The sequence below is a fragment of the Nitratireductor rhodophyticola genome (genome assembly GCF_019891355.1).
Lineage (GTDB): Bacteria > Pseudomonadota > Alphaproteobacteria > Rhizobiales > Rhizobiaceae > Nitratireductor > Nitratireductor rhodophyticola.
Map to the genome: position 1 here is coordinate 168,746 of NZ_JAHSSF010000006.1, position 52,102 is coordinate 220,847.

Annotated in this window: 50 protein-coding genes (1 of these 50 only partly in view); 26 read left to right on the forward strand and 24 right to left on the reverse strand. The window is 59.1% G+C overall.

Annotation, left to right across the window (positions count from 1 at the left end; translation table 11 throughout):
- A protein-coding gene (locus KUG85_RS20675) for a multicopper oxidase family protein (RefSeq protein WP_223006722.1) crosses the window boundary here: on the forward strand, positions 1–1,490 show its 3' portion. Its footprint begins 19 nt before the window's first position; only the last 1,490 of its 1,509 coding nucleotides appear in the window; its start codon lies beyond the left edge, outside the window; it ends in the stop codon at positions 1,488–1,490.
- Between the two features lie 143 nt (positions 1,491–1,633).
- Positions 1,634–2,119, forward strand: a complete 486-nt coding sequence (locus KUG85_RS20680) for a cytochrome b (protein WP_223006723.1) — start codon at positions 1,634–1,636, stop codon at positions 2,117–2,119.
- Between the two features lie 173 nt (positions 2,120–2,292).
- On the opposite strand, the gene KUG85_RS20685 is transcribed toward KUG85_RS20680, so the two are convergent.
- From KUG85_RS20685 to KUG85_RS20705, 5 genes are all read right to left on the reverse strand, one after another.
- Positions 2,293–4,251 carry a M23 family metallopeptidase gene (locus tag KUG85_RS20685; protein WP_223006724.1) on the reverse strand — a complete coding sequence of 653 codons (1,959 nt, stop codon included), beginning with the start codon at positions 4,249–4,251 and terminating at the stop codon, positions 2,293–2,295.
- Entirely contained in the window at positions 4,238–6,265 is a 2,028-nt protein-coding gene (locus tag KUG85_RS20690) for a heme lyase CcmF/NrfE family subunit (RefSeq protein WP_223006750.1), read from the reverse strand. The genes KUG85_RS20685 and KUG85_RS20690 overlap by 14 nt, the downstream gene beginning before the upstream one ends.
- Positions 6,266–6,566: 301 nt before the next feature.
- The gene (locus KUG85_RS20695; protein WP_223006725.1) at positions 6,567–6,785 is read right to left on the reverse strand and encodes a heavy-metal-associated domain-containing protein; all 219 of its coding nucleotides are present in this window, start codon (positions 6,783–6,785) and stop codon (positions 6,567–6,569) included.
- Between the two features lie 373 nt (positions 6,786–7,158).
- A complete protein-coding gene (locus tag KUG85_RS20700) occupies positions 7,159–9,660 on the reverse strand; it encodes a heavy metal translocating P-type ATPase (protein WP_223006726.1) in 2,502 nt (833 codons plus the stop codon).
- Between the two features lie 158 nt (positions 9,661–9,818).
- Entirely contained in the window at positions 9,819–10,286 is a 468-nt protein-coding gene (locus KUG85_RS20705) for a Fur family transcriptional regulator (RefSeq protein ID WP_223006727.1), read from the reverse strand.
- Positions 10,287–10,643: 357 nt separating this feature from the next.
- Between KUG85_RS20705 and KUG85_RS20710 the strand changes: the two genes are divergently transcribed.
- Positions 10,644–11,960, forward strand: coding sequence for a cytochrome b (locus KUG85_RS20710; RefSeq protein WP_223006728.1), 1,317 nt, complete (start codon positions 10,644–10,646; stop codon positions 11,958–11,960).
- Positions 11,961–11,981: 21 nt separating this feature from the next.
- Positions 11,982–12,788 (forward strand): universal stress protein, encoded by an 807-nt coding sequence (locus KUG85_RS20715; RefSeq protein ID WP_223006729.1) that lies wholly within the window; start codon positions 11,982–11,984, stop codon positions 12,786–12,788.
- 93 nt (positions 12,789–12,881) lie between these two features.
- Here the strand turns inward: KUG85_RS20715 and lspA are convergent, their stop codons facing one another.
- Complete coding sequence (lspA, locus tag KUG85_RS20720; protein ID WP_223006730.1) at positions 12,882–13,379, reverse strand: signal peptidase II; 498 nt, start codon at positions 13,377–13,379, stop codon at positions 12,882–12,884.
- Between the two features lie 201 nt (positions 13,380–13,580).
- On the opposite strand from lspA, the gene KUG85_RS20725 reads away from it, so the two are divergent.
- The gene (locus KUG85_RS20725) at positions 13,581–14,183 is read left to right on the forward strand and encodes a transglutaminase-like cysteine peptidase (protein ID WP_223006731.1); all 603 of its coding nucleotides are present in this window, start codon (positions 13,581–13,583) and stop codon (positions 14,181–14,183) included.
- On the opposite strand, the gene lnt is transcribed toward KUG85_RS20725, so the two are convergent.
- Together lnt and KUG85_RS20735 are read right to left on the reverse strand one after the other, a co-directional pair.
- A complete protein-coding gene (lnt, locus tag KUG85_RS20730; RefSeq protein ID WP_223006732.1) occupies positions 14,167–15,681 on the reverse strand; it encodes an apolipoprotein N-acyltransferase in 1,515 nt (504 codons plus the stop codon). The genes KUG85_RS20725 and lnt overlap by 17 nt on opposite strands.
- Positions 15,682–15,772: 91 nt before the next feature.
- On the reverse strand, positions 15,773–16,501 hold the full coding sequence (locus KUG85_RS20735; protein WP_223006733.1) for a cytochrome c biogenesis CcdA family protein: 729 nt from the start codon (positions 16,499–16,501) through the stop codon (positions 15,773–15,775).
- A gap of 202 nt (positions 16,502–16,703) precedes the next feature.
- Here KUG85_RS20735 and KUG85_RS20740 point away from each other — a divergent pair, with 202 nt between their 5' ends.
- From KUG85_RS20740 to KUG85_RS20770, 7 genes are all read left to right on the forward strand, one after another.
- Positions 16,704–17,855, forward strand: coding sequence for a cell wall hydrolase (locus KUG85_RS20740; protein WP_074896900.1), 1,152 nt, complete (start codon positions 16,704–16,706; stop codon positions 17,853–17,855).
- A 4-nt stretch (positions 17,856–17,859) separates the two neighbouring features.
- Positions 17,860–18,480 (forward strand): methyltransferase family protein, encoded by a 621-nt coding sequence (locus tag KUG85_RS20745; RefSeq protein WP_244532635.1) that lies wholly within the window; start codon positions 17,860–17,862, stop codon positions 18,478–18,480.
- Positions 18,481–18,765: 285 nt separating this feature from the next.
- The gene (locus KUG85_RS20750) at positions 18,766–19,062 is read left to right on the forward strand and encodes a manganese efflux pump MntP (protein WP_074896903.1); all 297 of its coding nucleotides are present in this window, start codon (positions 18,766–18,768) and stop codon (positions 19,060–19,062) included.
- A gap of 154 nt (positions 19,063–19,216) precedes the next feature.
- A complete protein-coding gene (locus KUG85_RS20755; protein WP_074896924.1) occupies positions 19,217–19,576 on the forward strand; it encodes a TFIIB-type zinc ribbon-containing protein in 360 nt (119 codons plus the stop codon).
- Positions 19,577–19,597: 21 nt separating this feature from the next.
- Positions 19,598–20,341, forward strand: a complete 744-nt coding sequence (locus KUG85_RS20760; protein WP_074896906.1) for a DsbA family protein — start codon at positions 19,598–19,600, stop codon at positions 20,339–20,341.
- A 267-nt stretch (positions 20,342–20,608) separates the two neighbouring features.
- Positions 20,609–21,199: a class I SAM-dependent methyltransferase gene (locus tag KUG85_RS20765; protein ID WP_240532837.1), complete on the forward strand. Its 591-nt coding sequence runs from the start codon at positions 20,609–20,611 to the stop codon at positions 21,197–21,199.
- A gap of 19 nt (positions 21,200–21,218) precedes the next feature.
- Positions 21,219–21,674 (forward strand): pseudoazurin, encoded by a 456-nt coding sequence (locus tag KUG85_RS20770; RefSeq protein ID WP_009452593.1) that lies wholly within the window; start codon positions 21,219–21,221, stop codon positions 21,672–21,674.
- A 128-nt stretch (positions 21,675–21,802) separates the two neighbouring features.
- Here KUG85_RS20770 and KUG85_RS20775 read toward each other — a convergent pair whose 3' ends face one another.
- The 10 genes from KUG85_RS20775 to KUG85_RS20820 form a co-directional block, all read right to left on the reverse strand.
- Complete coding sequence (locus KUG85_RS20775) at positions 21,803–22,861, reverse strand: flavin-containing monooxygenase (protein ID WP_009452594.1); 1,059 nt, start codon at positions 22,859–22,861, stop codon at positions 21,803–21,805.
- Positions 22,861–23,409, reverse strand: coding sequence for a L,D-transpeptidase (locus KUG85_RS20780; protein ID WP_009452595.1), 549 nt, complete (start codon positions 23,407–23,409; stop codon positions 22,861–22,863). Before KUG85_RS20780 ends, KUG85_RS20775 begins: the two co-directional genes overlap by 1 nt.
- A 46-nt stretch (positions 23,410–23,455) precedes the next feature.
- Complete coding sequence (locus KUG85_RS20785) at positions 23,456–24,277, reverse strand: peptidylprolyl isomerase (protein WP_255606522.1); 822 nt, start codon at positions 24,275–24,277, stop codon at positions 23,456–23,458.
- A 49-nt stretch (positions 24,278–24,326) separates the two neighbouring features.
- Positions 24,327–24,977, reverse strand: a complete 651-nt coding sequence (locus tag KUG85_RS20790) for a DsbA family protein (RefSeq protein ID WP_009452597.1) — start codon at positions 24,975–24,977, stop codon at positions 24,327–24,329.
- Between the two features lie 66 nt (positions 24,978–25,043).
- Positions 25,044–25,784: a L,D-transpeptidase family protein gene (locus KUG85_RS20795; RefSeq protein ID WP_051018048.1), complete on the reverse strand. Its 741-nt coding sequence runs from the start codon at positions 25,782–25,784 to the stop codon at positions 25,044–25,046.
- A 431-nt stretch (positions 25,785–26,215) separates the two neighbouring features.
- On the reverse strand, positions 26,216–27,223 hold the full coding sequence (locus KUG85_RS20800) for a L,D-transpeptidase family protein (protein WP_009452599.1): 1,008 nt from the start codon (positions 27,221–27,223) through the stop codon (positions 26,216–26,218).
- 216 nt (positions 27,224–27,439) lie between these two features.
- On the reverse strand, positions 27,440–27,976 hold the full coding sequence (locus tag KUG85_RS20805; protein WP_009452600.1) for a copper chaperone PCu(A)C: 537 nt from the start codon (positions 27,974–27,976) through the stop codon (positions 27,440–27,442).
- Positions 27,957–28,607: a cytochrome c oxidase assembly protein gene (locus KUG85_RS20810; protein ID WP_009452601.1), complete on the reverse strand. Its 651-nt coding sequence runs from the start codon at positions 28,605–28,607 to the stop codon at positions 27,957–27,959. Before KUG85_RS20810 ends, KUG85_RS20805 begins: the two co-directional genes overlap by 20 nt.
- 619 nt (positions 28,608–29,226) lie before the next feature.
- Positions 29,227–29,883, reverse strand: a complete 657-nt coding sequence (locus KUG85_RS20815; RefSeq protein WP_009452602.1) for a transglutaminase-like cysteine peptidase — start codon at positions 29,881–29,883, stop codon at positions 29,227–29,229.
- Positions 29,884–30,030: 147 nt separating this feature from the next.
- Positions 30,031–30,543, reverse strand: a complete 513-nt coding sequence (locus KUG85_RS20820) for a copper chaperone PCu(A)C (RefSeq protein WP_240532838.1) — start codon at positions 30,541–30,543, stop codon at positions 30,031–30,033.
- A 146-nt stretch (positions 30,544–30,689) separates the two neighbouring features.
- Here KUG85_RS20820 and KUG85_RS20825 point away from each other — a divergent pair, with 146 nt between their 5' ends.
- Positions 30,690–31,112: a MerR family transcriptional regulator gene (locus tag KUG85_RS20825; RefSeq protein WP_009452604.1), complete on the forward strand. Its 423-nt coding sequence runs from the start codon at positions 30,690–30,692 to the stop codon at positions 31,110–31,112.
- 141 nt (positions 31,113–31,253) lie between these two features.
- Positions 31,254–32,600 carry an Nramp family divalent metal transporter gene (locus KUG85_RS20830; RefSeq protein WP_009452605.1) on the forward strand — a complete coding sequence of 449 codons (1,347 nt, stop codon included), beginning with the start codon at positions 31,254–31,256 and terminating at the stop codon, positions 32,598–32,600.
- A gap of 12 nt (positions 32,601–32,612) precedes the next feature.
- Here KUG85_RS20830 and KUG85_RS21185 read toward each other — a convergent pair whose 3' ends face one another.
- Together KUG85_RS21185 and KUG85_RS20840 are read right to left on the reverse strand one after the other, a co-directional pair.
- Complete coding sequence (locus KUG85_RS21185; RefSeq protein ID WP_255606523.1) at positions 32,613–32,894, reverse strand: hypothetical protein; 282 nt, start codon at positions 32,892–32,894, stop codon at positions 32,613–32,615.
- Positions 32,895–33,180: 286 nt separating this feature from the next.
- Positions 33,181–34,161, reverse strand: a complete 981-nt coding sequence (locus KUG85_RS20840; protein ID WP_255606524.1) for an endonuclease/exonuclease/phosphatase family protein — start codon at positions 34,159–34,161, stop codon at positions 33,181–33,183.
- 214 nt (positions 34,162–34,375) lie between these two features.
- Between KUG85_RS20840 and KUG85_RS20845 the strand changes: the two genes are divergently transcribed.
- The 5 genes from KUG85_RS20845 to KUG85_RS20870 all read left to right on the forward strand — a co-directional run bounded on the left by KUG85_RS20845 (position 34,376) and on the right by KUG85_RS20870 (position 41,173).
- Complete coding sequence (locus KUG85_RS20845; RefSeq protein ID WP_143088113.1) at positions 34,376–35,104, forward strand: response regulator; 729 nt, start codon at positions 34,376–34,378, stop codon at positions 35,102–35,104.
- Positions 35,101–36,657: a peptidylprolyl isomerase gene (locus tag KUG85_RS20855; RefSeq protein WP_255606525.1), complete on the forward strand. Its 1,557-nt coding sequence runs from the start codon at positions 35,101–35,103 to the stop codon at positions 36,655–36,657. The genes KUG85_RS20845 and KUG85_RS20855 overlap by 4 nt, the downstream gene beginning before the upstream one ends.
- An 81-nt stretch (positions 36,658–36,738) precedes the next feature.
- Positions 36,739–39,510 carry a heavy metal translocating P-type ATPase gene (locus KUG85_RS20860; RefSeq protein ID WP_040673345.1) on the forward strand — a complete coding sequence of 924 codons (2,772 nt, stop codon included), beginning with the start codon at positions 36,739–36,741 and terminating at the stop codon, positions 39,508–39,510.
- Between the two features lie 43 nt (positions 39,511–39,553).
- Positions 39,554–40,351 (forward strand): heparan-alpha-glucosaminide N-acetyltransferase, encoded by a 798-nt coding sequence (locus KUG85_RS20865; RefSeq protein WP_240532839.1) that lies wholly within the window; start codon positions 39,554–39,556, stop codon positions 40,349–40,351.
- 108 nt (positions 40,352–40,459) lie between these two features.
- On the forward strand, positions 40,460–41,173 hold the full coding sequence (locus KUG85_RS20870; protein ID WP_009452618.1) for a GntR family transcriptional regulator: 714 nt from the start codon (positions 40,460–40,462) through the stop codon (positions 41,171–41,173).
- A gap of 330 nt (positions 41,174–41,503) precedes the next feature.
- Here KUG85_RS20870 and KUG85_RS20875 read toward each other — a convergent pair whose 3' ends face one another.
- Positions 41,504–44,449, reverse strand: coding sequence for a Tn3 family transposase (locus tag KUG85_RS20875; protein ID WP_255606526.1), 2,946 nt, complete (start codon positions 44,447–44,449; stop codon positions 41,504–41,506).
- Between the two features lie 147 nt (positions 44,450–44,596).
- On the opposite strand from KUG85_RS20875, the gene KUG85_RS20880 reads away from it, so the two are divergent.
- Entirely contained in the window at positions 44,597–45,196 is a 600-nt protein-coding gene (locus KUG85_RS20880; RefSeq protein ID WP_009452622.1) for a recombinase family protein, read from the forward strand.
- Positions 45,197–45,338: 142 nt separating this feature from the next.
- On the opposite strand, the gene KUG85_RS20885 is transcribed toward KUG85_RS20880, so the two are convergent.
- From KUG85_RS20885 to KUG85_RS20895, 3 genes are all read right to left on the reverse strand, one after another.
- Positions 45,339–45,743 carry a MerR family transcriptional regulator gene (locus KUG85_RS20885; RefSeq protein ID WP_009452623.1) on the reverse strand — a complete coding sequence of 135 codons (405 nt, stop codon included), beginning with the start codon at positions 45,741–45,743 and terminating at the stop codon, positions 45,339–45,341.
- 70 nt (positions 45,744–45,813) lie between these two features.
- Entirely contained in the window at positions 45,814–46,473 is a 660-nt protein-coding gene (locus KUG85_RS20890; protein WP_009452624.1) for a DsbA family protein, read from the reverse strand.
- Entirely contained in the window at positions 46,470–46,946 is a 477-nt protein-coding gene (locus KUG85_RS20895; protein WP_009452625.1) for a disulfide bond formation protein B, read from the reverse strand. Before KUG85_RS20895 ends, KUG85_RS20890 begins: the two co-directional genes overlap by 4 nt.
- A gap of 185 nt (positions 46,947–47,131) precedes the next feature.
- Here KUG85_RS20895 and KUG85_RS20900 point away from each other — a divergent pair, with 185 nt between their 5' ends.
- The 6 genes from KUG85_RS20900 (at position 47,132) to KUG85_RS20925 (ending at position 51,994) form a co-directional block, all read left to right on the forward strand.
- Positions 47,132–49,264 carry a heavy metal translocating P-type ATPase gene (locus tag KUG85_RS20900; protein ID WP_040673348.1) on the forward strand — a complete coding sequence of 711 codons (2,133 nt, stop codon included), beginning with the start codon at positions 47,132–47,134 and terminating at the stop codon, positions 49,262–49,264.
- Between the two features lie 66 nt (positions 49,265–49,330).
- Positions 49,331–49,948 carry a cation transporter gene (locus KUG85_RS20905; RefSeq protein ID WP_018065776.1) on the forward strand — a complete coding sequence of 206 codons (618 nt, stop codon included), beginning with the start codon at positions 49,331–49,333 and terminating at the stop codon, positions 49,946–49,948.
- A complete protein-coding gene (locus tag KUG85_RS20910) occupies positions 49,941–50,444 on the forward strand; it encodes a copper chaperone PCu(A)C (protein WP_009452628.1) in 504 nt (167 codons plus the stop codon). The genes KUG85_RS20905 and KUG85_RS20910 overlap by 8 nt, the downstream gene beginning before the upstream one ends.
- The gene (locus KUG85_RS20915; protein WP_009452629.1) at positions 50,441–51,061 is read left to right on the forward strand and encodes an SCO family protein; all 621 of its coding nucleotides are present in this window, start codon (positions 50,441–50,443) and stop codon (positions 51,059–51,061) included. The genes KUG85_RS20910 and KUG85_RS20915 overlap by 4 nt, the downstream gene beginning before the upstream one ends.
- A complete protein-coding gene (locus tag KUG85_RS20920; RefSeq protein WP_009452630.1) occupies positions 51,061–51,804 on the forward strand; it encodes a cytochrome c biogenesis CcdA family protein in 744 nt (247 codons plus the stop codon). Before KUG85_RS20915 ends, KUG85_RS20920 begins: the two co-directional genes overlap by 1 nt.
- Before the next feature lie 25 nt (positions 51,805–51,829).
- On the forward strand, positions 51,830–51,994 hold the full coding sequence (locus tag KUG85_RS20925) for a hypothetical protein (protein WP_255606527.1): 165 nt from the start codon (positions 51,830–51,832) through the stop codon (positions 51,992–51,994).
- Positions 51,995–52,102: the final 108 nt, after the last annotated feature.

Below are 52,102 nucleotides of genomic sequence, written 5' to 3' on the forward strand. Positions count from 1 at the left end.
GCGGCTTTCTCGCCGCGAGCGCCGCTGCACTTGCGGTAACGCCTTTCGCCCGACAGGGCTTCGCCCAAACCCCGGCCATCGGCCTGCGAGCCAGTTCGCGGGTGCTCGATATCAACGGACGCGCCGCGACCGTATGGGGCCTTGAGGGGCCATCGGGACAGGGCCTCGTGCTCGACCCCGGCCAGCGCTTTCGCGTCGACCTCACCAACGACCTGCCCGAGGCGACGCTGATCCACTGGCACGGGCAGATCCCGCCCAACGAACAGGACGGCGTTCCGGATATGCCGATGCCCAGAATCGCGCCCGGCGAGACCCGAGGCTACGACTTCGCGACCATTCCCGGCACCTACTGGATGCACGCGCACATTCCCTTGCACGAAATGCGCCTTCTGGCTGCGCCGCTCATCGTGCGCAGCAAGGAGGATGCAAGCGCCGACCGGCAGGACGTGGTGATGTTCCTGCACGATTTCGCCTTCAAGTCACCCGCCGAGGTGATGGAAGAAATCACCCGGGGTCATTCGTCTTCCGGCCAGGCCGGCATGAAACACGGCGCCATGCAGGGCGCTGCCAGCGGTAACGACAGCCGCGGCGGCGGCATGAATCATGACATGATGCAGGGGATGCAAGGCGGCAACGGAATGGCCATGAACGGCATGGCCGGTATGGCCGGTATGGCGATGGACCTGAACGACTATGACTGGGACGCCTATCTGGCCAATGACCGCACGCTTTCCGATCCCGACGTGATCCGCGTGGAGCGCAATGGCCGCGTGCGGCTGCGCGTCGTGAACGCGTCCGCGGCCACGGTGTTCTGGATCGACACCGGGCGGGTCGAGGCGCGGCTGGTCGCGGTTGACGGCCAGGCTATCCAGCCTCTCACCGGTTCGCGGTTCGGCGTCGCCATGGCGCAGAGGCTCGATCTGGAGCTGGACCTCGACGGCGCGGACGCCTGGCCGATCCTTGCGCTGCGCGAAGGCGCGCGGGAGAGGACCGGCCTCATTCTTGCCGCGTCGGGGGCGGCTGTGCCCCGGCTGTCCCTGTTGGCCGATGAAGAGGCGCCCGCCTTCGACACCGACCTGTCGCAGGAAAAGCGCCTCGTCGCGCTTGCGCCGCTGCCGGAACACGAGGCACAGCGCAGTTCCATGGTGACGCTGGGCGGCACGATGCAGCCCTATCGCTGGACCATCGACGGCAGGGTCTGGGGCGAGCATAAACCCGTCACCGCGCGTTCGGGCGAACGCGTCGAGATCATGCTCCACAACATGTCGATGATGGGCCACCCCATGCACCTGCACGGCCACACGTTCCAGGTCGTCGGCGTGAACGCAAAGCGCATTTCCGGCGCGCGGCGCGACACGATCTATGTGCCGCCAATGGCGATGGTAACGATCGCGCTCGACGCCGGCGAGGCGGCGCGCTGGATGCTGCACTGCCATCACATGCCGCATCTGGAGACCGGCATGATGACCGAGTTCGCGGTCTCGGCCTGAAATACGGGGCGGGGCGCTCTCGCGCCCCGCCTGAGACTTGCAACCGCGCGATTGATCGCGTCTCGGCCGGAACCCGGTGCCGACTAGGTGCAATCGGGCTTTCCGTTCATTCGATTTCAACGCCTTTTCGCGAGAACCTGACCATGAAAGCTGGCTACTCGCTCATTCAGATCGCACTGCACTGGCTCGTCGCGACCCTCGTGCTCGTCCAGTACCAGACGGGCGGCAGCATCGGGCGGACGCACGACGCCGTGCATGCAGGGCTTCAGCCGAACCCGACCGACCTGCTGCTTCACTCCGTGCACAACTGGTCCGGAATGGCGATCGGGGGGCTCATGGTGCTGCGGCTGTTCCTGCGCTGGCGCTCCCATGGGATCGTGCCGGTTCTGAAGCGAGAGAGCCTCGAATCAGCGGCGGCCCAGCTTCTTCACCTCGGCTTCTACGCCGTGCTTCTGGGACAGGCAGCGATCGGCTTCATTGCAAGCTATGTCACCTTCTCCATCGCGCCGTTTCACGTCTTCGGTTCGAATCTAATCCTTGCGATGCTCGCTCTTCATATTGGCGCAGCGATCGTCCATGCCGCTATGCGTGACGGGGTCGTGGTCCGCATACTTCGCCCTCGGGTTTGAGTTCCTAGGCTAACCTCGCGCGGCGCGACAGCGGTCATGCCTCATCTTTGCTATAGGTTGGGATGTCGCGTCCAGTCGGGTTGAAATTACAACAATGGTCTTGGGTCTTTTTTCCCATCAGGATTGGCGGACCGACGAGATTCAAGGCAATTCAGAAGCTTGCTTAAGAGGCCCTAGATGTTTTTGTCGTGGATCGTCGTGCTGGCGGTGAACCATCTATCGTCTTCGAGCAGGTTATCGATTCGCTTTTTCTCGGCTAGGAATGCGGTCAATGCAGCACCGGACAGCCCTTGCCGCGATGGAAGTCGGACGCGCATCGGATCAACTTTCTTTCCGTTTATGAGCAGTTCATAGTGAAGGTGATTGCCGGTTGATTGGCCGGTCGACCCTACGTATCCGATGATCTGGCCTTGGCGAACACGTGCGCCCGGAATCACACCGTCCGCAATTTTGCTTTGGTGATTGAAAGTGGTCAGGTACCCATCGCCGTAGCGGATCGCTGTTTGGCGCCCGTAACCACCATTCCATCCAGCACGATCGACGGTTCCGTCTCCTGGTGCGATGATTGGTGTGCCTCTCGGTGCAGCCCAGTCGACTCCTGTGTGTGGACGCACGTATCCCAGTATAGGATGGCGTCGATTGCCGAAGCCGGACGTGAACCGGCCAGTGGGAATAGGATTCCTCAGCAGGAAACTCCGGGTAGTGCGCCCTCCTTCATCAAAATAGTCAACGGTATCATCGGTCAACTGGAATCGATAAAAGCGGCGGGTGGCGCCGTCTATCCTGGCTTCGACGTAGAGGAGCCGAGAGTTGCTTGTAGCCCTGTTGTTCTCGTCAGGCTGGGAATAGAACATCTCAATCTGGTCTTCTGGACCGATGGGAGCTTGCAAATCGACATTGGTGGAAAGCAACCGTACAAGCTGGCGCGTCATCGGCTCCGTCAATCCGTGGGAGAGGCTGGCGCGGTAGATGCCGTCATATATGGTTGGTGCGTCGACTGGCGCCTTTGCCAGATGCCTGCTGCGGCTTTGAATTGCCTCCGACACGGCGGATATGGGCTCGGGCTCATCGCCCTGGACGTATTTCAGCTTGTCATTCAGTGCTATCGTTGCCACATGCGCGCGTGCTCTATAAATGCTGGCACGAACAACATGGCGAGCCAGCCCCCGTCTGTCGATACCCAGTCTTACTATATCGCCTGGTTGCAAAGTCTCGGTGCCGAGCGTTGCGACAAGTGCTTCGACTATGCCGTCCGAGCTCGCTCCAACATAACCTCCTTCTTCAAATGTTTTGGCTATTTCGCGCTCTGAACGAACCGTAAGAACATCTTCTGTATACTCCGCGTATCGAGTATCTTCGATATTGCGTCTGGCAATAGAGACGTTCTGTTGGACAATCCGGACATTGGCACTGGCATCCAAACTTGCGGTGGGTCCGCCCGCGCCAAAGCGATTGGGATTGACATACGAGAGCGACGCGACTTCCACATTGCCAATAGTGACGAATTCGGAAAGCTCACGCACCACGATTTCCACTTCTTCGGAGGAAAGGGCGCTTGTCGCTTCAAAATCAGCTGCTTCGAGGGGAAAATCTACCGTTCGCAGTCGGACGACGCCATCGACATTCGTACCATAAATAGCGCTATCGAAGGAAGTATCCTGCACCGGGTCTTCTTCGGTGAATATAGTCAATGGATCAAAAGGAGGGTACGTGCTACCGGCGGCGTGGCCGGTGACCAGGGACATTTTCATCTGCACGAATGGCCTCATCGCGACCACATCCACATCCCCAGATTTTGTCATGGTGGACACGTCGATACGTCGCCCCTCCGACAAGTTCGTCAGGGCGCGTGTCGGCATCAATCGGTTTGTCTTTTTGAGGGCCGGACCATCGAATTTCATTCCAGCTCGTTCCGAGTCGAGAAGTTCCGGTGTCCTCACCACTTGTTCGCGACTTTCGAGAGCAGTGAATAAAGCCGTTCCCATCAACAAGCTGGAGGTAATACCGGTGAGGACTGTACCACATAGCCATCGAGCCGAGACTTCGCGCCGATCGATAGATGTCGATCGGCGTCCAATCACCAGGGGCGGCTCGATTCCGATCTGAGCGACGATACGTTCAGTTGGTTGCATTCCGATGGCTTCCAGAGTGTTGTCCTAGAGCCCCCAATTCTGCCCTAGTCTCACCTTTTAACCTGCGCGCGGCCGGCGCACCGACGCGGAGCCTGCGATCAAATAGCGATATGGTCCCGCCCAGCATCATCACCGCGCCGCCAAGCCAGATAAGCAAAATCAGCGGCTTCCACCACACGCGCACCACGAGGCCGCCGTCGGGCGTGGTATCGCCAATCGAGACGTAGAGTTGGCTGAAACCCCGCGTCGCAATTCCGGCCTCCGTGGTCGGCATTTGGCGCGCGGTGTAGAGCCTCTTGGACGACATGATTTCACCGAGGACACTACCAGCCTTGTCGACATATGTGAATTGACCGCGCTCTTCGGAGAAGTTCGGTCCCTGATAAGGCGCAATGCCCTTGTAGCTGAGAGTATAGTCCGCGATTGGCAATGTTTCGCCGGGGCGCATGACGACAATCCGTTCGATTTCCAGCGATGTGACGGCGACGATGCCCATCACCGTAACGCCCAATCCGAAGTGTGCCAGGGCCGTTCCGTAAACCGAACGCGGAAGGCCTTTGAAGCGGCTCCAGACGACAGGCGGAGCTAGCGTCCCTACGCCAGATTTCAAAGCAATGTCGGTGAGGGCCCCGAACATCAACCAGAGCGCGAGACCGGCGCCAAAGGTCGCCAACGCACTGGCGCCGTCAATGACGAAAAAGCCCACGAGCGCTGCCAACAAAGCTCCTCCCAAGGCCACGAACAAACGGTGGGAGACGGCATAGAGGTCGCCGCGCTTCCACGCGAGCAGAGGCCCAAACGGAACCACGAGCAGCAGCGGGACCACGAGAGGGACAAAGGTTAGGTTGAAGAAGGGGGCACCAACAGAAATCTTGTCGCCTGTCACCACCTCGATCACCAGCGGATAGAGCGTGCCGATCAGTACCGTTGCGGCTGCTGTTGTCAGAAACAGGTTGTTGAAGACCAGCGCCCCCTCGCGCGAAATCGGATGAAACAGCCCGCCTGGCGTCAATCCAGGCGCGCGCACCGCGAACAGCATGAGTGCACCGCCAATGAACAGTATGAGGATCATCATGATGAAGACCCCGCGTGCGGGATCGCTCGCGAAAGCGTGAACCGACGTCAGCACACCGGATCGGACCAGAAAGGTGCCGAGCAGCGAAAGCGAGAAGGTCAGGATCGAGAGTAGAAGCGTCCAGATTTTCAGCGCCGAACGCTTCTCCATCACAATCGCGGAATGAAGCAAGGCCGTGCCCGCCAACCACGGCAGAAAGGACGCGTTCTCGACGGGGTCCCAGAACCACCAACCTCCCCAACCAAGTTCGTAGTACGCCCAGTAAGAGCCCATCGAGATGCCGCCGGTAAGGAAGATCCATGCTGTGAGCGTCCATGGCCGCACCCAGCGCGCCCAGGCAGCATCGATCTTTCCCTCGATGAGAGCGGCAACTGCGAAACTGAAGCAGACTGAGAAGCCGACATAGCCCAAATAGAGTAGTGGGGGGTGTATCGCGAGGCCGACATCCTGAAGTATCGGGTTGAGATCCCGCCCCTCCATGGGAGCGGGATTCATCCGGATAAACGGGTTCGAGGTCATCAGGATGAAGAGGAGGAACGCTGCCGCCACCAATCCTTGCACCGAAAGAACATTCGACCGGAGCGTCGCCGGCAAATTGCCGCTAAACCAAGCCACCAAAGCCCCGAAGAATGTAAGGATCAGCACCCACAGGAGCATCGATCCTTCATGGTTTCCCCATACGCCGGTGACCTTGAAGAGCATTGGTTTTGCTGAGTGCGAATTCTCCCAAACATTTGCCACCGAGAAATCAGACTGAACGTAGGCAAGCGTCAGTGCGACAAATGACAGCATCGTGAACAGAAAGCACATCATCGCGGTCGGATCCGCGACGGCTGTCAGCCTTGGATCGCCAAACTGTGTTCCAGCAAGCGGCACCGCGAACTGTACGACCGCCAGGGAGAAGGCCAGCACGAGCGCAAAATGCCCAAGTTCAACAATCATCCCGACGCTCCTGCGCCCCATCGGCCAAGCCGCTCGTCTCACCAAGGATGTTCCAACTGAAGAATCTTGATGTCGCAAGCTTCGTGGGAACCGGTAGCGCCTCTAGTTGGGTGAGGTTCAAGACCCCTCCCCAAGATTATCCGCCTACCGCGATCTCCTTTCAGATGGATGGCGAGGGGTGGCCTTTCGCATCAGGCAGGATCTCGACACTTTCGATGCACAGCAGCTACTGATCGCCCTAGGCGGGCGGCTTTCGCGGGCAGTTGTGCTTATGCGGCCGAACCGGGGATTGAATTGCTTATCGCTGCACGTGGTAGCCTACATCTTTGACTGCCTCGTAAATCGCGTTCTGGGACACTTTTCTGGTGTCGAGTTTCACAAGTGCGCTGCTGTCAACCAGCGAAACCTTTACAGCCTCGATGCCCGGCAATCTCCGCACCGCCCTCTCGATAGTGCCGACGCAATTGGAACAATCCATGCCTCCAATCTTGAACTCGATAATTCTTGATGCTGTCATCGACGACTCCTGAATGGCGATGACGTCCAATCTGGGACCTGCAGTTCCTATAGGGTCAATAGCTTCCCCTCAGAAAGTTTGGATTGTTGTATTCGCCGAGATGGCACGCATATCCCCCTGGCCTCTTCCTTCGTTACCTGCTGGGGCGATGAGACCAAACTTGGCCTTTCCGGACCCTCTCTCAGTACGATCCACCCGGATAGCAGATCGGCAGTGACGATCATGAGAATGGCAAGCCGAAACGCCAGGCTACCCCAAACCCTCCCTGTCATACGCCTTCTTCCGCGTGTTCCGGCGGCATCCGCGAGGGTTCCAACCCGCACTGACTACCGGCTTACCGGCCGTCGTAAGAGGTGCGCCGTGTCTTCGGGGTCTAAGCCGCCGCTCGATAGGGATCACGATAAGCGAGCAGTCGCAAGGCGTTGAAGACCACGAGAAGGGTTGAGCCTTCGTGCACCGCAACCGCCGCGCCAATGCTCAATCCGAAAATCGTCGCTGGTACGAGCACGGCGACGATGCCGAGGCTGACGACGACGTTCTGGAGGATGATCGAGCGGGTCTGGCGGCTGAGCCCGACCGCGAAGGGCAGGTGCGACAGATCATCAACCATCAGCGCCACATCGGCCGTCTCCAGCGCCACATCGGAGCCAGCCGCGCCCATTGCGATGCCGACCGTGGCGCTCGCCATCGCCGGTGCGTCGTTGACGCCGTCGCCGACCATGGCGACCTTGCCTTTGGACCGCAGTTTCTTGATTGCCTCCACCTTGTCCTCGGGCATCAGATCGCCCCAAGCCTCGTCGAGTCCGACGTCTTTCGCGATTGCGTCGGCGACCTTCTGATTGTCCCCCGAGATCATGATCATGCGCGTGACGCCGATCTCGTGCAGCTTAGCTAGGGCATCGCGTGCGGCGCCGCGCGGCGTGTCCATCAATCCGATCACACCAAGATCACGATCGCCGCGGCGGACGACCATCGTGGTGCGGCCGCCGTCGCGCAGCCGCGTCACGGCTTCCATCATCGCCCGGCTCAGAGCCGGAACACCCTCGCTTCCGAACATCTCGGCCTTGCCGATCCAGACTGTCTGACCATCGACAGTCGCCGTCACGCCCTTGCCGGTGAGGCTTTTGAGATCGGACGCGGCGGCGGCAACCTTTCCGCTCAACTTTTCCCTGCCGTCGCGCACGATCGCCTCCGCCAGCGGATGGTCGCTCAGGCTCTCCACGGCGATAGCCACCTCCAGCAGTTCCTGCTCGGTGATGCCGTCGGCGGCGACGATATCGGTGATGCGGGGCCTGCCCTCCGTCAACGTCCCGGTCTTGTCGAAGGCAATCGCCGTCAGCGAGCCAAGGTTCTCGAGCGGTCCGCCACCCTTGACCAAGACACCCCCGCGTGCCGCACGAGCGACACCCGACAGGACGGCGCTTGGCGTCGCGATCGCGAGCGCGCAAGGGCTGGCAGCCACCAGCACGGCCATCGCCCGATAGAAGCTGTCGCGGAACGGCTCGTCTATGACGACCCAACCGAACAGCATCAGGATCGCGAGCACCAGGACCGCTGGCACGAAGATTCGCTCGAACTTCTCGGTGAAACGCTGCGTCGGCGACTTCTGCGCTTCTGCTTCGCTCACCATCTTGACGACCTTGGCAAGCGCACTTTCGGTAGATCTTCGCGTCACCTCGATCTCGATCGCACCCGCACCATTGATCGTGCCGGCAAAGACCCGCGAAGCGCCGTCAACGGAATCAGGCCGCGCACGAGCCGCTGCGACATCGGCAACCGGACGCTTGTCGACCGGGATACTCTCCCCTGTCACTGGCGCCTGATTGACGCTGGTCGTACCCTTGCTAAGGAAGCCGTCGGCGGGAAGACGCTCATTCGGGCGAACAACGACGATGTCGCCGACCACGAGCTCCTCAACCGGAATTTCTGCCGTCTCGCCCTCGCGCCTGACGGTCGCGACCGATGGAGCAAGCTCCGCCAGAGCCTCGATGGCACGCTTGGCGCGGCCCATGGCGTAGTGTTCAAGCGCATGGCCCAGGCTGAACAGGAAAAGCAGCAGAGCGCCTTCTGCGAACGCGCCGAGCGCTGCCGCGCCAGCAGCCGCGACCAGCATCAACGTGTCGATCTCAAATCGCTTGAGGCGGAGATTGTCGATAGCCTCGCGCAAGGTGAAGAAGCCGCCGAAGAAGTAGGCCGCGATGTAGCAGGCGGTGGGGAGCCACCCTGGCGCGCCTGACACCAACTTCTCGATCGCGTAACCGATCCCCAACAGCGCACCGCATGTGAGCGCAAAGATCAGTTCCGTGTTGGGCCCGAGGAATTCACCGTGCGAATGATCGTGGCCATCACCTTCGGAGTGTCGCTCCCCAGGCCCATGATCATGGCCGGCATGCGCATCCTGTTTTCCCGCCAACGCCGGCGAGGCGTCGCCCACCCGCTTGACGCCCAAGTCGCGCATCGAAGACGCGATACTGTCTTCAGAGATCGTGCTGCGATCGAATTCGATATGCACAAGGCCGGCAGCACTCGCCTCGGCTTCGAGTATTCCGTCTAAAGACCGCAGCTTTGCAGCGACGGTGCGGGCCCGACGTTCGTGACCGATCCCGGAGACATTCCAGGTCAGATGCCCGAAGCGAGCTGAAATCTGCGCTCCGGCCGTCCGAGCGATCTCGCGGATCCGGGCCAGCGGCAGGATCTCCGGGTCGTAATGGAGGCATAGTTTCGCAGGCTCCGCGCCTGCACCTGCCACAATGTGGACTCTCTCGACACCCGTTCGAACCTCAAGGTCATCAGTCAGACGCTTGACGCAAGCATCTGCAACGTCGTCGATCTCAGGGAGCAGGACCGGAATGTCCAGACGAAGCTTGCTTGTCATCTAGAAATGCTCCCATGTAAAATATTCCGTGTCCGGCCAGTCGATGACATCCCCAGACAGTTCAGTAGTCGTAGCTTCGCCCCGAACACTGAAACCTGCTTGTAGAGGGGCCTTTGCGTAGCCCAACCAATACTGAAGATTGCGAGAGTGTCGAACGCTTATTTGCTCCGGTCGCGACCTCGCGGCGCCTCTTCAGGTTTCCGCTTTCGCGCTTTCGCCGGTTTTACATAGATTTCCAGCCTGTGGCTGATGATCTCAAAACCGTGCTCCTGCGCAATTTGTTGCTGAAGCTGCTCAATCTGATCAGAACGAAACTCGACCACCCGGCCTGACTCGACATCGATGAAATGGTCATGGTGTTCAGCGTCGGCGCGCTCGAAGCGAGCAGGCCCACTGCCGAAAATGTGCCTCTCAAGGATTCCTTTCTCCTCGAGAAGGCTGAGTGTTCGGTATATCGTTGAAAGCGCTATCCGTGGATCGACTTTCGTCGCACGCCGATGAAGTTCCAAAGCGTCGGGATGGTCCATCGCTTGCTGAAGAACCTCGACGATCACGCGCCGCTGGCCTGTCAAGCGAAGACCGCATTCTTTGCAGATCTTGACGATATCAATTGGATCGATCTGCATCGCAATCAGCCAATCCTGCCGGATATCATTCTATACACCAGCTCCCAAACCCCTCATTTCCCCGACCCGTGATGTCGATCGCTCCAAAATAGCACAAGTTCAGACTCATCCGCCAATGCATGGCCTGATCGACGCTGAGGCTCCCTCATATGGTTGGGATCGTCGCCCTCGCCGATCAAAAGGCGCCTAGCGGGTCGAACGGGCTACCCTCAGCGACCATGAATGCGTCGTACATCGACACTTCTGCATGTCCTTTTGTCGCATCGAAACAAGAATGCCGGCGCTTGAACCTCAAGCAACCTGAGATGTTACCGACGAGGGGAAACGTAGGCCATCTGACCGTCGAGAGGGAAGTAGATGTCGCGATCGCCGTCAGCGTATAGCCCCAAAACGCGCCTCGGACGATGGATCGATGCGCGGATGCCGCTTCCCCGGTTGGTCCACGATTCCTTTGTCTCCTATCCAGTTCCCCGCAATCTCAATTATCTCTACACATTTGGCGGCATTCTGACGCTGATGCTCGGCCTTCAGATTCTCACTGGAGTCGTGCTGGCCATGCACTACAGCACGAATACGGCCACCGCATTCAACTCCGTTGAAAAGATCATGCGCGACGTGAATTCGGGGTGGCTGCTCCGGTATCTCCATTCAAATGGCGCATCGTTCTTCTTTATCGCAGTATACATCCACATATTCCGGGGGCTATACTACGGATCATATAAAGCCCCACGCGAGCTTCTCTGGATATTGGGCTGCATCATATACCTGCTGATGATGGCGGCGGCGTTCATGGGGTACGTGCTTCCATGGGGCCAAATGAGTTTCTGGGGCGCGACCGTTATCACCGGCTTCTTCACGGCGATACCACTTGTGGGGGAGTGGATACAGCAGCTCCTTCTCGGCGGTTTCGCCGTCGACAATCCGACACTGAACCGATTTTTCGCACTGCATTATCTGCTTCCATTTATGATTGCAGGTGTTGTTGTGCTTCATGTCTGGGCATTGCACGTCACGGGTCAAACCAACCCGACAGGCATCGAAGTCAAGCACGAGACAGACACCCTGCCATTTACACCATACGCAACCGTGAAGGACGCATTTGGAGCCATAGTGTTTCTACTCGTGTTTGCATATTTCGTCTTTTACATACCGAACTACTTAGGCCACCCAGACAACTACGTTGAGGCCGACTCTCTGAAGACGCCGGCGAAGATCGTCCCGGAATGGTACTTTCTTCCATTCTATGCGATCCTCCGCGCCGTGACGTTCAACATCGGACCGATCGACTCGAAGCTAGGGGGTGTCCTGGCAATGTTTGGAGCGATCGCGGTGCTCTTCTTCGTGCCGTGGCTCGATACATCGAAAGTGCGATCCGCAGTGTATCGCCCGTGGTATAAAGTGTTCTTTTGGTTGTTTGCGGCAAACGCCCTTTTCTTGGGATGGCTCGGGGCCAAACCGGCGGATGGCATATATGTCGTGTTGATGCAGATCTCGACGGTCATTTATTTCGCGTTCTTTCTGGTGGTGATGCCTGTGCTGGGCTTGGTCGAGACGCCTCGAAGGTTGCCCAACTCGATAACCGAAGCGGTTTTGTCCTCAGCTACGCGGAAGCGTGGCAGCGCTTCCACGCAGGGTGGGAACGCAAGCCCGCAGAACAATGAGCATATCGTTTGAACAGGCCATAGGAGCTCTACCGTGACGGACTTCCGCGAAATCGTTGTCGATGCATGTCCACGGAGTAACCTTACCGGGACCCTCGAATTCTGCCGTGAGCTGGCCAAGGCGTTCGACGCAAGAATCTCCGTCGCTTCCTACGCATGGCCGAAAACGTCGATGAAGGACGTCTTGGCTCCGAACGTTTTCTGGGCCGAAGAGCAGACCAGATTGATGGAGCGCGCACTGGCATCCAGTCGGAGCATGGTCGACAAGGTCTTTGGCGCCGATTCTGAGCAGGTCCACTGGTGTTCGGGAATTGGCGAACCCACCGCTGCAATGCAGGCACACCTCCTGACCGCAGACTTGCTGATCACGGATTCATCCGATGAAGACGAAAGCGTGTTGCCGAACCCGGCTCACGTCGCCCTTGGTTCCGGCGTGCCCGTGCTGCGCCTGGGGCGCTCGGTTGCGAACGCTCGCTTCCCCCGCATTCTGGTCGCTTGGAAGGACACCGCGCAAGCCCGACGCGCGGTTCATGATGCCCTCCCTCTGCTTGTCCGCGCCGAAAGTGTTTCTGTCGTCGGGGTCGGCGATGAGGTTTCGAGCGAACGGCTCGACGCCGTTGCGACGCACTTGCGTTCCCATGGCGCAAAAGCGCAATATTTGCACCTTCCCAACACCGCCGGAGATGCGTGCTCGAGCTTGCTTGAGCAGGCCGGTCGGGAGAGATCGGACCTGATTGTGACTGGCGTCTTCGGACGCAATTCACTCGCCGAACGCGTCTTTGGGGGCGTAACCACGGAAATGCTGAGGAGCACCGAAATCTGCTGGTTCATGTCTCACTGACTTTGAGTTCAGCGTTTGCATATGATCAATGACCATCAAGGCGGCACGAGCTATCGAACAAGCGCTCGATCCGGATCGTTGTGCGCAACGGCATCATCCAGCAGGTTGCCCGGGCCTAGAGCGGAAAGAATCTGCAATCAAAATTGCCGCTCCAAGGACAATCGCGATATCAGCGGTATTGAATGTCGGCCAATGCCAGGCGCCTAAATGCAGGTCGATGAAATCAGTAACCGCGCCTTGTCGCATTCGGTCGTAGATATTCCCGCTCGCACCTCCCGCTATCAGTCCCAGCGCGATGGTATGGCCGTTCGTCTTTGCATAAAGCATCCAAATAAACAGAAATCCGACAACGACCGATGTCAGGAATGACAGCGAAGAAGGAGCGCTGGAAAAATAGCCGGACAGGATTCCGAAGCTGATCCCTGTATTGTAAGAAAGCACAATATTGAGAAATGCGTTTATATAAATTTCTCTTGGCGGGCTCATGATAATCTCGACGATTACAAACTTGGACATTTGATCGATCGAGAACGCCAAAGCCACGCAGGCGAGACCGATGAGAACTCGAGTTGAATTTGCGGATCGCTTCACCGTCATCCTCCGTCACGTTCGGGGATGAGAGTTTCGTCGCTCTAGCGGCTTGAGCTTCAATCGCCGGCAGGCAGCTTCCTGTGGAAAGCCGGGGGCGTGGATCGGCACTTCACGAAGTCGTGCCTCGCGCGCGATGGACGCCGACCTTACGAGCCGTTAAGGGTTTGGTAATATCGGTTAAAGTCGACGGGAGATTGGGGAGTGACCGCCCAAAAGTCGATCGCTGCTTTGTGTGCGGTAGCCGCTTTGACGTTGGGCGCCGGTGGTGCATGGGCCCATCCATCTGCGATGATGACAGGAAGCCTGACATCGCAACCGATTGGACACTATGAGTTCTGCAAGCGTAACGCTTCAGAATGCTCAATTCGCTCTCGCGACGTGACGCCACTGAAAATGTCGATGGATCTCCTCGGGCGTCTGGAGAAACTCACGGTGACCGTGAATCAGGCCATAAAGCCGAAAAGCGACCTCGATCTATATGGCAAGGAAGAATTCTGGACCTATCCCGTAGATGCGGGCGACTGCGAGGACTATGCGCTGGCGAAGCGCCGCGTTCTGATGGAAGACGGCATCTCAGCATCGAACCTGCTCCTGACTGTGTTGCGACGCCCGAACGGCGACGGGCATGCGGTGCTGACCGTTCGAACCGACGGAGGGGACATTGTTCTCGATAATCTCACGGACACGGTTTTGAACTGGGATGAAACCGGATACACCTACCTAAAGCGACAAGCGATTGATCATACCGGTCGATGGGTTTCGATACGAGACGGGGACACGCCGCTTGTCAGCTCCGTTCACTAGTGGCCACAGAAACTCCTGCGTTTTGCCGTGATCCTCGTGGGGCGACCGCCCCGGCGACAATGAGCAGCGCTATGGACACCACGGCAGGAATGTTTCCAGCCCGGCGGAACAATGTCTCAGTAAGCGCGGGGCCGGGCAATGATCCATCGATGACCCCGCTGACGTTCAGGGGAAGCATCTCCGTCACCCGACCATAGCTGTCGACGATCGCGCTGACACCGGTGTTGGCCGCCCGGATGAGCGGCAGACCCGCCTCAAGCGCTCTCGCTCGCGCAGCAAGGAAATGCTGGTAGGGTCCCGCGGAAATGCCGAACCATGCGTCATTCGTGACGTTCAGGATCCACCCTGCTTCGTCGTCGCCCGAACGCGGAAATATTGCCTCATAGCAGATCAAGACCCTCGCGGCTGGCAATCCGACAAGCTGGATCGGTGCGCTGCTCTCACCCGGAACGTAGTCGATATCGCCGACAGTCATTTTCGTGACGCGGAGAACCCTCTTGAAAGGGGTGAACTCACCGAAGGGCACCAATCGCCTCTTGTCGTAGTCCGCGACGACAGCCCCCTTCTCATCGAGTACGAGAACGCTGTTCAGCAGGGCAGGATCATCAGCGCGCCGCTCAGGAGCCTCCCTGACCGCCCCGAAGAGAAGCATGCCCCCGGTCGGTACGCTGGCGGTGAGGGCTGGCGGGATGTTACGGCCAGCTTCAAACAGGACGGGATACGACGTCTCGGGCCAGACTACGTAGCGTGGCCGATCGCTTTCACCAGACGTGCTGAGCGCCAGAAGTTGGTCGAGTATTGCGTTCGCTTGGCCGGCCGCCCACTTCTGGTTTTGCGGGATGTTCGGCTGTACGATCCGCACGCGCGGTCCATTTTCCCCGATGTCGGTCGCGGCCAGGCGCAGCGCCCCGCCAGTCCATAGAGCGGCGAAAGCGATCGTTGGCACCAGGATCAGAAGGAGTGCCGCGGAACGACGGCCCAGCTTGTACTTCTCGGTGATCAGGAGCGGCAAAATCGCCAGGAGAACTGTCAGAAGCCCGAGGCCATAGATGCCCGTGACCGAAATGGCCTGAAGAACTTCATCGCTGAATCCCCAAGCGTATCCAATGAGATTCCAAGGGAACCCCGTCAGTATGGCGCCGCGGGCCATCTCCGCGATGGACCACGTGGCCGGGAGGACAAAGAATGTACCTGGTCCCGATCCGCCGAGATAGCGAGCAGTCATAGCCGCGGATGCAGGAAACAAAGCCAGCAACGTCGAAAGAGCGGTCACCGCGGGCCAGGCCAGCATTCCAAATTGTTCGGCTTCGACCGCGAAGCTCTCGGTGATCCAGCTCAGGCCAACGATGAATTGACCCAGGCCGAAGGCCCATCCTGCAACGAATGCAGCCAGGACGCTTGGGCTGTGGCGTGTCAGAAAGGCGAACGCGGCAAGACCCAAATATGCGAGAGGAAAGACGAAATAGGGTGCGAACCCCAGACCGCTCAGGCCGCCCATCGTGACTGCAATGGGGACGCAGTAACGATAGCGCCACTTGATCCGCGAAATCGGATCGGTTCCAGTTCGTCGTGGATGGTGCCACACCGGCCTAACCGATGTAGCCTAGGCCCGGAAAGCGCTCGAGCAGCCAGAATGCGATCAACGAGAGACGGCCTGTCATCATCAACATTCCCATAGCGATCATGATGCCGCCGGCAAGCACGTTGAGGATATGGCCGGCATATCGCATGCGCTTGAACCCGGCCGCGACGCTGCTGAAGGCGACCGCAACTATCAGAAAGGGGATTCCTAGCCCGACGCTATAGGCTGCGAGGAGAACTGCACCGCTTCCGGCAGATACCGCCGCAAGGGTAAGGATCGAGCCGAGCACCGGGCCAATGCACGGCGTCCATCCAAACGCGAATGTAAGTCCAAGCGTATAGGCCCCGACTGGGCCCGATATCGTCTGCGGCCCCGGCAGTCTGAAATCTCTAAGGAGCGCCGGTATCTTGATCAGTCCTGTCATCACAAGGCCGAAACAGATGAGCAGCGCCCCACCAAGGAGATTTGCCTCGACACTGTACCGCAGGAGAATGCCGCCGAACGCCTGCGCGCCAAGCCCAAGCATCACGAAGACGGTGGAGAACCCGGCTATGAAAAAAAGCGCTGACCAGACGACCTTGATGCGATCGGCGAGCCGCTTGGACGCAGGATCGACGCCGCTGGATACGAACGAAAGATAGCCCGGCACGAGCGGGAGAACGCATGGTGAAACGAATGATATGGCACCCGCCAAAATGGCTGTGAGAAGTCCGATGGCTGAGACATCGATCGCCAAGGCTGTCGTCCTTCCCCTGTCGACTACAATTCCGGGTTCACCCCGTTTGCATATCGGTCTAAATGCTCAAGCGACATGAGGTTCAATGGAAGCCCGGAGAAGCCTGCCGTGACATTGCGACGCGCAGTCGCAGTAGTGTTAACGTTCCATCAAGGTTAACAATCGATTCTCCTTCTGCGTGGGGCATCCGGAGAATGAGATATTGCGGTCCAAACCGAAAGCCGCTTTCGAGCGACGATCATCGAACCGCCATCAGCGTGTCCTCGCGCTTCTCGGCGCGAGTTGGTTCGTGTTCGGCTTCGCATCGCCCACGGGGATCCAGGGCACCAAATCCGAGTTGGGAATCGCTCCCGGGCCGGATCGCTGGGCGGTATATGTCGAGCAGGCCGACAACTGCTCTCACCTGAAGGAACTCCGGCTGCCCGGTGCCGCCATTCCTGGCGATGACGAAAACCTGGATCTGGTGCTCGGCGGTCAACGGGTCAATTTGCGGGCGGATCGAGAGGTTTCTTTCACGCCCCAGCGGGTGGTTGAAGAAGCGAAGAAACCACGTCTGGTCAGCGTAGCGTATCGGAAAGACTTGGAGCCCCCTGTTGGAGAGCAGGCGTTGGCTTCGCGGCTACTTTCGTCGGGGACCGACGCGTCATACTTTCTGCGGGGCTTTTCAAAGCAGGCAGATCCCGAAATGGTGGCGGGCCTGTCTACGTTTCATAGCCCAGCAGACGACCGTCTGGCCGGTGTACCGGCGGCGCTCGCCGATCTGGTCAATAACGATGGCGCCGACATCCTGGCCACGGCCTACGCCCCAAAGGATGAATTCCATGCGTCTTCCGATGCCTTCGTGGCTTTGCTCGGCGCCGACAAGGCCGCCGGTCGCTTCGTTCCGCCTACGACGGAAGGTGACCACGATTGGATGAAGCAGCCTCTACCGGGATCCGTCTTTTCGACAGCCGAGCAAAAGTGCCTTGCTACCGCAATTTATTTCGAGGCACGGGGCGAAGAGGTGAGGGGGCAGGCCGCGGTCGCGCAGGTCATTCTCAATCGGGTGCGCAATCCTGCTTATCCGGCAAGTGTCTGCAAGGTCGTGTATCAAAATGAGAACTGGACAAATAGATGCCAGTTCTCGTTCGCATGCGACGGAATTCCAGATGACATCGTTGATCGGCGCGCTTATCTTCTCGCCAAGGAGGTCGCCATGGCCGTGACGGGGGGCAAGATATTCCTGCCTGAAGTGGCGTCCTCGACGCACTATAATGCAACCTATGTCAGTCCGCGCTGGGCACGCTCCATGGAGCGCATGACCCAAATCGGATCGCACATCTTTTACCGCACCTTTGCTGGTGGCTGGAGTTAATTCATTGTTGAAGCAGATACACGGAAGATCACCCGTAGAAAAAAAACGAACATTCATTACCTGGATGCTGGCACCAGCATGGCTTGCATTACTGGTCGCGACCCAGCCGGAAGGATTTGAGACCCTGGGTTACAGTCTGATAGAGTTTTTGGGGTTCTTCCTGGTATTTGGCGCAGTTCTCGGAAGACTTTGGTGCACCCTGTATATCGGGGGGCGTAAGGATGCGGAACTGTGCCAGAGGGGGCCGTATTCGCTAAGTCGGAATCCACTATATTTCTTCTCGTTTCTCGGGCTCGTGGGCGTATGCCTTGCTGCTCAGAACATATTGTTAATGATTATTAGCGCATCGGCATTCATTCTTTACTATCGATCAGTAATCTTAAATGAAGAGAGGCGCCTCCTTTCGCTCTTTGGGGCTGATTATGTGCTCTATATGGCCCGGGTCCCTCGGTTCTTTCCCAGATTGGATTATCCAGACGGTGAAGATACTGTGATTGTGAACGCTTCTGCATTCATCCGATCGCTGAGGGATGTCGCGTGGTTCCTCGTCGCAATTGTCGGCATTGAAGTGATTGAAGAATTGCGCCAAGCGGCAGTGATCTCTGGCTGGCAACTCCCATTGTAGGCTGGCCCGCTCCGTGTGGTGCTGCGTCGACGGCGTCACGCGAAGCCAGGCCGGATGCAAATGAGTATTAAGTGTTCATCTTGCTGACTGATCTGCCTCGCGCTCCTATCTCCCGGCCAATCAGGCAGTAGTCGCGGCGAACGCGCGGGCCGTGTCAACAGGCTTGCGTATATGCGCAAGTTGCGGTCAGCCGGATCAATGGCCCGACAAGATTGTGGCGCCACTGCCCCATGCGGACGAGCATGGGTTGGCGCCCCCGTAGATGTCCGTCGGGGTCGTTGTCCCATGTCGCTCTTCGTCAATGCCATGCTCGCCCTGAGCATGTCGATCGAGGCCTTTACAGTCTCTGTCGGAGAAGGAACCGCCATCGGTTCACCGCCCCTGAGCGATGCGTTACGGACAGGTTCGATCTTCGGCATTATCGAGGCGACAACGCCCATTCTCGGTTGGATCGCCGGCGTTGCAGCCAGCCGCTTTGTACAGACTGTCGAACATTGGATTGCCTTCGCCCTCCTCGCGGGGAGGTCTCGCACTTTGCGGCCTGGGGACGATGATCCTGCTCGAACCCTCTCACCGATGTGAAAAGACACTTGAAATCGTGGCAGCGCAACAGCTTAGCGGCGGCGCCTTCCAAAAGGGAGCTGCGACATTTGAGCTCTTGAACCTCAACCTGCTCGAGGTCCTACCTTTCCTTTGGCGCGGTGCGTCGGTGCACTCAAATAGGTTGGATATCGCGATGTCAGGTACACTTCTAAACTCGCTAGGACCAGGCGACAAAGCCCCCGGGGTTCTTTGTCCACATTGCAGGATCGACCTCGTCATGAGCGAGCGTCAGGGTATCGAAATCGACTACTGCCCGAAATGTCGCGGCGTGTGGCTGGATCGCGGCGAACTCGACAAGATAATCGAACGGAGCGCGGCGGAAGAGGCCCAGTACGCCCAGGGACAAGCCGGTCGCGGCCGTGCGCAAGCGTCCTCACGCAACACATCGAATGACTGCCGTGAAGATCACCGCCGCGACTATAGCAACCATGATCGTCATGGCGGACACCATGGTCGAAGGCACGGTTCTTTCCTCGGCCGATTGTTCGACTGACACCCCGCCAGGAGCGGAATCATGAAAGCTGCGCGCATTGGTCGGCTAGGATGGTACGCGATTGCCGTGTTGATAACGGCCTCGCCGGCCTATGCCCAATCGATCGATCGCGCGGAGGTCGAGAAGATCGTCCGCGAATACATCATGCAAAACCCGGAGATCATCGAGGAAGCACTTACGGAGCTTGAGAAGCGGAACCAAGCAGTTCAGGCCGAGGCCAGGTCACAAGCGATATTGGCCGAGACTGATGCGTTGCTCCGATCGAGCGACGATGTGATCTTGGGAAACCCGGACGGGAATGCTACGCTCGTCGAATTCTTTGACTTCAACTGCGGCTATTGCAAGCGGGCGGCGCCTGACGTCAAGGCGCTTGTCGCCGAGGATCCCAAGCTGCGGATCGTCTTGAAGGATTTTCCCATTCTTGGACCGGGTTCGGTCGAGGCCGCGAAAGTGGCTCTGGCCGTGAAGCGCGTTGCCGGCGCCGCCGCCGCGCGTGATTTCCATGTCAGATTGATCGGAATGCAGGGACAGATAAACGCTAGCCGGGCCCTGGCCCTGACCGAAGAGATGGGACTCGACCGCAAGAAGCTGTCGGAAGAAATGGCTACTCCGGCGGTCGAGGCCGTCATCGTGGCAAACCTCGCGCTGGCGCAGCGGCTCGGCCTGACAGGAACGCCCTCGTTCGTCGTCGGAGATCAAATCATCGAGGGCGCCGTTGGAAAGGGACCGCTTGCCGATGCAATCGAAGCGGTCCGCCAGAAATGAGCTCTCCGAAGACGAATCCTCTGCCTCTTTGCACGGCAACCCTGTCATCCGATTTCGGTACCGTCTATTGAAGCACCTCGCCAACCCAGCCTCACTGTCGCACCCGACGATCAGCAGCCACCCGCGCGCCATGCCATGTCGCTTGGCAAGAATGGTTGGCGCGAGATGTCTCAAATGCCGCAGCGTTTGACATTCCTACGCCAATGGCTCGCCCATCCCCTGAGGGTAGGGTCGGTGCTCCCCTCAGGAACGTCTCTGGCCCACTTGATGACAAAGGCAATCGACCGCAACACGGAGTCAGTTCTCGAACTTGGACCCGGCACCGGCGTCTTCACCGAGGCTCTCGTAAAACGTGGCTTGGTGCCGGAACAGCTGACGCTGGTCGAACTGGACGAGAGATTTGCTTACTTGCTCACGCGCCGGTTTCCGGGCGCTCGAATTGTCCAGGGCAGTGCGGCTCGCTTATCAGGGGCGGGCATCGGGAGCGATGTCGCATACGGTGCGGTTATCAGCGGGTTGCCGCTCCTTTCGATGCCCTCGCGCACGGTATTTCGCATTGTTGAGGGCGTGGCGCGCAGACTCGGGCCCAGCGGCAATCTCTATCAATTCACCTATGGCGCTCGGTGCCCGGTTGCGCACGCCATACTTGAGAGGCTGGGCCTGGAGGCGCATTTGCTCGGGACCGTCATATGGAACCTGCCGCCGGCGTCGGTCTATCGGATTTCACGTACTCGGGTTGATCCGAAGGTGACATCAGCGTCCGAACCGCATGTGACGTCAGACGCCCATACAGCTCTCATCCATAAGCAAAACCCGACCGTGATGTGTTGGGAAGGGGAACGGGTTTCCCGTCAATAGAAAGAGCAAGGAGTTCGATATGTTCACGAGACGCGAGATGCTGGCCGGCACAACGGCATTTGCAGTCCTCGCGGCACTGCCCGCGCGAGCACAGACCGGTGTCAACCATAAAGTCCAGATGCTGAACAAAGGGAAGAAGGGCGCAATGGTTTACGAGCCGGACTTCGTGGCTGCTTCCCCCGGCGATACCATAACCTTCTTTCCAACCGACAAGTCCCACAACGCCGAGAGCATAAAAGGGATGCTGCCGGAAAATGCGCTCCCGTTCAAAGGCAAGCTGAATGAACAGATCACCATCACCATCGAGAAGGAGGGCGTCTATGGCGTAAAATGTGTCCCGCACTACGGAATGGGGATGGTGATGCTTATCGCCGTAGGGACGCCAAGCAACCTGGATGAAGCCGGGGCAGTCAAGCATCCGCCAAAAGCAAAAAAGCGGTTCGACGAGCTGCTTTCTGAAGTTCCCGCGGCTTGATCCATTCCGGATTGCGCCAGTAACTGTGGATGGCAGCGTACGAACACCCGGTGACGAAATTGCATGCTGCCATCTCTGGGAAGAAAAGCGTCGAAACCCCTTGAATACGATGTTTCGACGCTTGACGACTATGGCTTCGCTCTGTCCGACAGCAATCGCTGGACAACAATCTCGCCGTCTGGTCCCGCACCCATGATGAGCGCCGATGCTCGATTGCTTTGCCAAGGCCGGCCGACAAAGTAGATGCCTTTCACCGGCGAGATACCGGCTTCGTGCAGGAATGCTCCGTCATGCGCCTTGGCGCCTTCGATATCGAGCCATGTTGTGTCGTCCCGATAGCCGACCGCCCATATGACCGTCCGGATGTCCGCCGACGTACCGTCGGCAAACCGGGCCACTTGACCGCTTGCTTCAGTAAGGCGTGGCAGCACGCGGATGCCTCGCTTGGCCAGGCTTTCGATGCTCCGGTCACGATCAGGAAACGCATCGGATTGTCTAAGCTTTCTGCCAATCCGCGACTCCGCGGGGGCTCTCAGTACGCCAAACAGGTTGAGCCACCACCAGATGGACTTGCCAAGCACTCGCTCGGGAAAGAGCTTGCGAGGCTTGCTCGTCGCCAGCATGACGGACTGCCTTTGTCGCGCTTCCACAGCGATATCCCGGCCGCTTGCTCCATCTCCGACCACCAGGACCGGACCGTCAGGCAGCTGGTTCGGATTGCGGTAGGTTTCGGTGGTCAGCTGGAGCACCTCGTGTCCGAACTGCGCGGCCACCTTCGGCACAAGCGCGACCTGGAATGCTCCGGTCGCGACGATCACCTCGCTGGCGTTGATACGCGACCCGTCATCCAATGCAGCTTCAAAACCGTCGTCTCCAGCCTTCGAGAGGCGGGTCAGACGTAGACCAAGCCGGATCGGCAGTCGGAAGCGTGTAGCATATGCTTCAAGATAGTCGGCGAACTCGTCGCGGCTCGCATAAAGTTCCCGGTTTCCCGCCAGGTCCAGTCCCGGTAGGGCGCTGAACTGACGTGGCGTGAACAAAGTGAGCGAGTCGTACCGGACACGCCAGTTGTCGCCCACCCGCCGATGGCTGTCGACGATGGTGAACTGCAGACCAGCCTCCTTGAGATAGTACCCGGTCGCGAGACCGGCCTGGCCGGCCCCAACGACAAGGACGCGCTTTTCCATCACACCACGACGACTCTGGCTCCTACGGGCACACGCTCATAAAGATCCTCGACATGCTCGTTCACCATCCTGATGCAGCCATTGGAAACAGACTTGCCGATGGTCCAGGGCTCCGTCGTTCCGTGGATACGGTACAGTGTGTCGTGATTATTCCGGTAAAGGTAGAGAGCTCGGGATCCCAACGGGTTGTTGGGTCCGCCGGGGACACCGCTTGCGTAGCGGGCATATTTCCCCGGATCTCGGCGGATCATGTTGTCCGTCGGGCGCCAGGGCGGCCATTTTGCCTTCCTGCCGATCACGGCCGAGCCGGTAAAGGCAAGTCCCGCCTTGCCGACACCGATGCCGTATCGTCGGGCAGAGCCTGCACCACCGACAAGGTACAGATATTTCTCGCGTGGAACCACCACGATCGTTCCTGCCGGGTAGTCATATGGCGATCTTACGTTCTGTGGCAGGAAGCGTTCTTCCAGCACGAACTTGCGCCTTGCGGTGTGTGCAAGGGCCTGACCGGGCACCGCGAGCAGCGCGAACATCCCGAGGACGAGCATTCGCCTGTCAATCCGTCCCAACGAACCATCATCAATTCTTTTCGGCTCAGTGTTCATGACCGTCCTCACCCTGGGGAGGAGCGACGTCGGGAACGAGCTTTTCTATCTTCGCACCTTCCTTGAGTTCAGCAATGATCCGCCTCTCCTCGGCGGCTTTCAGAGCTTGTCGTATCTGCGGCGCCACGGATTCGAAGGACGGGGCAGGACGATTTCGGGTTTCCTCGAGCAGAACGACATGAAATCCGAAGGCGCTTGCAACCGGCGTCTGCGTGTATTCACCAGGCTGTAGAGTCGCGGCCGCCGCATCGATCTCCGGCAAGACCTGGCCTTCCGCCACAAAGCCGAGGTCTCCGCCCTTGACCCTGGAGACTTCGTCGGCCGAGCGCTCCTGCGCCAGCTCCACGAACGCCTTTCCCCCCTTCAGCGCCTCAATGACCTCGACGGCATCGCCCTCGCTGCCAAGCAAGATATGGCGAAGCCGACGCTCGGTAACCGGCGGAATCCTTGCCGCCTGTTCGTCATAGGTAGCCCTGACGACGCTGTCGGTCACCGCTTCTTCCACCTGTTGTTCCAGGAAAAGGGTGCGCAGCGTCTGATCTTCCAGAAACGCCAGCTGCCTCTTGTAGGCGTCCTGCCCGGTAACGTTTGCCGCACGGGCAGCGGCTGACACGATCTTCATGTCGATCAGTGCGTCGACCAGGATGGAACGCCTCGCATCAGGCGGCATCTGGGCGAGCTGCGGCCCGTACATCTGCTCGGCGAGGGCAAGGTCGTCTGCCGTGATATCCTGGCCATTCACACGACCGACGACATCTGTGTCCTGAGCCAGAGCCGAAGATCCGAGCGGAAAAGACAGCGTCAGGATCATCGCGCCGACGAGAAGGCCGGCATTGCTCCGTCTCCGGTTCCCGATCGTGCTATTCATCGGAGCCTCCTTGCTGTTTCGCGGCGGTAACGAGCGGATCGATAATCTCGCTGAACCGCTCGATGCTCAGTGCGCCTTTTTGCATCTGGCCATTGATGAAGAAGGTCGGCGTCGAGTCCACTCCAAACGACTTGCCTGCCTCGGCAACGGCAGAGACCTGATCCAGCAACTCCTGGTCCTTGAGGCATTTCTCGAAATCGGCGGTGCTCATCCCCGTCATGCCCATCACTGACTTGAGCGCCTCGGTCCCGTCGGCAACCCGTGCCCAGTTGTCCTGCGTGCGGTAAAGCAGATCGATGGTGGGATACCATTTGTCATCGCCCATGCACCGCGCCAACATGAATCCGGCCGAGGACCGCGGATCGAACGGAAACTCCCGCATGATGAAGCGGACCTGACCCGTATCGACATATTTTTTCTTGAGCTCGGGCCACACATTTACATGGAAGGTGCGGCAATGGGGGCAGGTCAGAGACGCGTATTCGATGATCGTTACCGGCGCGTCCTCAGGCCCGAAGCTCTTTTCCGGCAGTGGCCCTGGGGCCAGCAGCGCGTCGGTTGACGGTTGCGCTAACAGGAGGGCGGGATAAGTCGCGACCATCCCGGTCGCAGCCATGCCAAAAATCAGATTGCGGCGTTTCATTTCAGGTCCTTTCGTGAGGACGGTTTTATGCAAGCTCTAGCCCCTTGAGAGGCAAGGGGGCTCTCGCTAGAAAAGTGCACTTGTTTGGGCTCGAACGATGATGGGGGCCGGCGTTGCGACGCGGTCGTACAAGTCGATGATGTCCTGATTCATCAACCGGACGCAGCCGCTCGAAACCGCCTTGCCGATGGTCCAGAATTCGGGCGTTCCGTGAAGACGGTAAAGTGTGTCTTCGCCATTCTGGAATATGTACAGCGCTCGCGCGCCAAGCGGATTGTTGAGGCCAGGCGGTTGACCGCCGTTTTCCGCGCTCCACTTTTCCAGTTCCGGCTGGCGTGCAATCATCTCGGCGGGAGGTGTCCATTTCGGCCACCGCTGCTTCCACTGGATCACGCCGTCACCCGACCATTCGAACCCCTGACGGCCGAGGCCAACGCCGTAGCGCATCGCCTTGCCACCCGGCCGGACGAGATAGAGAAAGAAATTTCTCGTATCCACGACGATTGTGCCGGGGCGCTCACCGGTGGGGTCGTCGACCAGCTGCCTGTAGAAGCGCTTGTTGACCTTGGACAGGTCAACGGCCGGGATCGGGAAATCTTCTTCCGGCATGGCGCGATACATGGAAAGGTAGGATCGATCTTCCGCAGGTTTGATCTGCACCGGCTCTGCCGGCTCGTTGCCGGTGGTCGAGCAGGCAGGCAGGACGAACCCACCGGCTGCCGCCGCGCCGAGCCTGAGAAACTGCCGCCGGGAAAACTGTACGCGTAGTTGTGTCTGGGTCACTTGTTGTGCTCGCAATAATATCATCAGGGTCGAGCGCCTGCCGTGCAGACGCTGCTCATATGAAGCAACGACCCATCGAGCACACCACGCCGGCGGAACTGCCGGATGGTGCGACGGCGATCGTTTTCGCCTCTTCGTGAGTCTATCGGGGAGGGGGGACGACCAGGGCAACAATCCCGGGAGGAACAGTGCCGGCAGATCTCTCCAGAGGAGAAGCATGTGTCTCGCAAAAAGCAGGAGCGTGCCATGCGGCAAGCCAGCTGCAGCCATCATGACACTTCGCGGCAGCCACAAGCGAAGCGGGAGCGCCATCGTCGCCGGTGTCAGTCTCGACATATGTCAGGACTGAGCCCCGCTTGAACGGCTCCCCCTCGCCCGCCGCCGCCGTCGTCAGCGCAGCGTGGAGACTAATGAAACATAGCATCAGGAGAGCGAGCAGTGTCCGTCCCATCGCGTCACTCATTTGGCGAGTGAGGGTCGGCCAGTGCGGCCTCGGGACGGCTGATCGGCACCGATGTCAGCGAGGTCCGCTTGGCGAGAGAAGCCTGTCCGCCGCGTTCCAGCAGCTTGCGGAAGCTCGGATGCATGCCTCCATCGGAATAGGCATGTGCCGAAAGCACGCTGCCGGTCGAAAGAAGATCGTCCATAGCGACGCGATCGGATTGCTGCCGTCCGGCGACCAACGGATCAGCAGCATTCAGTGCCGGCGGACATGACGCCAAAGGATCCCGTGGCTCTCCACCTTCGAACTCCCTGTCGAAGACGTAGCGTCCTTCGCAATAGGAGACCTTCGGTTGCCGACGTGTGACCTCGAAAATGTCGTAGCCCAGCTTCAGGTCCGACCAGAACGAAAAGTTTGGATCGTTCCTGTATTTAGCCATGTTCTGGGGCGTCATCCGAAACGGAAACGCCTGGACCTGGAACGTCCCTTGGCCACCTTTCAGGGCCTCGCGCGCGACGGCATAGATCTCGGCCACGCCTTCGTCCGTCAGTGCGAAACACCCGGACGACGAGCAGGCGCCATGGACCATGAGCGCCTCCCCCGTATAGCCGAGTGCTGCTTCAAGCGTGTTCGGATAACCAAGATTGAAGGACAGATAGTATTGGGAGTTCGGGTTCAGCATTCCCGCGGACACATGATAGAACCCTTCAGGAGCCTGACGGTCCCCATCCCGCTTTTTCGGGCCGAGCTTTCCGGACCAGCGACACATCGGGTAGGCCTTGAGAAGGGCGTATCTGCCGCTGCGATCCCGTTTCCATATCTCAAGCTCGCTTTCCTGCTTGAAAATCCGTACGAGGATCGGCGCGGAAGCCGACATGGATTTGCGCGACATTTCCGCCACGAGTGCCGCCGGGATCGCCTGGGTAGCCTTGCCGTCAACGTCGAGAACGGTCGAAACGCATGCGCTCAAAAAGAGCGCAAGCAGCACAATCCCCCCTGTTCTGACGGCTGTAAACATCATCGATAACCATATTCATCTGCACGCACCCATTCCGGCAGCGCTTCGCAGAGTCAGGCCATCATAGTTAAAATGGCGTTTCCGCCAACGAATTTCCGCGCGGCAAAGAATCACAGGAATGAGAGGTTGCCCGCGAGAGACAACGTATCGGTGAATGTGGCGATATACTACAGACGGTAATAAGTCTGCGCGCTGGCGATATCCTGTTCGCCAACCGGTTTAGTGGCCAGCCTCGTCCTCGACAATAACCATTGTATCGATTTTTCCCTTTTCTCCGAAATCAAGCCTTAGTTGAAACGTGTCGCCGGGCCGTAGCGGCTTCTTCAGTCCGGAAATCCAGATATGCTCGCGCCATGGGGCAAGACCCAGCGGCTTGCCTGGGCTGAGCGTTATGCGGGAGGGCCAACGTTCCGCGCCGTCCGCATCGACACGGAACCTGACAGTCTCGGCGACGGATGATTCCGCCCCTGTCAATTGTGCTTCTGCCGTCCCCTGATTGAGAAGGGCGCCATACACCGGTACGCCGTCGTCTCCTTCCGCCGGCGGCGGTGACCAGACGTGGCCGATCGAAATCTGGCCCAGCTTATAGCTGTGGGCGGACGCGCCACTTGCGGCGAAAACCGCCAGAAAGACGCCTGAAGCCAGCGACCTGCCGATCCGCGGCCAGGGCTCGAACGCCGATGCCGCGTTTGACCAACCCCGTTCCCGGCGCTGAGATGGTTGTGCTTCTATCGGACTATCTTCTCGGCGCGTCATTATCGAACTCCTGGGTCGAGGAGGTCGTCAGGCGTTCGTCCGTCTCGTCGGATCCCTTCGAAAGATTCCGTGCTGCTTCGATCTCCTGCGGTGACAGGTTCTTCTGTCGAAAGAAGGTATAGGACAGCGTCACTTCACGGAAATTCCGGGCATCCTTATCCTTCAGCATTTGCTCGTCGAGATACAGAACCAGGGGCATCCGGGCACTCTGGCCCGGCCCCAATTTCTCTTCCGTGAAACAGAAGCACTCGATTTTGAAGAAGAAAGGGGCCGTCTGATACGGCGTGACGTTGAATGTGGCCCGTGCGACGACGGTTTCATCAGAAACATTTTTTGCGTAGTAATAGACCTTGGTGGGTACGCCGAATTTTGTCTCTATGCTTCGTTGCTCAGGGCGAAACTCCCAGGGAAGGTCTGGCGCGACATTTGCATCGAAAAGCACTTTAACCGTCTCGTTGCTCGTCGCGGTCGGCATCGATCCGTCGACCGATCGTTGGACCGTCCCGCCATAACCTGTCAGGTCGCAAAACATTCGATAGAGGGTAGGTGAATATGCGACGAGACCTGTCATGGCGACCAATATCCCGGCGCTGGCCATCACGGGCCAGCGTTTGCGCGAGCGATGTTCCATGGGTCACGACCTCCTCTGATCCTCTTGGCCGAGGAGGTTGTTTTATGATCAACGATCTGACAACGTGACATCAAGGCGCGGGGGCTCGATGCGCTGCCTCCTATCATTTGGTATCGGCAAGCGTCAAAGCACCGCACCGGGTAAAGCTCGTCTGCCTGTTGAATAACGTTCTGGCGTGGAGGAAACTCACTTCGGTTACAAAGAGAAGCAGACATAGCCATGCCGGAAGCACTGGAATGCCTTCCCTCCCACGAGTCGCTGCTCCTTGCGCGCAAAAGACGGCGTATGAACTGGGTGCTGTGCGTGCTTCTGGTAACGTTCGTCGTTGCCGTGTACTGGATAAGTTTCAGTCACGTTCGGACTGAGACGAACGAAACTCAATCGTCCTCCGAACTGGGTAACGGTCCAATCACTCACGCTTGAGTGGCCGATCGCCGTTATCGGTGAGAAGGTGGACCGTCTTGACGTCCAATTCGGTCCATTTCTCGATGATTTTTCGCTTGGCCTGCTTTACGTTAATCGTACCGATCGCCTACTTGGTACTGTCTTCGGTGTTCCGACTGGTGTGCGTCGGGCTCGGTCATAACAATCTTGAGATGCTATACGGCGGCACTGCGGTCTATCTGTTTACGCTGGCGGCCGCCGCGGAAGGCGCGTACTTCCTGCCTGAGGACATAAGAAGCTCGTCCTCATTCACCAGGCTGACCCAGCGATTCAGGTCTTCTCCAGACTGGCGCTTAAGATAGTAGATTTCCGTGTCCTTCCACAGCAGGACCTTCTGCTCCAGATTGTCCAGGATGAAGTCCCCGAGATTCGTGACCACTGTCAGGACCGCGTGTCCTCCGCCCTTTGCGTCGCGGGCAACCGTCATCAGCAGAGCACCCAAAGGGTAGCCGAGTTCGTTCAGGCGCTTGCGTTTCTCAAGAGCGTAGTCCTCGCAATCTCCCACGGTGGTCGGGTATTCCCATCGCTCTTCTACGCCGAAGATCTCCATGTCGGTAAGCGGAGCGACCGCAGCGTTCACATCCGCGTTGATCGAGACGATCTCCCGCCATCTCGGCTTCGTAAGCTTGATCATCGAGCCTTCCGGTGACCGGGCACACTCGCTCCGGTAGCGCCTGCAGTACTCGTAGTATCCGACCGGCATAGTGGTCGTCCCGAATGTAAGCATATTGCTGGCTCGGATGGGCTGTGTGGGGTTGAAGTGAAAGGCATTGGCTGACGCCATGACGCATGACATTCCGAGCGCCAGGGCGCAAACAACAAAGCGTATCATTGAACCGTCTCCCCGTAGTGTTGGGAAGCAGATACAGGATAAGCCTCAAAACGATGGAAAATCAGTTGGTTAAATTAAGGGAGAACTATCTGAAAATTTTATGCGGTGCTTCAATATTTGATTCACCGATGGTGACCGCATACGCGGTCAGTCAACGGCGACGTCTCCCTGGCCGTGATGATGTACCGTCAACTGATCGCGTGATTGGACGACATTGGCGGTAACTTCCAGTTCCTGCCCGCCTTCGAAGACCAGCGTAAGGCGGCTGTCAGACAACCTGTCAGTTCGGGACAGGGGATCCTCCAGGAGCAAGCGAATGCCGCTAGGGCGCATCGTCAATTCGGCGTGACCCGGCACAGGAACAATTCCTTCCACTGGCCCGGTGCTGGTCCGGCCCGAACTCATTTCGGTTCGCAAGATGGAAATCTTGCCGAATGCATCGCTTCGGATCGCCTCCAGGCTGATCTGCTGATTGGTGCCATTCCAGATTGTGAGATAGCCTTCAACGCCGTCGTCCTCGTTCTCTGTCACCAGGATCTCCGCGTGCTCGACCGTCAAAATCGGCGGCGGCTTGCCATGATCTTGTACGCCGTTGGATGCCTCCACCTGCGTGGCCAAGACGAAGATTGCCAGCCCCGCTGTCAAAAGTTCTCTATTCACAAGCAAATGTCCTCTCTCCAGTGCCTGCCCTTGGTTGAGCCCAATCTGGGCAAACCTATGATCAATGCTGCCAGACAATGCGGCAATTGAACGCGTTTGCAGGGAGAAATCCTAAGTCATAATAGCTATAGATACTGGAGGAACAGATGCTGACGATTGGAGAACTGTCGCGGGCAACCGGCGTCAAAATTCCTACGATACGGTACTATGAGCAGATGGGATTGATGGCTGTTGCCGAACGTTCCGGGGGCAACCAGCGGCGATATGAATCACATGATCGAGAGCGCCTGTCGTTTATCAAGCATGCTCGGGATTTGGGGTTCACAATCGAGGCCATCAGGGAACTCCTGGAACTGAGCGCTCATCCCGACCGTCCTTGCGTGGATGCCGATGAAATCGCCGTTCGGCAGCTTCAGGCCGTTCGCAACAAGATCGCCAAGCTCCGTCTTCTCGAGAAGGAGCTTGATCGCATGACGTCACGAAACCACGACGATCAGGTTAAACACTGCTACGTGCTGCAGTCTCTCGCCAACCACGACATGTGCGTGAGCGAACACCAGCGACCTTAGCGAGGAGCCAAGCGTCGGCTTCTCGCACGATCCCCGAAAGATTTCTGAATTGCGGCGCGACGTCAGCCAGCACGTCTTGCCAAATGCAATTTCATTGCTTTAAATGCAAATAGGTTGCAACTGCAAATCCGAGGGATCGAGATGACCGAGCCGACGTCGGACGTCGCCAACGGCTGGAGGGGCAGGTCGCGTGCCCCTTCAATGTCCGATGTGCACCGGTCAGTGCCCGTGCAGGGCATGCACTCGTCCTGGCGCCGGGCCGCCGCCTTCATCGGCCCGGGCTATCTTGTTGCCGTCGGCTACATGGATCCCGGCAACTGGGCGACGTCGATCGCAGGCGGATCGCGCTTCGGATACACCCTGCTCGTGGTGGCCCTGATCTCAAACATCATGGCGATCATCCTCCAATCCCTTTGCGCGCGACTCGCCATCGCGTCCGGCAGGGACCTGGCGCAGGCTTGCAAGGATGCGTATCCAAAGTCCGTGTCGCGTACCCTGTGGGGGCTCGCGGAGGTCGCGATCATCGCGACCGACATCGCCGAGGTCATCGGTACGGCCATCGGCTTGAACCTGCTCTTTGGCATCCCGCTGGAAATTGGCGTCGTGATCACCGCGCTTGACGTCTTCCTCATTCTCTATCTGCAAAGGCTTGGCTTCCGCTGGGTCGAAGCACTGGTGATCGCGCTGCTTGCCGTAATTGCCGTCTGCTTCGTGCTTCAGATTGCCCTGGCGGATCCGAACTGGGGCGACGTCATCCGCGGGTTCGCCCCGACCACCGAGATCGTCACCAATCCCGAAATGCTCTACCTCGCCCTTGGCATCCTCGGCGCGACGGTGATGCCGCATAACCTCTATCTCCACTCCGGGATCGTGCAGACGAGGAATTATGGCGACAGCCTGCCGGAAAAGCGCGAAGCGCTGAAGTTCGCCACGATCGACTCAACGGTCGCACTGATGTTCGCGCTCTGCGTGAATGCGTCGATCCTCATCCTTGCCGCCGCCACGTTCAACACGACCGGGAGGACGGAAATCGCCGAATTGGGCGAGGCCCACAGCTTGCTGGCACCGATGCTCGGCGCGGCCATCGCGCCGACCTTGTTCGGAATCGCGCTCCTGTGCTGTGGCATAAACTCGACGGTGACGGCGACCCTTGCAGGACAGATCGTTATGGAAGGGTTCCTGGATATCAAGCTGCCCCCCTGGCTTCGCCGGCTCATCACGCGGGCGATCGCCATCATTCCAGCCGCGGCGATCACCATCTGGTACGGAGAGAGCGGCACCGCCCAGCTCCTGATTTTGACCCAGGTGATCCTCAGCCTTCAGCTGTCTTTCGCGGTGTTTCCCCTGGTGATGTTCACGGCCGACCGGAAAAAGATGGGTGAACTGGTGGCGCCCCGTGCGCTGGTCGCCATCGCCTTCTTTATCGCCTTTGCCATCGCTGCCCTGAACGTCAAGCTGCTCTTCGACTTTCTTGCGTCCGCAGCTTGATCCCCGGCGTCCTCACGCCTCCGTGTCGTCCTCGAACCGGCAGAAATAGGTCACCCTATCGGCGGCGCCATTGGATGAAGGAACGTTGCGCAGAACGACCTTGACGACCGAACTGCCCGCAGGCGCAATGATATTCCCGGCAATCGTCTCCGTCGGATGGTCATCGGGGATGAGCTCGAAGACGGTCTCGTCCCCGCGGGTCTGGCCGAAACGGACCGACCCTGTATCGTAGTCGCCCTCCGCGGCATAGGTCGTCTCCATCCTCCTTTGATCCAGGAACAGATAGTATTCCATGTCCGAACCGAACGGCACTCGGCCCCAAAGCAATGCGTCGGCCTTCTCACGGGACGGCCTGATGCGGCGCACGAGCGCATCACAGTCCGCGGAGGAAGGTACTGCTCCTTGGTCTGGGAACCACAGGAACACGCCCGTCGGCGGTTCTGCCAAAGCCGGTAGAATGCCGGCAAGCGATGCCGCAAGCAAAACGCCGATTGTCTGCCTTAGCCGCATGCCCGCCTTCCGATCCGCGCGTCTTGATGCATCCGTTCACCGTGCCTGAAGTTGGGATCGATGGCCTGACCTACGGAAGTGTGAGCCTCGCAATGACTGGAAGGTGATTTGACCCGAATTTTGGCCCCATCGCCAAGCTGTCCAATCCCACCGCTGGCGACAGCACGATGCGATCAATTGGTGTCCCGAGCTGCGTCCACGATCCGAACCTTATGCTGAATCGGGTCGGCAGGGGCCACCATCGGGATTCAGTCGTCCTGTAACCCGTGGAGGACAACAGGTCTTTGAAGAAAGGAGACCACGAGGCGGTGTTCCAGTCACCCGCGACGACAACGGGAGTGTCCTGCCGTTCCGACAGGAGCGCCTGCGCAAGATCACGCAGATAGGCCGACCGCTCGCGCCACATGCGTGGACTTCTCGGCGTCTGCGGATGAACCGCATAGACGATGAGGGCCCGGCCTCCCACAAGCAGTTCATATCGGACGGCAAACCTCCCGCCCGTGTCGGCGCTCTCGGGAGACACGGTTCTCGCGGTCAGGATCGGAAATCGGCTGAATAGCTTCATGTCCGTGTTGGCGTGCAGGTCGCGACTGCTCTCGAATGGCCAGATGCCGCTGGCTGCCAACGCATCCTGCCATCGCGGCGTCATCTCCTGGAGCACCAGGATGTCGGCGGTCGCGATTGATGGAAGTGAGAGAAAGTCCGCCGGATCGGGGTTGTCGACATAGACATTAGCGGTCACCACCGTAAGTGGTGCGCCGATCTGCGAAGAAGCAGGCAGTGGTAGGAAAAAGAACGGGAACACACCGCTTAGCAGCGCTAGTGTCCCGAAAAGTGCCACGATGACGTGGCGGAAGGCCAAACTAAGAACAAACAGGCATGTCGCGAGGAGCAAAAGATGCGGGCGAAGGAAGTTTGCGAGGTCAGCAATCCACATGTTTGTCGCGAGAGCCATCGATCCCAACGATGCTGCGGAAAACCCTGCGCACAGGACTGCCATTGCGACGATGCCGGCTCTATGAAGCTTACTTTTTGAAAGCGTAACGAGCATTCTGCAGTCGCAAGACGGTCGGGATGATGAAGGAATAGTCCCTCCTCCTCGCTCTTACCAGTGAGTCAAACTAACGCGGCGACCGACGTCAGAGGCCTCTTGAATCTCTAGCAGCATGAGATTGTACGCTATGCTGGAGCGAGACTTATCGATCGGCCGAGACAGGAAGCCCGCAAACGTCGCTCACCCTGTGCTAGCGATCGGGGAGTGACCTGTGTCAGTGGATGTTTTGAACGGTCATATCCTGGTGGTTGATGACCATCAGGATATTCGAGACCTGGTCGCCGGGCTGCTCGCCAAAGAAGGATATCGCGTCAGCGCTGCAGCGGATGGACGACAAATGCGGCGGCAGCTCATCGAAAGCAGCGTCGACCTTGTCGTTCTCGATCTCATGTTGCCAGGAGAGGACGGGCTCACCCTTTGTCGCGATCTCAGAGCCACGACCAACATTCCAGTTGTCATGCTCACCGCGAAAGGCGACGAATTTGATCGTGTCCTCGGTCTCGAGATGGGCGCTGACGACTATCTGACAAAGCCTTTCGGCGGCAGGGAACTCGTGGCCCGAATCCGCGCGGTCCTCAGAAGGACGCGATCCGTTCCCGCAGGAACGCGAAGCAAAACTGCGTGCGTGTGGCGGTTCGACCGCTGGACATTCGACACGGCGACACGCTCTCTGAAGTCGATAGATAATGCATTGCTTTCCTTGAGCACTGCCGAATTTAACCTGATGAAAGTATTCGTTGAGCGGCCGCAGATCGTGCTCACGCGGGATCAACTCCTCGATTTGACCCGGGGCCGTGAGTCCGAATTCATTGATCGCAGCATCGACACCCGGATCAGCAGGTTGCGGCGGAAGATCGAGGAGGATCCCCAAAACCCACAAATCCTCAAGACCGTGTGGGGCGACGGCTATGTATTTGCAGCCGACGTGTCGCGTGGATGATCGGTTTGCTGCCGAAAAGCCTGAGTGGCCGAACAGTCGTCATTCTTGTGACGGGCCTTGTTGCGACGCATATGGTCACCCTGCTCGTACTGTCGGAAGATCGAGTTGAGTCGTTGACGCGCACAGAAGAGCAACACATCGCCCAGCATATTGCGTCTATTGCGAATATTGTTTCAGACGTTCCAAGCGAATGGAGGGATCGGATCGTTCGTTCCTCTGATGGCCACCTGTTCAACGTCAGAATAACGCAGGACGACGTGCCTGCTCCGAGCCAGGAGGAGCTTGAGACCTACTACCGACAGAACATCGACCAATTCAAATTGCCACGCCGCGCCATTGCTGATGAACTGGAGTTCAGTGCATCACAATTCGGCCCGAAGGCCCAACAAGAGGCGGCCAGCGCCTTACTGAGCATCCAGGGCGGCGCAACATTCCAGGCGACAGCAGAGCGATACTCGAAGGCACGTTTTTCATCCCGGGCGGAGGTGCCCGAAGGCAGCAAGAACCCCGATTGGGACAAAAACGTCTTCGCACTGGTTCCCGGGGAACTGGCGAGCGTGTTTCAGGCAGGCGGATCGTATTATGTCGTCCGCCTTCAGGAGGTCATGCCCGCGGGCGCAAAGAGCTTAGTCGAAGTCCGCCCGACGATCATGACAACCGTACGCGCGCAAAAGGAACAGCAATGGTTCGCGGAGAACGGCGAAAAGACGCTCTTCACGATCAAGGGACAGCGCTACAGCCTTCGCGATTTCTACAAGGAATATGAGGAAGCGTCACTTCGCGACCAGTTCGAAGGCGCAGAGGGTCTCAAACGTTTGGCAGACGCGCTAATTGATCGCATGCTCCTGGTATCGGACACCTATGACAAGTTGCTCGACGTCGCAAACAAACCCCTTGCCGACGAAACGCGACTTCGTTTGCTGCGGCAAATGATGGAGCAGGAGGAGGTGGACGACCGGATCGATGTCACCGACGAGCAAATTCAAGCATTCTACTCCGACAATCGCGATCGCCTTGTGAGTCCTCCGATGTCGAGAATCCGTTATGTCCGTATCGGTCTTGGCTCGAGCGAGGCGGACGCGAGTCGTGCACGCGAACGTTCAGACGAAGCCTATCGGAAGCTGACAGGAGCAGTCCCGGGGTCGGACTTTGCCTCGGTAGCGCAGGAGTATTCCGAGGATGTCGAAACAGCTTCAAAGGGTGGCGAGTTCCCTGGTTGGATCGGCGAAAGCGGGGATCCACTAGGCGAACTGATGAGCCACCCATTCCATGAAGCGATTCAAGACATGGAGCCGGGAAAAGTTGGCAAACCTTTCGAGTTGGGAGGCAGCATCTACATCGTGGAAGTGACGGAACGAACCTCGCCGCAACAGTTAATTCTTGACGAGGCAAAGCCCTTTATCGAGGAGTACCTGACCAACCAACAGCATCGCTCCATGGCCGATGAATTGCAGAGGCGGCAACTCCAAGAAGCCAAGGTGCAGTTGTATCCGCAGGTTCTGGAAAAATATCTCACGCGCGCGGCCTCTCGCGAACAACCGCCATCGCCGTAGCGAAGAAACTCTTAAAGCCCCTTGACCCTCTAGCTGCTATAGGTCCTATGACGTAGTCCCTGCGAGACAGGAGACATCGAGATGAACGCTGCAGCACGCCGCACCCGCTTTCGGGTTGAAGGCATGGATTGCGCAAGTTGCGCCGCCAAGATCGACAAAGCGGTCCGACGAATACCGGATGTCACAGATGTGAACGTGTCGGTTGTTGCTGGCACCGTGAGCGTTGAACACGGAGACAAGCTCGATCTCGACACACTGGCCCAAAAGGTCAACCGGCTAGGCTATAAGGCCACACGCCTTGGTGCGGTGAAGAAGTCGAAGGCTGCGGAGACCGCCCACGGTCAAGGCCGAAAATCCAACCATGCGGACCATGATCACGAGCACGTCGATCACGATCATTCGGGTCATGACCATGCCGGTCATGCGCATGGGCCGAAATGCAACCATGATCATCCTCCCCATGACCACGGCGATCACGATCATACGAGGCACGATCATTCCGCACATGTTCATGGTGCGGACTGCAAGCACGACCATGCTGATCGCGATCACGCGGGGGACAGTCATTCAGGCGAAGATCGCGCTGCGAGTAGTTTTATCGAGGAGACTACGTCGGCAGGCGCGCATCAGACCCGCTTTCGCGTCGCCGGCATGGATTGCGCGAGCTGCGCGGCCAAGATCGACACCGCAGTGCGTCGAATGCCGGATGTTACCGACGTGAAGGTTTCGGTGGTCGCCGGGACCATGACCGTTACGCATGAAAGCAATGCCGACATTGAAGGTCTCGCCCGCAAAGTCACCAGCCTTGGCTACAAGGCCGTGCCGATTCCGGCTTCCGGCCAGAAGTCAGGCTCTCCGGCTGCGGATCATGTCCACGGCCCGGATTGCCGTCACGAGCAGGATTCAAAGGCGGGCGGCAGTGGTGCCGGAACCCCTGACGCGCTGGAAGGCATGCATGGCCATGATCACGGTCCCCAGGATGGACCATGGTGGAAAACATCCAAGGCGCAATTGACTGTCGTCTGCGGCATTGCGCTGGCTGTCGCCTTCGTGCTGTCCAAATTGTTCCCGCAAACGCAGCCCTGGGGCTTCATCGCCGCCATGGCGGTCGGGCTGATCCCGATCTCCCGGCGTGCCCTGTTCGGCGCGGTCAATGGAAGTCCGTTCACCATCGAGACATTGATGACGGTCGCCGCGGTCGGGGCTGTCATCATCGACGCGGCCGAAGAGGCGGCGGTCGTGGTTTTCCTGTTCCTTGTCGGCGAGCTGCTCGAAGGCATCGCAACGGGCCGTGCCCGCGCCAGCATCCGGGCATTGGCGACACTGATGCCGAAAACGGCCTTGCTGGAGCGCGATGGCACGACGCAGACAGTTCCGGCGGAGAGCCTGTCTATCGACGCGGTGGTGCTTGTGCGGCCCGGTGACCGGGTGCCGGCGGACGGAGACGTCATTTCCGGCGAAAGCGCGGTCGACGAGGCGCCGGTAACCGGCGAGTCGGTGCCCAAGCGCAAGGAACCGGGAGACAAGGTTTTTGCGGGCACGGTGAATCAGGAAGGCGTGCTCAGGGTTCGCGTGACCGCCGCCGCCGAGGACAACACCATCTCGCGGATCATCGCCCTGGTCGAGGAGGCTCAGGAGTCGAAGGCTCCCACCGAACGGTTTATCGACCGCTTCTCTAAATACTACACGCCGGCGGTGATGGTCGTGGCCGCCCTGATCGCGATCCTGCCGCCGCTTCTTGCCGGTGCGGAATGGAACACCTGGATCTATCGCGGCCTTGCGGTGCTGCTGATCGGCTGCCCCTGCGCGCTCGTCATTTCAACGCCTGCAGCGATTGCCGCGGCTCTTTCCGCGGGCGCGCGCCGGGGCCTGCTCATGAAGGGCGGGGCGGTGCTGGAAAATCTCGGCAAGGTCGATTACGTCGCGCTCGACAAGACGGGAACCTTGACGGAAGGCAAGCCGAAGGTCACCGATATTGTCGGCATCTCGCGTGACGAACGCGAAGTGCTGCGGCTTGCCGCCGCGCTTGAGGCCGGATCGAGCCATCCGCTGGCGACTGCGATCCTTGCCAGAGCGGAAGCCGAGGACGTCACGATCGTCGCGGCCAGCAATGCCGGCGCCATCGGCGGCAAGGGCGTTACCGGCACGGTGGATGGCGTCAAGCTGTTCCTGGCGTCTCCGAAAGCCGCAGCCGAGGAGGTTTCGCTCGACGCGGAACTGCAATCCCGCATTGCCGCACTGAACGACGAAGGCAAGACGGTTTCGGTGCTGCTTGCGGGCGACGAGGTGGCGGGTCTGTTCGCCATTCGCGACGAACCGCGGGACGATGCAAAAACCGGCATAGCCGCCCTTCACGATCTCGGGGCCGGCACTGTGATGCTGACCGGCGACAACCGGCGCACCGCTGAAGCCATCGCGGCCTCGCTCGGCATGGAGGCCCGCGCCGAGTTGATGCCGCAGGACAAGCAGAAGATTGTCGGTGAGCTTCGCGGCACAGGAAAGTTCGTGGCCAAGGTCGGCGACGGGATTAATGATGCGCCAGCGCTCGCCGCCGCCGACATCGGCATCGCCATGGGCAGCGGTACGGACGTGGCGCTGGAAACGGCTGATGCCGCCGTCCTGCATGGCCGCGTCAGGGACGTCGCCAACATGATCTTGCTGTCGCGTCTCACAATGCGCAACATCCTCCAGAATATCACGCTTTCACTTGGCCTGAAGGTGGTGTTCCTGGTGACTACGGTTCTCGGCATCACCGGGCTTTGGCCCGCCATCCTGGCCGACACCGGCGCGACGGTGCTGGTCACGGCCAATGCGATGCGGCTGCTGGCCTGGAAGGGACTGCGCGACGCATGAGGGCGCGGCATTCGGAGACCCTAGCGAGTGCGATGTCGCGATCATGCGGTCTGACTGCCCCGGCGGCCGTGCTGTCGGTCGGCAACGCGTCGGTCCGGGTGAGGTGACCGCATTGGCTCACGGTCAGCGCATCGCAGCGGTCGACATCGCGCGCGGTCTCGCGATCGCAGGGGTCGTTCTTTTCCATATCGTCTGGGATCTGGAGTTCACCGGGATCATCAGCGGAGTGGCCCGGCACCCGGCCTGGCTGGCTTTCGGGCGAAGCCTTGCCGGGACGTTCATGTTTCTCGTCGGGATCAGCCTCGTCCTCGCCCACCATGCTGCCGTGGATAAGGGGGCGTTTGCCCGCCGGCTTCTGACCATAGTGGTCGCCGCCGGCGCCATCACTGTCGTTACCTGGTTCGTCTTTCCCGAGAGCTTCATCTATTTCGGGATCTTGCACGCAATCGCGGCCGCCACGCTTGTCGGCGCAGCATTCCTGCGCGCCGGCGCTCCACTTTGCCTGGGTGCCGCGGTTGCTGTTGTGCTGCTTCCATTCTTCGTTCAATCGCCGGTTTTCGACACACGATGGCTGGCCTGGATCGGATTCGCCGAGAACCCACTCCCCAGCAACGACTTTGTTCCCGTTTTCCCGTGGGTCGGTATAACGCTTTTCGGCATGGCTACGGCGAAGCTGCTCCGACTTGGCTCCAATCGAAGTCCTTCCTCGAAGGCCCCTCCCCGAGGCGGATCGGCTGCCGCATTGATCTGGATGGGGAAACAGAGCCTGCCGATCTACCTTCTGCACCAGCCGCTTCTCCTGGCTTTCATCATTCCTCTTTCGTGGGCTCTTTCGAATTGATGACTACTTCGTGTGACGGGACAATCTCCTGTCCGAACCAGTTCCCACGAACAACATTGGCGAGAAGCAGCCATAGCGAGCCGCATATTCAGGGAGGAGTGACCTTGGATGCATGAGGACCTGCCAGACGCGCCAAGCTCGGAGAACGGACAGGTAAACAAGACGGGACAGGTCTATGGCCGCCTCAAATCGCTTATCGTCATGCAGAAGCTGCCGCCACGCACCTCCCTGGAGATGAAGAACATCGCTGACCGATTTGGGGTCAGCATCACGCCAGTACGCGAAGCCCTCATCCTGCTCGCGAATGAAGGGATCATCGCGAAGGATGGCAGCCGGAGCTACATGACCCGACCCTTGACCGTCAACGAGGTTTCCGCCGACTACGAAACAGCATTCATGATCGCACAATATTGCCTGCAAAACGGCGTGTTCCAGTTCTCGGCAAGAGGATTGCGATTGGTCGAGCTCGACCTGGCTATCAGGCAGCCCGCATCCGACAGTGCTGGAGCTGCAGCACTCGCGATCGAAGCAGTCTATGAGCGTATCGCCGGCTTGACCGACAATCTGCGGATGGTACGCCTGATGCTGGAATTCAATGACCGAACGACTTTCATTCGGCAGCTCGACATGAAGAACGAGGCGAGGCTCCACGAGACGATTGCCGCAATGACGGAATTTCTTGCCGCTCTCGACAAAGGCAGCATCAACGATGCACTTCGCAACCTTGAAGAGCAATACGAGCGGAAGAGGGAATTTATCCCTGATCTCGTCCGGAAAGGAAACCTTTACGCCCTCGAGGCCGTTGATATCTTCACTCAGTAGCGGCGATGCAAGGATGGATATCAATAGACAAACGGGCACCCGAAAACAGCGATGAACACCTTGATTGACCACAGCCCGGCTAGTGCAGCCAATGCTATGCGCGACGAGTTTGGAATGGCACGTGCCATCTTGGAATACAGTATTCGCGAGAATATTGCCGGTTTCACTTTGTCCGGATTAAAGATCCCCCGCGTTATCCAATGCTGGGGTCCGGGCACCTCGTTGCCGGAATCCGCAGATTTCGTGCTTGAGGTGGCCATCTTTCAGGAGCATCTCGCAGACAGGATCACTGCCCTCTCCCAAAATCGGAAGCTACTCGGCCTCTGTGCATTATCGGGACATAGATTCACGGTAGCTATCGGGGATTCGAAGGGGCATGAGTCCGTCGGCATCGAGTTCAATGCCGTCTGACCAGACATAATCGCCGGTGAGGTTGATCCGGTCCCAGCCCAAAGGTGAAAGCTGCGAGAGTAGAGCGGGATCAATTTTCACTCCGCGACTTCCAAGTTCACTCACGGCGCGGTCGAGATAGCGGCAGTTGAACAGGATGATTGCGGCGGTGACGAGATTGAGTGCTGCCGCTCGCATTTGCTGATTTTCGATACCGCGATCCCGGAAGCGGCCGAGCCGGTGGAACGCAACCGCGCGCGCCAGACTGTTTCGCGCTTCGCCCTTATTGAGTTCACCCGTGACAAGCTGGCGAAGCGCCGGATCCTTGAACCATCGCAATGTGAAGAGTGTGCGCTCGATACGGCCGACCTCGCGAAGGGCAGCGGCAAGGCTGTTTTGTTGCCGGTAGGCTGAGAGCTTTTTCAGGATCAGCGATGGGGTGATGGTTCGGTCGCGCATCGCCCTAATGACGCGATGAATGTCGGGCCAGTGATTGACGATCAGATCGCGGTTGAGCCTGTTCCCGAACAGCGGCGCGAGGCGTCCGTAACGCTTGGGCGGCTCGAAGGAATAGAGGCGGCGATCGGAGAGGCGCGGAATACGTGGCTCAAAATCAAGCCCGAGCAGGTCCATGACCGCAAACACGATATCGGAGACGCCGCCGCCATCGACGTGCAGCGCGGAAAGGTTGGCGTTGCTTTCGTGGCCGAGAATGCCGTCGAGGGCATGGATCGCTTCGCCGGCAGTGCCCGCGATCACGGTTTGATGGAGCGGTGCGTAGCGGTCGGTGATGGTGGTGTAGATTTTGACGATCGGGTCGCGGCCGTAATGCGCGTTGACCTGACCGCCAGCCTCCCCGGCGCCACCAAGATAATAAGCCTGCCCATCGGCAGAGGCGCGCCAGCCCTCACCGAACCAGGCCGCCATTGGTTCGGCCTGTATGGCGTCGGTCAGACAGCCGAGCGCGGCGCGAAACGTCTCTTCACGCATGTGCCACGTCTGCATGCGCAGGAGCGTGCGCCGCGATGCCACGCCGCAGACCTCAGCCATCCGTGACAGGCCGAGGTTCGTCGCTTCCGCAATCATAGCTGCGAGAAAGGATCGTTCATCGCTGGGCGGCAACCCGGTCGAGACATGACCGAAATGGCTGGTGAAACCGGTCCAACGTTCGACCTGAGACAAAACATCGGTGATGCGCGTCGTCGGCACGAGATTGTAGCAGGTCCGGACGAACTGTCTGCCATCGTCGCGTTCGGCAAGATCGGTTTTCGGCTCTTTCGGAAACCGCAGTCGGTCACCGGAAAACAGCGCGGGATCGCCGCTGGTCAGCCCCCCTGATACCTTGAGCAGCGCAGTATCCAGTTCGGCCGCGCGGGCATCGAGCCACACATGAGGATCAGGAATATCGGAGACCTGTGCCGGGACCGGATCCGTACTCGGTGAAAGCAGCGTTTCCAGAGAGCGGTGCAGTCGGGAGGTTGGCACCCAGATGTCGCCCGCCGCCAGTGCTCCAGCCAACGCGGAATAGGTCGCCAGCTCCCAATGGGTTCGGTCGATCTTGTCGTCCGTGACGATATAGCGCTGCCATCGCCGCTCGATATGCCCGAGCGGCAAGCCATCAGGGAGCGCCGTGCGCCAGTCGCCATCGAGTTCGGCCAGGATCGCCATCGCTGCACGGAGCGGCGCGGTACCCTTGCGACCCTCGAACGTGAACGCTTTCAGGAAGCGCGGCCCCGCCCGCTTGAACGTCCGATATTCTGGCCCGATTTCACTGATGGCATTATCTCGTCCCGGCCTCGTGGTTCGCCGGAGAAGAGCAGCGTCGGCATCGATCGTATCGAGCGAGGCGACCGCTGCGACCGCTGCTGCAATATCGCCGCCGGCGCGTGCGGCTTTGCTGACCGCCTCAAGCACGTCGGCGACACGGATTAATCGGTCGCGGCCCTGGTCGGCAGAAGCGGCAACCGTCTGTTCAAGGCGTTTGCGGGCACGCAGATGCGCTCGCCCGATGAGCGAGTCGAACATACCGATAGCTGTGTCAGTCAGCGTGGCCTCAAACTCGCGCAGCGTCGCCACAAGAATAACATGCCGCCGCGCCGACCCCATCTGCTGGAATGCCTGCGCGGTGTAGCGGACCCCTTCGCGCGCAAATTGCTCCATTCGGGGTTCGTATCGTCTATCGATGGCGGGCGTCCTGATGCCGCGAACCAGTGCGATCTTGTCAAGAATACCGACGAGCGAGGCAGAGGCGACGCGCGGGGTGGGTTCCCGTAGCCAGGAAAATCGGCTTTGCCTATCGTGCGTTTTCTCGGCGATAAGCGCGTCAAGTCGGCTATGGGTGGCCGGATCGAGACGATTGTCGATGTCGGCGATGATCCGGTTTTCGGCCGCGTGCATCGCTTCGGCGGCCATGCGCTCGACCACGGTGATTCCGGAAATGACTATCTTACGGAAGCGCAGTTCGTCGAGGAAGTTGCCCAACAAGACGCGTCCGTTGGTCAGGCCGACAGCTTCGGCTTCCAGCCACGCTCGAAGCGTTGCGCGCATCGGCTTGGTGAGGTCGGTGAACCCGAAACGCGCCTTGATCGCGAGAAGCTGATCGTAGCGTGTGGGCGTCCGTCGTGCGAAACCGCCGATCACTTCTGCATCGATCCCGATCTGCTCAGCGATATGGTCGAGCATGACAGCGGGCAGCAATTCGCCGCGTCGGAGATGCCTCCCCGGATAACGCAGACAGCAAAGCTGCAAAGCATAGCCAAGCCGGGTCTCAGGCGTGCGGGCGCTGTTGATGGCAGCTAGGTCGTTTACGTCCAGACTGTGATGGCGGACGACCGTCGTCTCGTCTTCGGGCAGCGCCAACAAAGCGTCGCGCTGAGGGCCGGTCATGTAAATGCGTGCTGGCATCGGTTATCCCTTTCAAAAATCACTTGCCTTTTGATACAGTTTTGCAAGAGGATTGTGAAAGGCATTGAGCCTTGATTTGCGGTCATGGTCATCCTGCTTCCGTAGACGGCCGTTTGTGAAAGGATCGAATTGAGCACCGCACCTTATTTGATCGGCTATGCTCGCGTGTCGAAGGGGGACGACCAGTCGAACGCAGCACAGTTGCGCGCGCTGACGGCAGCGGGTTGTAAACGCGTCTTCGAAGAATCCGCCAGCGGCGGGCGATGGGACCGGCCGAGGCTCCAGGAGATGATCGGCCAGCTACGGGATGGCGATGTCGTTGTTGTCTGGAAGCTCGACCGGCTTTCGCGAAGCCTGAAAGACCTGCTGCACTTGATGGAAAAGATCGAAGCGGCGGGGGCCGGCTTCCGGTCGCTGACCGAAGCGATCGACACGACGACACCGGCAGGCCGCATGATGATGCAGATGGTCGGCTCATTCGCCGAGTTCGAGCGCGCCATGATCCGCGAGCGGACTAGCGCAGGGCTAGCGCAGGCGCGGTTGGAAGGGCGGCTCGGTGGTCGGCGGCGCAAACTTGACGATAAGAAACGGCGTGAGATCGCCGAATCCGTTGTTGCGGGGCGCAAGTCCGGCGCCGAGATGGCGCGGCTCTATGACGTGAGCGAGCCAACCGTCTCAAGAATCGTTGCCGAATATCGTCAGCGGGAAGCCCATGAGGCCTTGGCATGACTTGGATCCGATGACCTCCATGGGGTGGAAAGCGGAAAGGCCGCTTTCAGCAGCCAACCCTTCCAAGCGGAAGATGTCGAACGACCTACCAATTGCAGTCGATCAAGACATGGATCGTCGGCAAAGCTGCATGGACCTCCGATCATTTCGGCGACAGGGTTTCAATGATCCGGCAATCGTCGACGATGCCGCACTCGCACTGGTCGATCATTCTGTCGAGTTCGGCCTTGAGCGCCATGAGATCAGTGATCTTCTTTTCGACCTCTGCACGATGTTCGCTAGCGATGGCATCAACTGCTGCGCAGGATTGTCCGCGATTGTCGGATAGCGTGAGAAGCGCTCTGATCTGGTCGAGCGAGAAGCCCAGGTCACGTGCCCGGCGGATAAAGCTCAGCCGGTTCAGATGGTCTGGCTCGTACGCCCGATAATTGCCTTCGGTACGCGAGGGCTCGGGCAGTAGACCGTTCTTCTCGTAAAAGCGGATCGTTTCGACCTTGGTACCGGTTTGCCTTGCAAGATGACCGATCGTCAGAATTGAAGAGTTCATTTTATGACCCTATAGCGTATACAGGGTCATGTAGGTTCTATTTGGACGTTTGTCGATCTCGATGGCTCGCCTAGTGCGCCGCTCTGGCGCTCTCCACCTCTTCACGCACCAGGTCGTGGAGTTGCTGCGGTCCGAAGGATTCCAGCGGCCTGCCATTCACGAAAAAGGTCGGTGTCTGGCGCACATTATTGCTCTGAACATCGGCCATATCCTGCTCAAGAACGGCGTCAATCTCGGCCGAGGACATCTCACGCCGTGCCTGCTCAACATCCAACCCAGCCGCCGCCACGATTTCCCAGGCTTTCTCGAGATCGGGTGCACCATGCACGGCCCATTCCGGCTGTCGCGCCAGCAGGGCTTCCAGTATCGGTTCGTATCTGTCCTGAAGACGGGCTGTTTCCAGAATCCTGACGGCTTCGTCAGATCCGTCATGGAAGGGCGCGTATCGGATGACCAGGCGCGTCTCGGCAGGGAAATTCGCCATGATCTGCTTAACGGCTGGATAGAAAGCTCGGCACGCCTCGCAGGACGGATCAAAGAATTCCACGATCGTCACCGGCGCATCCGCTGGGCCGATTACGGGTGAATGCGCCCTGACCAACGCATCACCTTGCGCCGGTGCAACGGGCTGTGCCGAGAGGCCGTCGTACCGGTCGTAGATAAAGGCACCGCCTGCAAAGACAATCAGTGCGACAAGGCCAGTGAGAAGTACGATGGACCGTCTGGTCATGTTGAACGTCTCCGGTGCGCGAGAACGAGAAGAAGAGCGATGCTCCCAAAGGCGGCGAGCGATAGGTAAGGGAGCGGCAAAATGCCAAGGACCGTCATCTCGACGCCAGAACATGACGGGCCGTCTTGTGTACAAGGCTCGATGGCTGCTGGAAGGATCCTCGCATAAAGGAGGGAGTGGAATGCAGCGATGGCGGCACCTAGGGCAGCCAGTGGAAGTCCGTACCGGGAAACGCTGGCATCACCTCGAAAGCTAGCGACAGCCAGAATGACCGCCAGCGGAAACATGAAAGCGCGCTGATGCCAGCACAGATTGCACGGCGTCTGTCCCATGACCTCACCAATGAAGAGAGCGCTGAGCGAGGCGGCAAGCGCAATGAGCCATGCCGAGAAGACGAACGCCCAGGTATTTGCAGTCGTGCCCGCCCCGGTGGTCATAGCACTCCCTTTCGCCATCGTTTCGCTTCGCTCCATTTACCTTTGCATTCAACTATTTCTGCACCCTGTACCCACTACAGGGTCAAGGCTCCTTAATGAAGTTGTACCGCGAATTTGCACGTGGATCGCAGCGCGAAATCAAATAAACGAAGTCCACTCTTGACCCTATAGTTGCTACAGGGTCTATCTGCGGTGTCACATTAAACCATCGAGGTGACACCATGGCGGCAGCGAGCCCTTACAGACTGCGTATAGAAGGCATGGACTGCGCCTCGTGCGCATTGAAAATCGAGACGGCGATGCAACGCCTGCCGGGCGTTAGCGACATCAATGTCAGCTACGCCAACGAGACGCTAGCATTGCAACTCGATGAAGACCGGACGGCCCTCGGCACTATTGAGCAAAAGATCCGAGCGCTCGGGTACACGCCAGTGATCGAGCAGGCTGAGACGAAGGGGGGTCCGCCTCGGAAGCGCATCACAGAGGCGTGGTGGAAAGGCAGCAAGGGTCGGCTTGTACTGCTGACCGGCGCACTGTTCATGCTTGCCTTCGCCATTGCGCGTATCCTGCCGGATTGGGAGCAATGGCTCTATTCAGGTGCGGCCCTGATCAGCGTTATCCCGTTCGCGCGGCGGGCGGTCGCCGGTGCGATGTCCGGCTCACCCTTCACCATCGAGACGTTGATGACGGTCGCGGCACTCGGCGCGGTCGCCATCGGCGAGGCCGAAGAAGCTGCTGTCGTGATCTTCCTGTTCGCAGTGGGCGAGCTGCTTGAAACCGTGGCGGCAGGCCGTGCGCGGGCAGGCATTGAAGCGCTGATCGATCTCGTGCCCCGGGTCGCGTTCCGCGAGCGTGATGGTGTCATTGAGCAGGTCGCTGCCGAAGAGTTGGCTATTGGTGATGTCGTCGTTGTTCGGCCTGGGGACCGTGTGCCGTCTGACGGCACGGTGATTGATGGTGCATCTGAGGTCGATGAGGCGCCCGTGACAGGCGAATCCATGCCCGTGCTTAAAGAAGCCGGCGCAAACGTCTATGCCGGCAGCATCAATGCAAATGGCGAGTTGCGAGTGTCGATCAGTCATGTCGCGGCCGACAATACCATTGCCCGCATCATCCACATGGTCGAGGAAGCTCAGGAATCAAAGGCCCCGACGGCGCGTATGATCGACCGTTTCAGCCGCTGGTATACGCCTGGCGCTATGGTCGTCGCGGCTCTGATCGTCGTGGTGCCGCCGCTCGCCTTCGGCGGTGACTGGATGACATGGGTATATCGGGGTCTTGCGACGTTGCTGATTGCTTGCCCCTGCGCGCTCGTGATTTCCACGCCGGCGGCTATTGCCTCGGGTCTTGCCGCCGGCGCGCGTCAGGGATTGCTGATTAAGGGGGGCGCGGCACTGGAAATACTCGGTAAGGTCGTAACTGTTGCCTTCGACAAGACAGGAACGCTGACGCGTGGCCATCCCCAGGTGACGGACATTGTGCCGATCAATGGGGACGAGAACGCCGTCCTTGCCATTGCAGCGGCCGTCGAGCGCAGCACCAGCCATCCTCTCGGGGTTGCAATCGTGGAGGCGGCAAAAGTGCGGGGGCTCGAACTGCCCGTCACCTTCGGGGGCGGCGTTGCCACACCCGGCAAAGCGGTCACAGCGCGGTTGAAGGACGGCTTCGCTTCGGTCGGGTCTCCCCGTCATGCCGCCGAACAGGCTGCCCTCGAAGAGAACATTGCCGAGACGATCACCACACTGGAGAGCCAGGGCAAGACGGTCGTCGTGCTTATAAAGGGCAAGACCATCGAGGGATTGATCGCGTTGCGCGACGAACCGCGCGACGACGCTATCGAAGGTGTGAAGCGGCTGACAGATCGAGGTGTGCGGCCACTGATGCTGACCGGCGACAACAAGCGCACGGCCGACGCCATTGCGGCCCATCTTGGCCTTGAGGCAAGCGCCGAATTGTTGCCCGACGCCAAGCTCGCCGAGATCGGTCGCCTCAAAGCTAATGGCCCGATCGCCATGGTGGGAGACGGTATCAATGACGCGCCGGCGCTCGCAGCCGCTTCCGTTGGCGTTGCCATGGGTGCAGGCACCGACGTTGCTCTGGAGACCGCAGATGCCGCGCTGCTCAGAAACCGGGTGACGGGTGTTGCCGATCTCATCGGGTTGTCACAGGCGACACTCGGCAATATTTGGCAAAATATCGCCATAGCGCTTGGTCTGAAGGCCGTCTTCCTCGTGACGACTCTATTCGGCATTACCACGCTCTGGATGGCGATTCTCGCCGATACGGGCGCTACGGTCCTCGTTACAGCCAATGCGCTGCGCCTGCTGACCTGGCGCGGCACCCGCGACAAATGAGCCCAAGCAGTGCGCGAAGGCAGGTCGCGGCTTCCACTTCTCGCCAAGAAAGCCGAGGTGTAATTTATGAGTAATCAGTCCAAGGGCAGTGCCACTTCATCCGAGAAGAGCGAACAATGGGCGCTCGCATGGGTGCTTGCGATCAATACGGCCCAGGCAGCCATTGTGGGGGGATTAGGGTGGTGGGCTCAGTCAACAGGATTGATGGGCTCTGCACTCGATAATCTTGGCGATGCCGGTGTCTACGCTATTAGCCTTTTCGTCGTAGGTCGCGGTTTGGCGGCGAAGGTTCGAGTTGCCCGGCTGTCGGGTATCCTTCTGATGGTTTTCGCTGGTCTTCTTCTATTTGAAGTCGGTCGTCGCTTCTTCACTGGCTCCGATCCGATAGGGCCGGTCATGATTGCCGTGGCAATCGCGAGCGCGCTTACGAATATGATCTGCATGTGGTTCCTGAATTCTCATCGGGAAGGCGGCGTGCATCTGCAAGCCTCATGGATTTTCACGACAAACGACATGCTCGTGAACTCAGCCATCGCGCTTTCGGGTCTGGCCGTAATCCTTTTCAATTCGCCCTACCCGGATCTGATCATCGGCCTGGGCGTGGTTGTTGTCGTTGTCAGAAGCGGCTTGGAAATTCTTGAAAAGGCCGGGGAAGCTGGAGAGAAAGTTAATCAACATGATTAGTTCACGAGCCCTATCCGCCGCCTTCCTTACCCTTGCGGTATTGATCTCTCCTGCCGTTGGTCACGACTTCCAAGCCGGTTCGATCACCATCAATCATCCGTGGTCGCGCGCGACTCCGCCGGTCGCGCCGGTAGCCGGCGGCTATCTGACGCTAACGAACGATGGCGGTATGGCCGACCGTCTGGTTTCGATCTCATCACCTCTGTCAGAACGGGCGGAAATCCACGAGTCGACCGTGATCGACGGGGTTGCCAGCATGAGGCCGGTGCAAAATGGCATCGAAATTGGGGCTGGCAAGACGGTCGAACTTCAACCTGGCGGTATACACATCATGTTTTTGAAGCCATCGCGTCCTTTGAAGGAAGGGGAGCGGTTTGCCGCAACACTGGTGTTCGAGCAGGCCGGTACCATCGACGTTGAGTTCGCTGTGCAGAACATGGGTGCTCGTCCGGAATTTGCGAACGAACATGACGGGCACGGAGAGGCTGTCCAATGAGCGGCGTCAAACTTTTCCGTCTTGTTGCATGGGTTGCCGTCGCCGCTGTCGGTGGGCTTTTCATCGGCTTGTCAGTGTCCAAGCCTTGGCAGCAGCAAAATGCGGCGGTCGCGTCTTCGACAGGCATCGCAGCTATCGGCGGCCCGTTCCAGCTCACATCGCATCAAGGCGGGACGATCGACAATGCCGCGCTTGCTGGAAAGCCTTATCTCGCCTTCTTCGGCTTCACCCATTGTCCCGATGTGTGTCCGACGACGCTCTACGAACTCAGCGATCTCATGAACGAGCTCGGGCCGGTGGCCGACCAGTTCAACGTACTGTTCTTCACCGTCGATCCCGAACGAGACAGCCAAGAGCTGCTGGCTCAATACATGACAGCCTTTGATGATCGCATCCTCGCATTGCGGGGAAATCGACAGGAAACGGACGCCGTGGTGAAGGCCTTTGCGGCCTACGCGCGAAAAGTGCCTCTGGAGGGGGGCGAATACACGATGGATCACACCGCAGGCGTCTACATGATGGATGCCGAGAGCCAATTCGTCGGCACGCTCGACATGCACGAGCCGCGTGAGATTCGCTTGCAGAAGCTCCGCCGTCTAGTGGGCGAGATTGGCTGATGGAGTTCTCCAGTATCGGAATGGCGACGGCTTTCGCCGCTGGCGTTATATCCTTCCTGTCGCCCTGCGTTCTGCCGCTGGTGCCGGGCTATATTTCCTACGTTGCAGGCCGCACGATTAGCCCGGACGGAATTGCGGCCGATACAGAATTCAGGGCAGCGGGCCGAACTCTCGGCCTCAGCCTCTGCTTCGTGCTCGGCTTCACGACCGTGTTTGTCATCCTTGGGGCCAGCGCCACCGTGTTGAGCCGGCTCTTGCGCATGTATCTTTTCGAAGCGAACCTGATTGGCGGAGGGATCGTTATCGTCTTCGGCCTATTCACGACCGGCCTCGTACCAATGCCCTGGCTCAATCGTGAAGCCCGGTTCCATGCCAATCCGGGCAGCGGAAGCGCTGGGGCCGCTTATCTCCTGGGTCTCGCTTTTGCGTTCGGCTGGACTCCCTGCATCGGACCAGTGCTAGGTGCGATTCTGACCCTCTCCGCTGCCAACGCCACGGTTGCAAGCGGAACGACGCTGCTCGCCGTCTATTCCCTGGGCCTTGGCCTCCCTTTCATCTTGGCGGCTTTATTCATGCGCGGGTTCATGGCGCGGATGATGTCGATGCGCCGCACCGGCCGGGTGCTCAAAATCGTCGCTGGTGGGGTGATGGTGGTGATGGGCATCGCCATGATCACCGGCCATCTCTCTAGCTTTGCAATATGGCTGCTCCAGACGTTCCCGGCCCTCGGTCGGATCGGCTAAGCCGGAGTTTAAAGGACATTCGGACATGCTCAGGCTCGGCCTTCCACTCGCCCTTGGCGGGTTTTTCATTGATCAGGCGACGAAGTGGTGGGTCATGGACCATGTTATGAATCCACCTCAGGTCATTCCCGTCACCGGCTTCTTTAATCTCGTGCTCGGCTTTAACACCGGCGTGGGCGATGTCACATAAACCTGAGCATGGACGCACCGGGCCCTGCGGCGGCTCGATCAGGTGCCGATGGTTACAGCGTTCCATTCCGCCATGGCCTGGAGGCGATGACGGCGGATGCCGAGAGCA

What these genes read in the sequence shown, in the direction of transcription:
- KUG85_RS20680 (WP_223006723.1), top strand. Translation starts at nt 1,634, where the DNA reads ATGAAAGCTGGCTACTCGCTCATTCAGATCGCACTGCACTGGCTCGTC.
- KUG85_RS20685 (WP_223006724.1), bottom strand. Translation starts at nt 4,251, where the DNA reads ATGCAACCAACTGAACGTATCGTCGCTCAGATCGGAATCGAGCCGCCC.
- KUG85_RS20695 (WP_223006725.1), bottom strand. Translation starts at nt 6,785, where the DNA reads ATGACAGCATCAAGAATTATCGAGTTCAAGATTGGAGGCATGGATTGT.
- KUG85_RS20700 (WP_223006726.1), bottom strand. Translation starts at nt 9,660, where the DNA reads ATGACAAGCAAGCTTCGTCTGGACATTCCGGTCCTGCTCCCTGAGATC.
- KUG85_RS20705 (WP_223006727.1), bottom strand. Translation starts at nt 10,286, where the DNA reads ATGCAGATCGATCCAATTGATATCGTCAAGATCTGCAAAGAATGCGGT.
- KUG85_RS20710 (WP_223006728.1), top strand. Translation starts at nt 10,644, where the DNA reads ATGTCGCGATCGCCGTCAGCGTATAGCCCCAAAACGCGCCTCGGACGA.
- lnt (WP_223006732.1), bottom strand. Translation starts at nt 15,681, where the DNA reads ATGGGCGGCCTGAGCGGTCTGGGGTTCGCACCCTATTTCGTCTTTCCT.
- KUG85_RS20750 (WP_074896903.1), top strand. Translation starts at nt 18,766, where the DNA reads ATGTCGCTCTTCGTCAATGCCATGCTCGCCCTGAGCATGTCGATCGAG.
- KUG85_RS20755 (WP_074896924.1), top strand. Translation starts at nt 19,217, where the DNA reads ATGTCAGGTACACTTCTAAACTCGCTAGGACCAGGCGACAAAGCCCCC.
- KUG85_RS20760 (WP_074896906.1), top strand. Translation starts at nt 19,598, where the DNA reads ATGAAAGCTGCGCGCATTGGTCGGCTAGGATGGTACGCGATTGCCGTG.
- KUG85_RS20765 (WP_240532837.1), top strand. Translation starts at nt 20,609, where the DNA reads ATGACAAAGGCAATCGACCGCAACACGGAGTCAGTTCTCGAACTTGGA.
- KUG85_RS20770 (WP_009452593.1), top strand. Translation starts at nt 21,219, where the DNA reads ATGTTCACGAGACGCGAGATGCTGGCCGGCACAACGGCATTTGCAGTC.
- KUG85_RS20775 (WP_009452594.1), bottom strand. Translation starts at nt 22,861, where the DNA reads ATGGAAAAGCGCGTCCTTGTCGTTGGGGCCGGCCAGGCCGGTCTCGCG.
- KUG85_RS20780 (WP_009452595.1), bottom strand. Translation starts at nt 23,409, where the DNA reads ATGCTCGTCCTCGGGATGTTCGCGCTGCTCGCGGTGCCCGGTCAGGCC.
- KUG85_RS20785 (WP_255606522.1), bottom strand. Translation starts at nt 24,277, where the DNA reads ATGATCCTGACGCTGTCTTTTCCGCTCGGATCTTCGGCTCTGGCTCAG.
- KUG85_RS20790 (WP_009452597.1), bottom strand. Translation starts at nt 24,977, where the DNA reads ATGAAACGCCGCAATCTGATTTTTGGCATGGCTGCGACCGGGATGGTC.
- KUG85_RS20795 (WP_051018048.1), bottom strand. Translation starts at nt 25,784, where the DNA reads ATGATATTATTGCGAGCACAACAAGTGACCCAGACACAACTACGCGTA.
- KUG85_RS20800 (WP_009452599.1), bottom strand. Translation starts at nt 27,223, where the DNA reads ATGATGTTTACAGCCGTCAGAACAGGGGGGATTGTGCTGCTTGCGCTC.
- KUG85_RS20805 (WP_009452600.1), bottom strand. Translation starts at nt 27,976, where the DNA reads ATGACGCGCCGAGAAGATAGTCCGATAGAAGCACAACCATCTCAGCGC.
- KUG85_RS20810 (WP_009452601.1), bottom strand. Translation starts at nt 28,607, where the DNA reads ATGGAACATCGCTCGCGCAAACGCTGGCCCGTGATGGCCAGCGCCGGG.
- KUG85_RS20815 (WP_009452602.1), bottom strand. Translation starts at nt 29,883, where the DNA reads ATGATACGCTTTGTTGTTTGCGCCCTGGCGCTCGGAATGTCATGCGTC.
- KUG85_RS20825 (WP_009452604.1), top strand. Translation starts at nt 30,690, where the DNA reads ATGCTGACGATTGGAGAACTGTCGCGGGCAACCGGCGTCAAAATTCCT.
- KUG85_RS20830 (WP_009452605.1), top strand. Translation starts at nt 31,254, where the DNA reads ATGACCGAGCCGACGTCGGACGTCGCCAACGGCTGGAGGGGCAGGTCG.
- KUG85_RS21185 (WP_255606523.1), bottom strand. Translation starts at nt 32,894, where the DNA reads ATGGAATACTATCTGTTCCTGGATCAAAGGAGGATGGAGACGACCTAT.
- KUG85_RS20840 (WP_255606524.1), bottom strand. Translation starts at nt 34,161, where the DNA reads ATGCTCGTTACGCTTTCAAAAAGTAAGCTTCATAGAGCCGGCATCGTC.
- KUG85_RS20855 (WP_255606525.1), top strand. Translation starts at nt 35,101, where the DNA reads ATGATCGGTTTGCTGCCGAAAAGCCTGAGTGGCCGAACAGTCGTCATT.
- KUG85_RS20860 (WP_040673345.1), top strand. Translation starts at nt 36,739, where the DNA reads ATGAACGCTGCAGCACGCCGCACCCGCTTTCGGGTTGAAGGCATGGAT.
- KUG85_RS20865 (WP_240532839.1), top strand. Translation starts at nt 39,554, where the DNA reads ATGCGGTCTGACTGCCCCGGCGGCCGTGCTGTCGGTCGGCAACGCGTC.
- KUG85_RS20870 (WP_009452618.1), top strand. Translation starts at nt 40,460, where the DNA reads ATGCATGAGGACCTGCCAGACGCGCCAAGCTCGGAGAACGGACAGGTA.
- KUG85_RS20875 (WP_255606526.1), bottom strand. Translation starts at nt 44,449, where the DNA reads ATGACCGGCCCTCAGCGCGACGCTTTGTTGGCGCTGCCCGAAGACGAG.
- KUG85_RS20885 (WP_009452623.1), bottom strand. Translation starts at nt 45,743, where the DNA reads ATGAACTCTTCAATTCTGACGATCGGTCATCTTGCAAGGCAAACCGGT.
- KUG85_RS20890 (WP_009452624.1), bottom strand. Translation starts at nt 46,473, where the DNA reads ATGACCAGACGGTCCATCGTACTTCTCACTGGCCTTGTCGCACTGATT.
- KUG85_RS20895 (WP_009452625.1), bottom strand. Translation starts at nt 46,946, where the DNA reads ATGGAGCGAAGCGAAACGATGGCGAAAGGGAGTGCTATGACCACCGGG.
- KUG85_RS20900 (WP_040673348.1), top strand. Translation starts at nt 47,132, where the DNA reads ATGGCGGCAGCGAGCCCTTACAGACTGCGTATAGAAGGCATGGACTGC.
- KUG85_RS20905 (WP_018065776.1), top strand. Translation starts at nt 49,331, where the DNA reads ATGAGTAATCAGTCCAAGGGCAGTGCCACTTCATCCGAGAAGAGCGAA.
- KUG85_RS20910 (WP_009452628.1), top strand. Translation starts at nt 49,941, where the DNA reads ATGATTAGTTCACGAGCCCTATCCGCCGCCTTCCTTACCCTTGCGGTA.
- KUG85_RS20915 (WP_009452629.1), top strand. Translation starts at nt 50,441, where the DNA reads ATGAGCGGCGTCAAACTTTTCCGTCTTGTTGCATGGGTTGCCGTCGCC.
- KUG85_RS20920 (WP_009452630.1), top strand. Translation starts at nt 51,061, where the DNA reads ATGGAGTTCTCCAGTATCGGAATGGCGACGGCTTTCGCCGCTGGCGTT.
- KUG85_RS20925 (WP_255606527.1), top strand. Translation starts at nt 51,830, where the DNA reads ATGCTCAGGCTCGGCCTTCCACTCGCCCTTGGCGGGTTTTTCATTGAT.